At 38.4% G+C, this 57671-nt stretch carries 59 protein-coding genes and 4 pseudogenes (2 of these 63 cut by a window edge); 54 read left to right on the top strand and 9 right to left on the bottom strand.

The window, feature by feature from the left end; translation table 11 throughout:
- The 8 genes from A6E03_RS08545 to mltC all read left to right on the top strand — a co-directional run.
- Positions 1 to 230, top strand: partial view of a GNAT family N-acetyltransferase gene (locus A6E03_RS08545; RefSeq protein WP_065591198.1) — the 3' portion only. Its footprint begins 301 nt before the window's first position; 230 of the gene's 531 nt are visible here — the last part of the coding sequence; the start codon falls outside the window, past its left edge; its stop codon occupies positions 228 to 230.
- Between the two features lie 63 nt (positions 231 to 293).
- The gene (locus A6E03_RS08540; RefSeq protein ID WP_065591197.1) at positions 294 to 644 is read left to right on the top strand and encodes a hypothetical protein; all 351 of its coding nucleotides are present in this window, start codon (positions 294 to 296) and stop codon (positions 642 to 644) included.
- A gap of 339 nt (positions 645 to 983) precedes the next feature.
- Entirely contained in the window at positions 984 to 3875 is a 2892-nt protein-coding gene (locus tag A6E03_RS08535) for an alkaline phosphatase family protein (RefSeq protein ID WP_065600634.1), read from the top strand.
- Between the two features lie 355 nt (positions 3876 to 4230).
- Positions 4231 to 4908, top strand: coding sequence for a DUF969 domain-containing protein (locus A6E03_RS08530; protein WP_065600633.1), 678 nt, complete (start codon positions 4231 to 4233; stop codon positions 4906 to 4908).
- A 9-nt stretch (positions 4909 to 4917) separates the two neighbouring features.
- Positions 4918 to 5823 carry a DUF979 domain-containing protein gene (locus A6E03_RS08525; RefSeq protein ID WP_065591194.1) on the top strand — a complete coding sequence of 302 codons (906 nt, stop codon included), beginning with the start codon at positions 4918 to 4920 and terminating at the stop codon, positions 5821 to 5823.
- A 9-nt stretch (positions 5824 to 5832) separates the two neighbouring features.
- The gene (gene pcp, locus A6E03_RS08520) at positions 5833 to 6471 is read left to right on the top strand and encodes a pyroglutamyl-peptidase I (protein ID WP_017022700.1); all 639 of its coding nucleotides are present in this window, start codon (positions 5833 to 5835) and stop codon (positions 6469 to 6471) included.
- A gap of 343 nt (positions 6472 to 6814) precedes the next feature.
- A complete protein-coding gene (locus A6E03_RS08515; RefSeq protein ID WP_065591193.1) occupies positions 6815 to 8707 on the top strand; it encodes a methyl-accepting chemotaxis protein in 1893 nt (630 codons plus the stop codon).
- 240 nt (positions 8708 to 8947) lie between these two features.
- Complete coding sequence (gene mltC / locus A6E03_RS08510; RefSeq protein ID WP_065600632.1) at positions 8948 to 10087, top strand: membrane-bound lytic murein transglycosylase MltC; 1140 nt, start codon at positions 8948 to 8950, stop codon at positions 10085 to 10087.
- A 111-nt stretch (positions 10088 to 10198) separates the two neighbouring features.
- Here the strand turns inward: mltC and A6E03_RS08505 are convergent, their stop codons facing one another.
- Positions 10199 to 11038, bottom strand: a complete 840-nt coding sequence (locus tag A6E03_RS08505; RefSeq protein WP_065591191.1) for a formate dehydrogenase accessory sulfurtransferase FdhD — start codon at positions 11036 to 11038, stop codon at positions 10199 to 10201.
- Positions 11039 to 11202: 164 nt separating this feature from the next.
- Between A6E03_RS08505 and A6E03_RS08500 the strand changes: the two genes are divergently transcribed.
- From A6E03_RS08500 to A6E03_RS08425, 17 genes and pseudogenes are all read left to right on the top strand, one after another.
- On the top strand, positions 11203 to 11664 hold the full coding sequence (locus tag A6E03_RS08500) for a DUF3305 domain-containing protein (protein ID WP_065600631.1): 462 nt from the start codon (positions 11203 to 11205) through the stop codon (positions 11662 to 11664).
- Positions 11645 to 12217, top strand: coding sequence for a DUF3306 domain-containing protein (locus tag A6E03_RS08495; protein WP_065600630.1), 573 nt, complete (start codon positions 11645 to 11647; stop codon positions 12215 to 12217). The genes A6E03_RS08500 and A6E03_RS08495 overlap by 20 nt, the downstream gene beginning before the upstream one ends.
- A gap of 203 nt (positions 12218 to 12420) precedes the next feature.
- Positions 12421 to 14097, top strand: coding sequence for a 4Fe-4S dicluster domain-containing protein (locus A6E03_RS08490; RefSeq protein WP_065600629.1), 1677 nt, complete (start codon positions 12421 to 12423; stop codon positions 14095 to 14097).
- A gap of 5 nt (positions 14098 to 14102) precedes the next feature.
- Complete coding sequence (locus A6E03_RS08485; protein ID WP_065600628.1) at positions 14103 to 14702, top strand: molecular chaperone; 600 nt, start codon at positions 14103 to 14105, stop codon at positions 14700 to 14702.
- A gap of 79 nt (positions 14703 to 14781) precedes the next feature.
- Positions 14782 to 14979: a twin-arginine translocation signal domain-containing protein gene (locus A6E03_RS08480; RefSeq protein ID WP_045101998.1), complete on the top strand. Its 198-nt coding sequence runs from the start codon at positions 14782 to 14784 to the stop codon at positions 14977 to 14979.
- Between the two features lie 12 nt (positions 14980 to 14991).
- Positions 14992 to 17847 carry a formate dehydrogenase subunit alpha gene (locus tag A6E03_RS08475; RefSeq protein ID WP_065600627.1) on the top strand — a complete coding sequence of 952 codons (2856 nt, stop codon included), beginning with the start codon at positions 14992 to 14994 and terminating at the stop codon, positions 17845 to 17847.
- A 13-nt stretch (positions 17848 to 17860) separates the two neighbouring features.
- Entirely contained in the window at positions 17861 to 18469 is a 609-nt protein-coding gene (gene fdh3B / locus A6E03_RS08470) for a formate dehydrogenase FDH3 subunit beta (protein WP_065591186.1), read from the top strand.
- 16 nt (positions 18470 to 18485) lie between these two features.
- Positions 18486 to 19508 carry a formate dehydrogenase subunit gamma gene (locus A6E03_RS08465; protein WP_065600626.1) on the top strand — a complete coding sequence of 341 codons (1023 nt, stop codon included), beginning with the start codon at positions 18486 to 18488 and terminating at the stop codon, positions 19506 to 19508.
- Positions 19509 to 19751: 243 nt separating this feature from the next.
- Positions 19752 to 20291, top strand: a complete 540-nt coding sequence (locus A6E03_RS08460) for a GNAT family N-acetyltransferase (RefSeq protein ID WP_065600625.1) — start codon at positions 19752 to 19754, stop codon at positions 20289 to 20291.
- Positions 20292 to 20487: 196 nt separating this feature from the next.
- On the top strand, positions 20488 to 21696 hold the full coding sequence (locus A6E03_RS08455) for a hypothetical protein (protein ID WP_065600624.1): 1209 nt from the start codon (positions 20488 to 20490) through the stop codon (positions 21694 to 21696).
- A gap of 216 nt (positions 21697 to 21912) precedes the next feature.
- Positions 21913 to 22725, top strand: coding sequence for an FRG domain-containing protein (locus A6E03_RS08450; protein WP_255310617.1), 813 nt, complete (start codon positions 21913 to 21915; stop codon positions 22723 to 22725).
- 127 nt (positions 22726 to 22852) lie between these two features.
- Positions 22853 to 23320, top strand: coding sequence for a GIY-YIG nuclease family protein (locus tag A6E03_RS08445; RefSeq protein WP_255310612.1), 468 nt, complete (start codon positions 22853 to 22855; stop codon positions 23318 to 23320).
- Positions 23321 to 23596: 276 nt separating this feature from the next.
- Positions 23597 to 24196, top strand: a complete 600-nt coding sequence (locus A6E03_RS08440; RefSeq protein WP_065600621.1) for a hypothetical protein — start codon at positions 23597 to 23599, stop codon at positions 24194 to 24196.
- Between the two features lie 176 nt (positions 24197 to 24372).
- Entirely contained in the window at positions 24373 to 26076 is a 1704-nt protein-coding gene (locus tag A6E03_RS08435) for an ATP-dependent endonuclease (RefSeq protein WP_065600620.1), read from the top strand.
- A gap of 1 nt (position 26077) precedes the next feature.
- Entirely contained in the window at positions 26078 to 27709 is a 1632-nt protein-coding gene (locus tag A6E03_RS08430) for a UvrD-helicase domain-containing protein (protein WP_065600619.1), read from the top strand.
- Positions 27710 to 27873: 164 nt separating this feature from the next.
- Positions 27874 to 27939: pseudogene (locus A6E03_RS19820) on the top strand (BrnT family toxin); the annotation flags it as partial.
- Between the two features lie 28 nt (positions 27940 to 27967).
- A complete protein-coding gene (locus A6E03_RS08425) occupies positions 27968 to 28213 on the top strand; it encodes a type II toxin-antitoxin system BrnA family antitoxin (protein WP_065600618.1) in 246 nt (81 codons plus the stop codon).
- Between the two features lie 305 nt (positions 28214 to 28518).
- Here the strand turns inward: A6E03_RS08425 and A6E03_RS08420 are convergent, their stop codons facing one another.
- Entirely contained in the window at positions 28519 to 29136 is a 618-nt protein-coding gene (locus A6E03_RS08420) for a deoxynucleoside kinase (protein WP_065600617.1), read from the bottom strand.
- A gap of 91 nt (positions 29137 to 29227) precedes the next feature.
- Positions 29228 to 30145, bottom strand: a complete 918-nt coding sequence (locus A6E03_RS08415; RefSeq protein WP_065600616.1) for a viperin family antiviral radical SAM protein — start codon at positions 30143 to 30145, stop codon at positions 29228 to 29230.
- A 129-nt stretch (positions 30146 to 30274) separates the two neighbouring features.
- Between A6E03_RS08415 and A6E03_RS08410 the strand changes: the two genes are divergently transcribed.
- From A6E03_RS08410 to A6E03_RS08400, 3 genes are all read left to right on the top strand, one after another.
- Positions 30275 to 32959 carry an ankyrin repeat domain-containing protein gene (locus tag A6E03_RS08410; protein ID WP_065600615.1) on the top strand — a complete coding sequence of 895 codons (2685 nt, stop codon included), beginning with the start codon at positions 30275 to 30277 and terminating at the stop codon, positions 32957 to 32959.
- A 140-nt stretch (positions 32960 to 33099) separates the two neighbouring features.
- Positions 33100 to 33630 (top strand): GNAT family N-acetyltransferase, encoded by a 531-nt coding sequence (locus A6E03_RS08405; protein WP_065600614.1) that lies wholly within the window; start codon positions 33100 to 33102, stop codon positions 33628 to 33630.
- 125 nt (positions 33631 to 33755) lie between these two features.
- Positions 33756 to 34637, top strand: a complete 882-nt coding sequence (locus A6E03_RS08400) for an NAD(P)-dependent oxidoreductase (protein WP_065600613.1) — start codon at positions 33756 to 33758, stop codon at positions 34635 to 34637.
- Positions 34638 to 34831: 194 nt separating this feature from the next.
- Here the strand turns inward: A6E03_RS08400 and A6E03_RS08395 are convergent.
- Positions 34832 to 35330, bottom strand: a pseudogene (locus A6E03_RS08395) (GNAT family N-acetyltransferase).
- Positions 35327 to 35599 (bottom strand): DUF1778 domain-containing protein, encoded by a 273-nt coding sequence (locus tag A6E03_RS08390; protein WP_065600612.1) that lies wholly within the window; start codon positions 35597 to 35599, stop codon positions 35327 to 35329. Before A6E03_RS08390 ends, A6E03_RS08395 begins: the two are co-directional and overlap by 4 nt.
- Before the next feature lie 153 nt (positions 35600 to 35752).
- On the opposite strand from A6E03_RS08390, the gene A6E03_RS08385 reads away from it, so the two are divergent.
- Positions 35753 to 36112 carry a VOC family protein gene (locus A6E03_RS08385; protein WP_065591180.1) on the top strand — a complete coding sequence of 120 codons (360 nt, stop codon included), beginning with the start codon at positions 35753 to 35755 and terminating at the stop codon, positions 36110 to 36112.
- 279 nt (positions 36113 to 36391) lie between these two features.
- On the opposite strand, the pseudogene A6E03_RS20450 reads toward A6E03_RS08385, so the two are convergent.
- Positions 36392 to 36502: pseudogene (locus A6E03_RS20450) on the bottom strand (integrase); the annotation flags it as partial.
- A 280-nt stretch (positions 36503 to 36782) separates the two neighbouring features.
- Between A6E03_RS20450 and A6E03_RS08380 the strand changes: the two are divergent.
- From A6E03_RS08380 to A6E03_RS20550, 7 genes and pseudogenes are all read left to right on the top strand, one after another.
- A pseudogene (locus tag A6E03_RS08380) lies at positions 36783 to 37050 on the top strand (DUF4160 domain-containing protein).
- A complete protein-coding gene (locus A6E03_RS08375) occupies positions 37044 to 37568 on the top strand; it encodes a DUF2442 domain-containing protein (protein WP_065600611.1) in 525 nt (174 codons plus the stop codon). The pseudogene A6E03_RS08380 and the gene A6E03_RS08375 overlap by 7 nt, the downstream one beginning before the upstream one ends.
- Before the next feature lie 96 nt (positions 37569 to 37664).
- Positions 37665 to 38162 (top strand): GNAT family N-acetyltransferase, encoded by a 498-nt coding sequence (locus A6E03_RS08370; RefSeq protein WP_065600610.1) that lies wholly within the window; start codon positions 37665 to 37667, stop codon positions 38160 to 38162.
- 26 nt (positions 38163 to 38188) lie between these two features.
- Positions 38189 to 38977: a phosphotransferase enzyme family protein gene (locus A6E03_RS08365; RefSeq protein ID WP_065600609.1), complete on the top strand. Its 789-nt coding sequence runs from the start codon at positions 38189 to 38191 to the stop codon at positions 38975 to 38977.
- Positions 38978 to 38999: 22 nt separating this feature from the next.
- Positions 39000 to 39455 (top strand): NUDIX pyrophosphatase, encoded by a 456-nt coding sequence (locus tag A6E03_RS08360; protein WP_065600608.1) that lies wholly within the window; start codon positions 39000 to 39002, stop codon positions 39453 to 39455.
- 240 nt (positions 39456 to 39695) lie between these two features.
- A complete protein-coding gene (locus A6E03_RS20540; RefSeq protein ID WP_065600607.1) occupies positions 39696 to 40187 on the top strand; it encodes a type II secretion system protein in 492 nt (163 codons plus the stop codon).
- 217 nt (positions 40188 to 40404) lie between these two features.
- Positions 40405 to 40650: a DUF6868 family protein gene (locus tag A6E03_RS20550; protein ID WP_065591174.1), complete on the top strand. Its 246-nt coding sequence runs from the start codon at positions 40405 to 40407 to the stop codon at positions 40648 to 40650.
- A gap of 103 nt (positions 40651 to 40753) precedes the next feature.
- Here A6E03_RS20550 and A6E03_RS08345 read toward each other — a convergent pair whose 3' ends face one another.
- Positions 40754 to 40981 (bottom strand): PAS factor family protein, encoded by a 228-nt coding sequence (locus A6E03_RS08345; RefSeq protein ID WP_065600606.1) that lies wholly within the window; start codon positions 40979 to 40981, stop codon positions 40754 to 40756.
- A 329-nt stretch (positions 40982 to 41310) separates the two neighbouring features.
- Here A6E03_RS08345 and A6E03_RS08340 point away from each other — a divergent pair, with 329 nt between their 5' ends.
- The 3 genes from A6E03_RS08340 (at position 41311) to A6E03_RS08330 (ending at position 42555) form a co-directional block, all read left to right on the top strand.
- Positions 41311 to 41784 carry a GNAT family N-acetyltransferase gene (locus A6E03_RS08340; RefSeq protein WP_065591172.1) on the top strand — a complete coding sequence of 158 codons (474 nt, stop codon included), beginning with the start codon at positions 41311 to 41313 and terminating at the stop codon, positions 41782 to 41784.
- Positions 41785 to 41840: 56 nt separating this feature from the next.
- On the top strand, positions 41841 to 42194 hold the full coding sequence (locus tag A6E03_RS08335) for a YkgJ family cysteine cluster protein (protein WP_065591171.1): 354 nt from the start codon (positions 41841 to 41843) through the stop codon (positions 42192 to 42194).
- Between the two features lie 166 nt (positions 42195 to 42360).
- Positions 42361 to 42555 (top strand): CPXCG motif-containing cysteine-rich protein, encoded by a 195-nt coding sequence (locus tag A6E03_RS08330; RefSeq protein WP_065591170.1) that lies wholly within the window; start codon positions 42361 to 42363, stop codon positions 42553 to 42555.
- Between the two features lie 86 nt (positions 42556 to 42641).
- On the opposite strand, the gene A6E03_RS08325 is transcribed toward A6E03_RS08330, so the two are convergent.
- Positions 42642 to 43790 (bottom strand): glycosyltransferase family 4 protein, encoded by a 1149-nt coding sequence (locus tag A6E03_RS08325; RefSeq protein WP_065600605.1) that lies wholly within the window; start codon positions 43788 to 43790, stop codon positions 42642 to 42644.
- Positions 43791 to 44058: 268 nt separating this feature from the next.
- Between A6E03_RS08325 and A6E03_RS08320 the strand changes: the two genes are divergently transcribed.
- The 15 genes from A6E03_RS08320 (at position 44059) to A6E03_RS08245 (ending at position 56963) form a co-directional block, all read left to right on the top strand.
- On the top strand, positions 44059 to 44982 hold the full coding sequence (locus A6E03_RS08320) for a glycosyltransferase (protein ID WP_065600604.1): 924 nt from the start codon (positions 44059 to 44061) through the stop codon (positions 44980 to 44982).
- A gap of 13 nt (positions 44983 to 44995) precedes the next feature.
- Positions 44996 to 46429, top strand: a complete 1434-nt coding sequence (locus A6E03_RS08315; RefSeq protein WP_065600603.1) for a lipopolysaccharide biosynthesis protein — start codon at positions 44996 to 44998, stop codon at positions 46427 to 46429.
- Positions 46430 to 46568: 139 nt separating this feature from the next.
- Positions 46569 to 47462, top strand: a complete 894-nt coding sequence (locus A6E03_RS08310) for a DMT family transporter (RefSeq protein WP_255310611.1) — start codon at positions 46569 to 46571, stop codon at positions 47460 to 47462.
- Positions 47463 to 47531: 69 nt separating this feature from the next.
- Positions 47532 to 47927 (top strand): ACT domain-containing protein, encoded by a 396-nt coding sequence (locus A6E03_RS08305; RefSeq protein ID WP_065591166.1) that lies wholly within the window; start codon positions 47532 to 47534, stop codon positions 47925 to 47927.
- A gap of 48 nt (positions 47928 to 47975) precedes the next feature.
- A complete protein-coding gene (locus A6E03_RS08300) occupies positions 47976 to 48470 on the top strand; it encodes a hypothetical protein (protein WP_065600602.1) in 495 nt (164 codons plus the stop codon).
- Positions 48471 to 48582: 112 nt separating this feature from the next.
- Positions 48583 to 51309, top strand: a complete 2727-nt coding sequence (locus A6E03_RS08295) for a glycoside hydrolase family 3 protein (RefSeq protein WP_065600601.1) — start codon at positions 48583 to 48585, stop codon at positions 51307 to 51309.
- Between the two features lie 172 nt (positions 51310 to 51481).
- Positions 51482 to 51763 (top strand): hypothetical protein, encoded by a 282-nt coding sequence (locus A6E03_RS08290; protein WP_065591163.1) that lies wholly within the window; start codon positions 51482 to 51484, stop codon positions 51761 to 51763.
- A gap of 458 nt (positions 51764 to 52221) precedes the next feature.
- Positions 52222 to 52767, top strand: a complete 546-nt coding sequence (locus A6E03_RS08280) for a sugar O-acetyltransferase (RefSeq protein WP_065600600.1) — start codon at positions 52222 to 52224, stop codon at positions 52765 to 52767.
- Between the two features lie 191 nt (positions 52768 to 52958).
- Positions 52959 to 53387 carry a DUF1090 domain-containing protein gene (locus tag A6E03_RS08275; protein ID WP_255310610.1) on the top strand — a complete coding sequence of 143 codons (429 nt, stop codon included), beginning with the start codon at positions 52959 to 52961 and terminating at the stop codon, positions 53385 to 53387.
- A 17-nt stretch (positions 53388 to 53404) separates the two neighbouring features.
- The gene (locus A6E03_RS08270) at positions 53405 to 54205 is read left to right on the top strand and encodes a PhzF family phenazine biosynthesis protein (RefSeq protein WP_065600599.1); all 801 of its coding nucleotides are present in this window, start codon (positions 53405 to 53407) and stop codon (positions 54203 to 54205) included.
- Between the two features lie 72 nt (positions 54206 to 54277).
- Positions 54278 to 54970 (top strand): hypothetical protein, encoded by a 693-nt coding sequence (locus tag A6E03_RS08265; protein WP_065600598.1) that lies wholly within the window; start codon positions 54278 to 54280, stop codon positions 54968 to 54970.
- Positions 54971 to 55073: 103 nt separating this feature from the next.
- Positions 55074 to 55511 (top strand): PaaI family thioesterase, encoded by a 438-nt coding sequence (locus A6E03_RS08260; protein WP_065600597.1) that lies wholly within the window; start codon positions 55074 to 55076, stop codon positions 55509 to 55511.
- Between the two features lie 63 nt (positions 55512 to 55574).
- Positions 55575 to 55988 carry a GFA family protein gene (locus A6E03_RS08255; protein WP_065600596.1) on the top strand — a complete coding sequence of 138 codons (414 nt, stop codon included), beginning with the start codon at positions 55575 to 55577 and terminating at the stop codon, positions 55986 to 55988.
- Positions 55989 to 56009: 21 nt separating this feature from the next.
- On the top strand, positions 56010 to 56276 hold the full coding sequence (locus A6E03_RS08250; protein WP_065600595.1) for a hypothetical protein: 267 nt from the start codon (positions 56010 to 56012) through the stop codon (positions 56274 to 56276).
- 108 nt (positions 56277 to 56384) lie between these two features.
- Entirely contained in the window at positions 56385 to 56963 is a 579-nt protein-coding gene (locus A6E03_RS08245; RefSeq protein ID WP_369688359.1) for an HD domain-containing protein, read from the top strand.
- Between the two features lie 62 nt (positions 56964 to 57025).
- Here A6E03_RS08245 and A6E03_RS08240 read toward each other — a convergent pair whose 3' ends face one another.
- On the bottom strand, positions 57026 to 57671 hold the end of the coding sequence (locus tag A6E03_RS08240) for an NAD(P)/FAD-dependent oxidoreductase (protein WP_065600593.1). Its footprint extends 965 nt past the window's final position; only the last 646 of its 1611 coding nucleotides appear in the window; its start codon lies beyond the right edge, outside the window; its stop codon occupies positions 57026 to 57028.

Here is a 57671-nt window from a genome sequence, read left to right as displayed (position 1 = left end):
GCTTAGCAACTTATGCAACAAAAGAACTGATTGATATAGCAAGAGAAGCGTTAGCATTAAACGTATTAGTGGCAACAGCATCAACAGACAATCTTGCGTCACAAAAAGTATTAAGTAAAAATGGTTTTAAACGGGTTGCTTTTAAGCCTGAATTTACCATTGTGGATGGTGAGATTATCGATTGTTATGAATATCGCTGTGTAATTAAGCAGTTGTCTGCGGCGACATAAAGTGAATATAGAAGTAGGTTGATGCTTACTATATAATTCCTTTTTTTGAAAGGAATTCCTATAATGGAAATGATCATAGTTTCTTCTGAAAGACAAAAACGTCTCATCATGATATTTGCTCGCATGAAGGCAAAAATGTCAGATAAAGCGCTTTTAAAGAATTTAGATGCGTACGATATCAATTCAACGGCTTATGCTGCTTTTAAAAAAGCATCAGATCTTCATGTTGAGCGTATTCATTTACCGTTTGGCGATGACAGAACTGGCTCACTAGATGGTGGCGATTTCCTATTCCGCTATCTTTCTAAAGGCTACATTTGCCTTGGTGATTTTGAAGGTCAACCAAAACCAGATCTAGGCCCATGGGGCGTTCGCTCTGTTCGTCGTCAACCTAAGATCGGTTTCGGCCTGTAATAGATTAAAACTATTAATTACATAATAGTTATAGCTGCATCGTGATATTTTCGAGCTAAGCAGAATTAAATTGCAATGGGAGTATTCTATAAAATTCATACTAATGAGTTTTGTAGAGGACTTCCATGAATCACCTCACTATAAGTATCATCACACTTCCTTTATTATGTTTACCCCCTTCGCAACATTCAAATGTGTAACTGTCCGTATTTTAGAATCCCCCAATGAAACAAATGCTTCAACACGATATAATGCAATTCAAATAAGTATTTGGTTGTTTTGTGTTCTAAAATGATTCAGCTCACTTACTTATCCAAATTGCTATAAAAGGAAGTTAAAGTGAAAAACAGATCGTTTTCGTCAATATTTACGTTCAGTGTGTTGTCTCTTTCGATGTTGAGTGCAAACAGTTCGGCCAACGTCAGTTCAATCCCCGTAGTTGGCGGAGTTGTTAACTCAGCAGAAATACTAAAAAATCAGATACACTCTTCTGTCATTTATACAACGAAAACGGTTCGTGATGCCGCTATTTTTACCATTGCTGGCATCACATTAGACGCTTACATTTTATCTCTTCCATTGGAGAGTGATGTTAAGAAAAGCATCATTGCAAAGCTTTCAAATCCCTCATATGCGATCCCTTTAGGGCATTTTCTTTATACCTTTGTGGATAAATACGGAGATATGGACAATGAAGATGCCTTTAAAGCTTACTTAAAAACTCAATATGATGAAGAAACACTCACCGGATTTAGCCACTCTTTGTTTACTCTCAATGACGTAAAAAAAGAAGAGAAGCCAGAGTTAGCTGATAGTCATCACCAAGGATTAACTATTGATCGTAAATTCATTGCGAACATGGTGATTGTTTATGATGAATTGGTACAGATTGGTGAGTGGAAGGACCTAGAGGTATTACCCGAGCGCTATACTTATCTCTCTGATACTCCAGAAGACAGAAAAATAATAGATAAAATTCAACCCATCATTATTGCTGGAATGACAAAAGCGGCCACAAGTATGGATGAGGGAGAAATGCGTGGGGCGTTAGAACAAATCATTGAAGAGGGCAAGCCTGAGCATAAAGGTTCTGTGAACAATAAAGCAGAAGCATTAACCATAACACTTATCGATTTTGTTCGTCTTAATGTATTGAAATCGTACCGTCAGTTTGTCTATCAAGAGCAGCGACAAGAAGTGCTGAATGAATGGTTACAAGAGAGCTTTAAAGAAGATCCTAATGCCCTAATTTCTTATTTAGAGTCTCGTCAACAACGTCGACTAGCAGTTCAGATTACGGTGGATGGTTTGCAACAAGGTCTGCTTGAAGGACTAATGTCACCGCTTGAAAAACCATTTATTAAGCAGATATATCAAGATCACCTTAAGCATGAAAACTATAAGCCTCAGAATGAAATCACCACACAGCCAGAACATGAGCAACAACTGTCATTCTTAAAAAGACTTACCGAGAAAGAGTATAAAAACCCATCGTACTTGCCATTTTTTACTGAGCTGTATAAAAACTACGATAACAGCATTGTCGATGTGGGCATTTCATCAACACCGACTATCAGTGTTCGTAATTTACCGATAATAAAAACGGGTGCGAAAGTATCTGGTAAAGGGGGCACTGGAATACCGAACTTCCACTTTGTTGATCGAAAAGAAGATCGAGCTTATTACTTCTTTGGTAATGATGCTTTACAACTTGATCGTCTAATGGATGCGAACAAGGTTCAAACCATGTTTGATCGCTTGGATTATTTAGTCACTTTAAACTGTAATGCGCAATATGATTGGAATGCACATACCACCTATGATGGCTTGGTGAATTTAGGGGCAGGTGAGAGCTTACGAGATTTTGGTGAAAAGCGTTGTTTGCGAGAGTTGACGCAACGTGCAGAAATAGAGAAAACAGTGTCGACCATGAGAGCCGATCTTATTGAAGACATTCGTGTTTATAACGGCATCTTTGCCTTGGATATTTACAGTAAGTTAACTCAAAAATGGAAGATCCAACAAAACCTAGAATCCCTCTCGAAGCTTGAACAAAAAGGGATGCCAGATTACACGCTAATTTATAACCCATGGCCGGATCACTTTGCCCATTTCACTGGTCCGTTTAGTGATGAAATACTCATGCCGACAGGGGAGTTAAACCGATTAGATTATTGGTTAACGCAATTTACCAACACATATAAAGACGCGGGCGTATACGATAGAACCCTTTGGGGAATGGCTGGGGATCATGGCTTATCTCCAGTGTATTACTCTCTTAATCCAGAAAAACAGGTGTTTGATCCTCTTCAAACAGAGCTTGGTTACCCGTTAGTGATTAAGAAGATCTCTTCGGATGAAGGTGAAGGCCCTAAAATTACCAACGCGCTTAATTATGAAAGTAATAAAGAGGTAGATGTGGTGGTCGCCTCTACAGCGGGCGGTAACTTTATGATGGATTTCTTTAATTCAGCTCAAGGTTGGAAAGTGCAACCTACATACGCCGAACTAACAATGTGGACGCCTGTTAATGCACAGAAAGGCGGATCTATTAATGTGGTTAATGAAATAGCATCACGTTTACAAGAGTCGCTAGATTATCTCGTTGTTAGAGAAACAAACTGTACGCTAGATGAATGTAATGTTCGAGTTATTGGTTTTAAAGACGGTGTTAGAGTTGATGAATTGATATCTAAAAAAGGTAATCGACTGTTTTACCAACCAGTGATTGGATCATCTCAGTTACTTGAACTTGATGTTCTTAATCCATATAAATCGCAACCAAATGACGCTGAATTAGTATCATATCAAGAGTTATATCAACGATGTATGGTTTCTGCTGTTAGCGACAATGTGAACTCATGGTGTACAGAACAAGAGTGGAGAGAATTGACGGCTTACACGGCGCGACCCGATTCAGTCAATCAATTGGCTACATTGTATGAAGAAGACAGAGCAGGGACGATAAACTTGTTCCCTAAATTTGGTGTTGGTTTTAATACCAAAGTACCGGGCAGACATGCTGGCGAACACTATTTAGAAAAAGATGCTTTTTTAGGATTCTGGGGAACCCCTGTAGGCCCTAATGTTACGCCATTAACGAGTGAGGCGAATGGGTCATTGGCGCCAACATTGTATGAATACCTTACTCAAGAAACCGTTATCGAGAATAACAACGGCTGGGGCTATCCTTCTTTACTTGATGATCTCGATATACAACTGAGTAAATAGACAGAAGGCTGATTCATTACAGCAACAAAATCGGCAATTGTTGGTGACTATAAACACCCTTTTGGATGCCAGTCTTCAGTTGGTTAATCACTGGTATGATGGCTCTTATGAGTATATACACCTTTTATTTGATGGTATTTTAATCAGTTAGGCTAATTATCCTAAGAATATCGTTATATTTTAGAATTATAATGCAGATAAATACTTTTCATCTGCTTAATTTTCAATATACTCAATAGCTGACCCCAATACGTTTACCAACGTGTTGGGGTCAACTTAGTTTTACATACTGTAAAATTTACAAGTATCCGTCCTTCATGATGTAGGACTGAGATAAAGCAAATAAGGATATATGATGATTGATTTTTGGCCTTTAATCGGGGTAGTAATTATTACTCTTGGGCTGGCTTTACGCTTAAATACGTTATTGGTTATTTTAACCGCAGGGATCGTGACTGGTTTAGTTGCTGATATCGACTTTATAGAGATTTTATCCATTTTAGGTGCTTCATTTACTCAAAATCGCTATATGTCTTTATTCATACTTGTACTCCCTATGATTGGTGTACTAGAACGCTTTGGCTTAAGAGAGCGAGCAGAAACGCTGATTGGCTCAATCAAGCAAGCGTCTGCTGGTCGAGTTATGTTTACGTACTTATTACTGCGTAAAGTAACGAATGCGTTAGGTTTGAATTTAGGTGGACACCCATCGATGATCCGTCCTTTAGTGGCACCAATGGCAGAAGCCGCTGCTGAGAAGAACAGAAAACCGCTAACGCATAAAGAAAGACAACACCTTCGTGCGCTTGCTGCAATGAGTGAAAACTTTGCTAACTTTTTCAGTCAATTAATCTTTATTGGTGCGGGTGGTTTACTGCTTATTAAGGGCGTACTTGAAGAGCATGGTTACAGTGTTGCGTTAAATGACATGTTTATGTGGGGGATTCCTACGGCGTTAGCCTCGTGCGTTGTGTTCTATGTTCGAGCGTGGATAGAAGATTCACGTTTAGCGAAAGCTGGTAAAGAAGAGTAGGGATTAATCATGTTAGAGTATATTTATCAAGCGACAGGCTTACTTCTGATTGCGTTTTCATTTCAAAGTTTTACCGATAAAAAGAACCCAAAAGCCATTGGCACAGGACTTTTTTGGTTAGCTTATGGTCTTTCTTTTTGCTTAGGTGCGGTATTACCTGATTGGGTTGTCGGTTTATTAGTATTATTGATGACGTTGATTGCTTCGGCGGGGTTAATGGGCATTGGTTCTTACAACTCAAGTAATAATGAGTTCAGAGAAACGAGCGCGAAGTCATTACAAAATATGTTGTTTCTTCCGGCCTTAATTGTACCAGTGGGTACGATTTTATGGAGTCAGCTAACCGGAACAAGTGCATTGATTGGGTTAGGATTAAGCTCATTATTGTCACTTCTTGTCGCGAACTGGCTAACAAAATGCAAACCAGTACAAAGTATTCATGAAGGTCGTCGCCTGATTGATACCATTGGTTGGGCAGCTATTTTATCTCAATTTCTAGCCGCATTAGGTTATCTATTTGGTCAGGCTGGAGTCGGTGATACCGTTTCTCAAATAGTAAAAGAAATTGTCCCTCACGGCAGCGTATTAGCTTATGTCATTGCGTATACGTTTGGTATGGCTATTTTCACTATCGTTATGGGTAATGCGTTTGCGGCTTTTGCTGTCATTACCGCAGGTATTGGTATTCCATTGCTGATTGTTGAAATGGGCGGTGATCCAATTGTGGTTGGTGTATTAGGCATGATCTCAGGCTATTGTGGCACCTTAATGACACCAATGGCGGCTAACTTTAATGTTGTACCTGCGGCATTATTGGAATTAGATAATAAAAACCAAGTGATCATTACCCAGTTCATTCCCGGTTTTATCATGCTACTTATTAACACTACCTTTATGTACTTTTTTGCCTTTTAGGGATTAACGATGAAAAAGATTCTAATTACAGGTTTCGAACCTTTTGGTAATGACAAAATTAATCCAGCGCTAGAAGCGGTAAGATTAATTGCAGGCCGTAAATTGAACGGTGGCGAGATCAGCATTTGCCAAGTGCCGGTTGTGCGTTATAAATCGATCGACGTGGTTAAACAAGCCATTGAAGATCAACAACCGTATGCAGTGATCACAGTAGGTCAAGCTTCGGGTCGAACCGCTATAACACCAGAACGAATTGCAATTAATGTGGATGATTTTCGCATCCCAGATAATGATGGCATTCAAGTGATTGATGAACCCGTAGTCGAAGGGGGTCCAGATGCTTACTTTACCACTCTGCCAGTAAAAGCGATGGTAAGTGCGATGCAAAGTGAGGGGATCCCTGCCATGGTATCGAATACTGCTGGGACATTTGTATGTAATCATTTGTTTTACGGGATCCAACATTACCTAAAAGACACCAATATTCGTCATGGTTTTGTACATATTCCACTATTGCCAGAGCAATCTGTTGATGGTTCTCAACCAACAATGAAGTTAGAGCAAATAGCAGAAGGCTTAGCCATTGCTGCTCAAGCGATTATTGATAATGACGAAGACATCCAGCAAGGTGCAGGAACGATTTGTTAATGTAATAATCGCCGAATAATATCCTTCTATATAAGCCTAACAATAGTCATTATTGTTAGGCTTTTTTATTTGCTTGTGTGTGGGATAAATAGACTAACTTCCGTCATTAAACGTGCGGTTTAGTTGTGTGGGCGTAGTTTTGATAACAAATTTATTACTACTTAGGTAGCAGTTTGTGAAAAAGAACACATTTTAAAATGGTAAGACTGTTAGTATGATTCATAATGTAAGCATTTGTTTCATTTATGAGTCTCGCACTTATGATGGCAGTGTAGGCTCCGCTGTTTATCATTAATTGCCTCCATTCTTATTTAAAATCACAATCATTAGAAGTAGAAAGATTATGCACCTAACCTTAAAAATGAAACTTGTTTTAACAAGTGTGGCACTTATCGTATTCACGATTATATCGCTAGGAACGTTTTCATACCAAACCATGAAAACCCAAGCATGGGATGCAATTCGTAGTGAGAGCGGAAATACCGCGAAAGCGTACAGTTTAGGTATTGGTGACTGGTTTAAAGGTCGTCAAGATGCAATAACCGGCATGAAAGAAGCCATTGAACGCGATCCTAATCTCGATATGGTTGCTCATTTAAAGCAAACTTTTACCTCCGGTGGTTTTGGTTTAAGTTACTACGGTGACGCGGAAGGCGTAATGCAACGTCAAGATCCATCATTGAATAAAGCGGGCTACGATCCTCGTACTCGTGGGTGGTATAAAGAAACATTAGCTGCAAATAAAGCGATTACCACAAAACCGTATGTTAGCCACACAATGCAAGCGTTAGTAGTAACCTTAACAGAACCGGTTCGTGAGAATGGCAGAATCGTTGGTGTTACGGCTTCAAATTTAGCATTGGGTGCATTAATTGATGATGTGCTTGATATTTCAGTACCTGGAAATGGCTATGCGATGCTTTTAGATGTGAGTAATCGAATTGTGGTTGCACACCCAAATGAAAAAATGGCGTTAAAACCAATTTCAGAATTAGGGCAAGGGTTTGATGCGAATAATCTGAATAGCGAAATTTCATCGGATGGTTTCTTCTTTACTGAACAACAAGGTAAAGAGAAAGCTGTAATGGTGACAGCGGTGCCTAATACTAATTGGGCGATAGCGCTAGTCATGGATCAAGAAACATTAGAAGCCCCATTACATGCGATGCTAGTTAAATTATTGCTTATTGGTGGTTTAATTCTATTGTTTGTTTCATTGTTTACGGGATGGTTAGTGACGCGTCAATTACGTGAACTAGGTACAGTATCAGAAGCATTAGCAGACATCGCCAATGGTGAAGGGGATTTAACGGTTCGCATCAATGTGAAATCGGATGATGAAGTGGGTAAACTGGCAGAGAACTTTAACCAATTTGTTTCTCGCTTACATACAATGGCATCTAATTTACGAGAGATAACATTAGACCTGAATCGCTCGGCAGCAGATTCCGCCGATTCTGCGATCAAAAGAAGTGAGAATATTCGACAACAACAAGATGAAATCACAATGGTGGCCACTGCGGTAACAGAGATGGCAAGTGCAACACAAGAAATCGCAGGTAATGCAGAGAACACCGCAAAATCAGCATCACAAGCCGTTGATCTAACGCAAGAAGGCCATCAACAAGTGAATCAAAGCCAATCTTCAATTGGTAATTTAGCGCGCGAAGTGAATAGTGCGGTAGGGATAATTGAAGATCTTAATGGTCATGCACATAAAATAAGTTCAATCTTAGCCACAATACGTTCTATTGCAGAGCAAACTAACTTACTGGCGTTGAATGCAGCTATTGAAGCCGCGCGAGCAGGAGAGCAAGGTCGTGGTTTTGCTGTGGTTGCGGATGAAGTTCGAGTATTATCACAGCGAACACATACATCCACCGAAGAAATTCAATCAATGATTGAAACATTACAATCGACCACACAAGAAGCGGTATCTGTTATGTCTGACAGTCATCAGCTTGCAGAAACCAGCGTGAAAGACGTTGATGAGGCAGGGGTGAGTATCGATAATATTGCCGCGCAAATTAATGTCATTAGTGATATGGCAACGCAAATAGCGTCAGCGGCAGAAGAGCAATCAAGTGTAACTGCAGAGATAAGCCGTAATACAGAAGGCGTGCAAGAAGTTGCTAACCAAATGGCGAATGAAGCAGTAACCGCAGCCAAGCAAGCTGAAGCACTAAAATCATTAGCGGATTCGTTAGAAGAAGAAATTAAACGCTATAAGCTTTAATAACTCACATTATAATAAAAAACCGTCATTTTTTGGCGGTTTTTTTGTGTCAATAAATTGTGATATTGATCTAAAAATAAAGTCTATTTAACATTGGATGAAAATATTAAGAAACTTCTTTCTCTGACTATTCCCAAAATTGAAACAAAGTGTAGAATACGCCTCCTTATCGGCTAATCTGCCAGTGTAATTTATCCCAGTCTATTGAAAATTAAGATCAATATGCTATTTAGGACATAAATGAAAAACGTATTAATTTCTCTTGTTATTACTTTAGTGACGGCTTCTTGTACGCCAATTTTTGATGGCAACTATAATAGACCAGACTCATGTAATTGCAGTGCTGAGAGTGGAAACTCTCAATCCAATTCATGGAAGCCGAGTACCACCAAACCAAATCAATCAATTGAAGATCAGTTAGCGAATTTGTCTGAGCATGTGCATAAAACATGGGGTGATAAAGAGTTTTTAGAAGCAGGCAAACATCGCTATGTAAAGTACCTTGATGGCTATCGCACTCGTGCTCATATTGATTTTGAGAAAGGTAAGATTTATGTATCAACCATTTCTCAATATCAACCTAAAGAGACGCTTAAAAAAGCCATTATAGGCACGGTACTCATGCCTGCCGATCCATCGCATGTTGATTTATTCAGTGATAAATCGATTCCTTTACGTGGACGTCCATTTTTACTTGGTCAAATTAAAGATCAAGAAAACAAAGACATTGAATGGCCATGGCGAGCAGGGGAATACGCGGATTATTTAATCGAGAATAAGCTTAAAACGAAAACCATAAAAAATGGCAAAGCGTATTACGTTGAGATCTCAATGGTGGATGACCATCTAGAACAGCGTGAATTTCAATATGCAGATTTAATTAAAAAAACGTCGAAAGAATACGGTATTTCAATCGATTTAATCTACGCCATTATCCAGACCGAAAGTAGCTTCAATCCTTACGCAGTAAGTCATGCTGGAGCTTATGGTTTAATGCAAGTGATCCCAAAAACAGCAGGAGCAGATGTATTTAAACTAGTAAAAAACAAATCAGGTATCCCAACAAAAGAGTATTTGTTTAACCCTGCGAATAATATAGACACAGGCACCGCTTATTTTTATATCTTGAAGAATATATATTTACGAGATATCACTCATGCAACCAATAAACATTACAGCATGATATCAGCGTATAACGGTGGTTCAGGTGGTGTATTTTCAACCTTTGATACAAGTAAAACAAAAGCGATAAGCGAGATAAATAGTTTACAACCAAGTCAATTGTACTGGGCGTTAACAAATAAACACCCAAAAGCAGAAGCGCGTCGTTATCTTGAAAAAGTATTGAAATATCAAAAAGAATTTAATGAAAAAGCATAAATAGAATTATGCCTCTGTTAAGGAGGTAGATTTTAGGGATGAAGGACGAGTCATTGCTTTTTGCTCTTACTCGTCCTTGCTATGCTTAGTTTCTAGTTTCTAGTTTCTGTTTTAGTCCCCAAGCGCCGCTTCACCTTTCACATCAAAGTTGATTTTTTCATATCCAGCAAACACTTGGAAACGCTTACCTTTCGCGCGAGCAATAATCGTAATGCCAAATTTCTGCGCCAAATCTAAGCCCATTTGCGTGACTCCTGAGCGAGAAAGTAAAACGGGAATACCCATTTGAGCGACTTTAATCACCATTTCAGAGGTTAAACGACCTGTGGTGTAAAACAGTTTATTGTCGCCTGTACCACGGTTCAGCCATAATTCGCCCGCAAGTGTATCTACTGCATTATGACGGCCTACATCTTCTACAAAAGACGAGACTTGGTTGTTTTCACAAATCGCACAGCCATGCACTGCACCTGCGGCTTTGTACGTGTCATTGTGATAAGTCAGTGCTTCTAACGAGGCGTAAATATCCGATTGATTGATGGTTACTTGAGGCACTTGGTAATTCTCAAGTTGCTTCATCACGTTGCCATACATGGTGCCTTGACCACAGCCAGAGGTAACCGTTTTCTTCTTTAAATTCTCTTTAACGTGTTCAGTAGTCTCTTTAGTATTCACCGCGGCTGTTTTGGTTTCCCAATCAATCATGATGGATTCTAATAACGTTACATCGCTAATGAAATGTTGATTCTTTAAATAGCCAACGACTAATTCAGCAGGGCGTGCGCCTAACGTCATTAGAGTCACCACTTCTTGCCAATTCAACATAACCGTTAATGGTTGTTCACACGCGACTTCTTTTGTTAGCTTCTCACCGTATTCATCATAAACATCCACAGTAAGAGTTTGTTTAGGTACAGCGCCAGTAGTTATTATTCTTGGTGATTGGCTCAAAGTAAGCTCCAAATTAATGAGATTTAAGGTAATTAACGTATTACACGCAAATTTTATACCACAGGATGAGTTGTGGTTAAATTAGAAATAAACCGTTGTTGGTATAAGGATTGCTTTATAGTGTGAATAGAGATAAAAAAGCCTCATAAAAAGAAGGGTGACTTGTGGATCAAAAAACAGAAAACCAATGGCCGCTTCAATTTGAAGTGATTGAAGAAATCAAACAAGTGGGACGTTGGAGTGCGCCATCTTGGCATATTGGTGACATTCATCTTTATGAGAAAAAAACACAAGCAGCGCAAAGTAACGGCATCTTATTTGAGCGAGATCTAGAAATATTTTTAGATGAACGAACCGATTACCGTTTTAATTTAAGCTCTCAAGATCCAAAGCTATTTTTTGCCTTTGAAAATGATAATGACGTACTTACCCCAGTAATGATCACGGCGTCACAAAGCTTGATAGGGCAATACATGGATGGTGATTACGTTGTGCTATCGATTGGTATGCCACTACCTGTACAGGCATGGCTAGAAGCCTTTATCGGCAAAAACGGTGAACTGATAGAAGTTCGTAGAAAGAAACGTAAAGGTGCGGGGCGCGCAAGTGAGCAACTTCCTAAGTAGATGGGCACTGAGAAAACAGAAGGTAAAACAAGGTGAAGAGGTCAGTGATGAGCCTATTCAAGCACCGTCAACACCTGTTATTGACGCTTCTGTCGAGGATGTTGAAACAGCATCAGTTCTAGAAGAGGTAGAATCAACGCCTGAGATAGATCTGCCTACCGAGGCCGATCTGGGTACGATTACAGGAACCAGCAATGTCAGCCAATTTATGGCAACAGGGGTAGATAAAAACCTGAAAAAAGCCGCATTGCGTAAGATGTTTTTGAACCCTGAATTTGCAATGGAAGATGAGCCAAACTACTCAACACCATCAAAACTTGATAGTGAAACTGCAGCCAAATTACGAGATTGGATGGTAGAGCCAGTTGAAGAAGCAGGCGAGATTGAGCAAGAGTTAGTGGCAGAGCAATTATCAGAATCATTATCAAAAGAAGCATCAGAACAACAACAAGAATTAACCGCTAAAAATGAAGCAATAAACAGTAATGATAATGAATATCAATACGTTACTGACGACGAAAAAGCCTCAAGTGAGACAAAAAAGACCACTTAAACAATCGGGACATTTTGAACCATGGTGAGACAAAATGTCCCGACAAAAAACACCGCCTGCCAAATAGTCTAAAAATTGCGCATTTTACCCAATTAATATTTCTAATTATTACCCATTAAGTTGGTACGGTTATTGCGATGTACTACCTAGAAACCAGTCTTAGAACTGAATAGGCCCAAATGGGGTCAAGAATAGGTGAAGCAATGTTAACCCAATTTTTAGCACAATCTGAAACAACGAATGCCAAAGCGCGTCAGTTCGCTATTGCGCAAACCGTTGAGTTAAACAACTTAATCCCACCAACGGTTAGTTACGAAAGCCGTGGTAACTTGATCATCATTGGACCTACCAGCATTATTGTTGATGTTGCCGAGCAGTTCTCAGAGCTGAACAGCATCACACTGGTATCAACCGAATCCGATGCACACGATAAAGAGACTGAAAAAACGGTTTACCACGCTAAAGATCTAAGCATCAAAGGCTTTTTAGGCGCATTTGATGTTGAGTGCACGTTAAATGGTGAACGCGTGAATCTAGCAAAAGCAACCATTGGTGCCGCTGCGTTCGATCTTGTGTTAGACATGAAACTAGACAGCGTAATGTCAGAGCAAGTGCCTGTACCGGGTTATTATCCTGTCGGTCGTGGTTATCCAACGCTTGCACAAGTGCTTGATGAATTGCCAGCGCTTGTTGGTACGTTTGATAAACCAAAATACTTTCGCTTAAACCCAGAATTATGTGCACACAGTTCACGTGGCGTAAAAGGGTGTGAGCGTTGTGTTGATGCTTGTCCTGCTGGCGCACTAACCAGTGAAGGCTCAGATCAAACAGGCCACCACATTCAAATTAACCCATACCTTTGTCAAGGTGTAGGTACGTGCGCCACTGCTTGTCCGACTGAAGCGATCAGCTATGCATTGCCAGAAGCCGAGAAAACACAATACTTCGCAACTCGCCTACTAGAAAACTACAAGAAAGAGGGTGGCAAAACACCTATTATCGCTTTCTGTAGTGATCGTCATGAAAACTTTAACGTGATGGCACTGAAAACCATGCCAGATCATGTTATCCCAGTGGTTCTTGATGAGCTTCTTTCTGTTGGTATTGATACATGGTTCTCTGCACTTGTTAATGGCGCAGCACAAATCCTTTTCATTGCCAGCCGCAGAATGCCAGAAACCATTCAGCGTGTATTAACGCAAGAAGTCGAAATCGCACAGGCTTTCTTATCTCAATTAGGATTAGATCCTCAACGTATCCAAGTCGTTTACATGGAAGCGTTACACGAAATGACACTTATCGATACGCCATTAGCGGTAATTGAACAACCTTTAACAGGCAATAAGCGTGCACGTTTAATGGGCGCGTTAGATCACCTAGCTGCTGATGCGACATCAAATAATATCGAAATTACTGAAATTCAATCTCTTCCTTTTCATGCACCTTATGGCAGCGTGAGCTGTGAAACGAAAGACTGTACCTTATGTATGGGTTGTGTTGCGGTTTGTCCGACTCGTGCATTGCACAGCGATCCCGATTCACCAACATTAAAATTCATTGAACAAGATTGTGTTCAATGTGGCCTTTGTGTTAGCGCGTGTCCAGAAAAAGTATTGAGCATGAAAGTGCAAATGAACTGGAGCCAAGCAGAGCGTCAAGAAACACAAATCATGCATAAAGAAGATGCCGCTTGTTGTATTACTTGTGGAGCGCCTTTCGCTCCAGCATCAATGATTGAAATGCTAAGAGTTAAGTTACAGGGTAACCCACACTTTAGTGACGAAGCCTCAATCAGTCGTCTATACATGTGTGAAGATTGTCGAGTAAAAGACATCTTTATCGATCTGTCTGCAAATCCAGAAAAACAATTAAAGGTGTAATGACCATGAATGAACAACAACAAGTAAGACAAGAAATCTATGGTTTATTAGCGCATTTATTTCGTATTGCACCTGATGAAATGGTGATTGATTGGTTAAGTACGCTTGAAGTCGAAGACAATGACAATCATGAGATGAGTCAAGCCTGGGTTGCGGTTTCAAAAGCAGCTCAAGAATCAAATCAAGAAGCACTAACAGACGAATACCAAAACCTATTCATTGGCGTTGGCCGTGGTGAAGTGATGCCGTTTGGCTCATGGCACATAGCGGGCGCTTTAATGGAAAAACCGTTAGTTGCCCTTCGCCAAGACCTTATGCAATTAGGTTTTGAGCGAGCAGATGACATAAAAGAGCCTGAAGATCATATCTCAGCATTATGTGAAGTAATGGCGATGTTGATTGAAGCGAATGATGCAGAAGTTTTGCAACAACGATTCTTTAACCGCCATATCCAACCTTGGTATGTCGCACTGTGTGAGCAAATCAATAACGCTGAAAATGCGGATTTCTACAAATCAGTGACACAACTAGTTGAGGCGTTTTTCATTGTAGAACAAACGCGCTTTGCAAAAAATCCAAACGTAATTGAAGTCACAGAAGTATAAACGTCGTTGTGATTTAAAAGAATTAAAACCATAAAAACAGACGCCCATTCCAAGTTAATTGGAAGCAAAGGAGCATTGAATGAGCAATAAAAATACGGACCTAAACCGCCGCACGTTACTGAAGGGCCTTGCAACTGCAGCTGCCGCAGGAACAGTAGCCGCAGCCGTTTCAGGAACAGCAAGTGCAAGCACAGTAACGGATAAAAAAGACGTTGAGAAGAAAGGCGATGGATATCGCGAAACTCAACACATTCGTGACTATTACGATAGCCTATAACGGAGCTTAATAATGAAATTGACTAAACGTTCCGATTCGGTACAAAAGCAAGAGAACCAGCTGGGCATTACACGTCGTATGTTCATGCGTACTTCAACCATTGCTGCGGGTGCAGTAGCAAGTGCAAGCATGTTTGTTCCAAGCATGATGAAAAAAGCACAAGCGAAAGAAGTGCCAGTTGATGCGCCAACAGAAGTGAAACGTACAATTTGTTCTCACTGTTCTGTTGGTTGTGGTATCTACGCTGAAGTACAAAATGGCGTATGGACTGGTCAAGAGCCAGCATTCGACCACCCATTTAACGCAGGCGGTCACTGTGCAAAAGGCGCAGCATTGCGTGAGCATGGTCATGGCGAACGTCGTCTAAAATACCCAATGAAGCTAGAAAATGGCAAATGGGTAAAACTGTCTTGGGATCAAGCGATCGAAGAGATCGGCAACAAAGCACTTGAGATCCGTAAAGAATCAGGTCCAGATTCAGTGTACTGGTTAGGTTCTGCGAAGCACAACAACGAACAAGCGTATTTGTACCGTAAAATGGCGTCACTATGGGGTACAAACAACGTCGATCACCAAGCGCGTATTTGTCACTCAACCACAGTAGCCGGTGTTGCAAACACATGGGGCTATGGTGCAATGACCAACTCATTCAATGACATGCATAACTGTAAATCTATGCTATTCATTGGTTCGAACCCTGCAGAAGCACACCCAGTAGCAATGCAACATATTCTGATCGCAAAAGAGAAGAATGGTTGTAAGATCGTTGTTGCCGACCCGCGTCGTACACGTACTGCTGCAAAAGCCGATCATTATGTTTCATTGCGTCCGGGTTCAGACGTTGCCTTCATTTGGGGCGTCTTGTACCACGTTTTTGCTAACAAATGGGAAGATCAAGAATTCATTAACCAACGTGTGTTTGGTATGGATGAGATCCGCACAGAAGTAGCTAAATGGAATCCTGCAGAAGTTGAGCGTGTTACTGGCGTCACAGAAGCTGAAGTATACGAAACCGCAAAACTGCTTTCAGAAAACCGTCCAGGTTGTGTTGTTTGGTGTATGGGTGGTACTCAACATACAACAGGTAACAACAACACGCGTGCTTACTGTGTACTAGAACTTGCACTAGGTAACATGGGTAAATCAGGCGGCGGCGCAAACATCTTCCGTGGTCACGATAACGTACAAGGCGCAACGGATTTAGGTGTTCTTTCAGATACGCTTCCTGGCTACTACGGTGTTGGTGAAGGCGCGTGGAAACACTGGTCAAAAGTGTGGGATCTAGATTACTCATGGGTTCAAAACCGATTCGACCAAGGTAAATACAACGGCAAAACGCCGATGAACAACTTTGGTATTCCTGTCTCTCGTTGGGTTGATGGTGTTTTAGAAGACAAAGCAAACATCGAACAAAACGACAATATCCGTGCAATGTTCTATTGGGGTCACGCAGTAAACTCACAAACACGTGGTACTGAGATCAGAAAAGCAATGAAACAATTGGATATGATGGTCATCGTTGATCCATACCCAACCGTTGCAGCAGTAATGAATGATCGTACAGATGGCGTATACCTTCTTCCTGCAACAACGCAGTTTGAAACGCACGGTTCAGTAACGGCATCAAACCGTTCATTCCAATGGCGTGAGCAAGTCATTCAGCCGTTGTTTGAATCAAAACCTGACCACGAGATCATGTACCTACTGACTAAAAAGTTAGGTTACTCAGATCAACTGTTCAAACACATCAAAATTGATGAGAACAACCAACCTGTAATTGAAGACATTACTCGTGAATTCAACAAAGGTATGTGGACAATTGGCTACACAGGTCAAAGCCCAGAGCGTATTAAAGCGCACACACAAAACTGGCACACGTTCCACAAAACAACGCTAGAAGCAGAAGGCGGCCCAGTTAATGGTGAAACCTACGGCCTTCCTTGGCCTTGTTGGGGCACGCCAGAAATGAAGCACCCAGGTACGCACATTCTTTATGATACGTCTAAACCTGTAGCGCAAGGCGGCGGTAACTTCCGTACTCGTTTTGGTGTGGAATTTGAAGGTGAAAGCTTACTAGCAGAAGACAGCTACCCAGTAGGGTGTGAGATTGAAGATGGTCACCCAGAATTCACTGACAAACTGCTTAAGCAACTTGGTTGGTGGGACGATCTGACTGCGGCTGAAAAAGTAGCAGCAGAAGGTAAAAACTGGAAAACCGATCTATCTGGCGGTATTCAACGTGTTGCTATTAAACACGGTTGTATGCCATTTGGTAATGCAAAAGCACGTGCGATTGTATGGACGTTCCCTGACCGTGTTCCACAACACCGTGAGCCGTTATACACACCACGTCGTGATTTGGTTGCTGATTACCCAACATGGGATGACCGCGCGGCTAACTTCCGTATACCAACATTGTACAAAACAATTCAAGACCAAGATAAGTCAAAAGAATACCCAATTATTCTTACGACGGGTCGTCTTGTTGAGTATGAAGGCGGTGGTGAAGAGACGCGTTCTAACCCATGGCTTGCTGAGCTTCAACAAGAAATGTTTGTTGAAGTGAACCCGAAAGACGCAAACGACATCGGCTTTAAAGACGGTGAAATGGTGTGGGTTGAAGGTGCAGAGAAAGGTCGAATTCACGTTAAAGCCATGGTGACACGTCGTGTGAAACCAGGTCTGGCGTTTTTACCATTCCACTTCGGCGGTAAATTCCAAGGCGAAGACTTAACGACTAAGTACCCAGAAGGTACGGTTCCATACGTTATTGGCGAAGCAGCAAACACAGCAACCACTTATGGCTATGATCCTGTAACACAAATGCAGGAAACCAAAGTGACACTATGCAAAATCACGAAAGCGTAAGGGGTGATATAAAATGGCTAGAATGAAATTCTTATGTGACACCAAACGTTGTATTGAATGTAACGGCTGTGTCACTGCATGTAAAAATGAAAATGATGATGCACTAGTGTGGGGCATCCAACGTCGTCGCGTAGTAACACTAAACGACGGTGAGCCGGGTGAAACATCAATCTCTGTTGCATGTATGCATTGTACGGATGCGCCTTGTATGGCGGTTTGTCCTGCGGATTGTTTTGAACAAACAGAAGATGGCATCGTGCGTCACAACAAAGATCTTTGTATCGGTTGTGGTTACTGCCTATTTGCTTGCCCATTTGGTGCGCCGCAGTTCCCTAAACAGGGTGCATTTGCTGAGCGTGGCAAAATGGACAAATGTACATTCTGTGCAGGTGGCCCGGGTGTAGAACCAGGTTCACAAGAAGAACGTGATAAGTACGGTGCAAACCGTATCGCTGAAGGTAAATTGCCAATGTGTGCTTCATTATGTTCAACCAAAGCACTGCTTGCTGGTGATGCAGAGAAAGTCTCTGATATCTTCCGTCAACGTGTTGTAGAACGTGGCGCAAAAGACGCGGGTTGGACAAACGGTGAAGACTTATCGTTCGATGCGACTAAGAGCTAATCCGGTGGAGAGAGCGATGTTGAAACAACTAAAACGTCTTTCTCTTTCGTTATTGCTGCCAGTATTGGCAGCATTAACACTGACATTTTCTATGCCTAGCATGGCAAATGACAGTGTAGCCGCGAAAAGTGCAGAGAAAGAGATGACCCAACTTGGTGGTGCTGATTTTTGGCGTCAAGTAAGAGCGGGCGAAGAAGGCTACACGACTTCACAATCACCAGAGCATGGCGTACTTATCAGTACGGCTGGCGAAACGTGGTATGTGTTAAAAGAGAAGTGGATGTCACCATTAGGTGCATTAGCGATCTTTGGTAGTTTAGCAATGGTGACACTGGCGTATTTTACCATTGGTCCCCTAAAATTAAGCAAACCAAAAACAGGACGTCGAATTCAACGTTGGAGCAAAATGGACCGTGCATTGCACTGGAGCATGGCGTTCACGTTTTTAACACTGGCGTTCAGTGGATTATGTTTGGTCTATGGTAAGCACTTTTTAAAACCAGTATTACCGACCGATATTTGGGGCATGATCATTTATGCCGCGAAGCAGTATCACAACTACATGGGCCCAATCTTTGGCATTCTATTAATGACTGTTTTAGTGAAATGGTGGAGAAAATCCATCGTAAACAAGACAGACATTCAATGGTTCCTAAAAATGGGCGGCATGGTTGGTAAGCATAAAGGCTCGCATCCATCAGCAGGTTTCTCAAACGGTGGTGAAAAAGCGATTTTCTGGCTTCTAATCTGGTTTGGTGCAATCGCAGCGATCAGTGGTTTTGTATTAGATTTCCCAATCTTCGGCCAATTACGCCGTGATATGGAATTGTCTAACTTGATCCACATGTTCTCAGCACTGATCTTGATTTGTGGTTTCATCTTCCACATCTACATTGGTCTGTTTGGTATGGAAGCGGGACTAGAAGGTATGGTGACAGGCGATGTTGACGAAACATGGGCTAAAGAACACCACGATTTATGGTATGACGAAGTAAAAGACTTACCAGAGAATCAGCCAAAAGACAAAAACAGCCAATAACGAGTTAATATTCGTATAGCGAAAATTGGTAAAACTAAAAGCCGAGCAGGGTAACTTGCTCGGCTTTTTTGTATCTAGTGATTGGGTAAAAGAGAAAGCTCACCATTTATAGTTAATATTATCAATAGATTGGGTTTTAATGAAAATGAGAAGTTAAAGGCAAAACAAAAAGAAATTACATGAAATTTACCCAGCAAATGGTATGGTGTACGCATTATGAATGACCACCTCAAAGGATGGCTTATGTTTACAGTAGAAGTTGACAGTGAATTGAAATTGGCACTTATTGAGCCCTCTTTTGCGAAAAAGTACTTTGAGATCGTCTCGAAGGAAGAAGCCTATTTATCTCAATGGCTAGCTTGGCCGTCACACGCAAAGTCTGAGGATTTCTTTCTACGCTTTGTGCGTAAATCGTTACTTGATTATGCCGAAGGTAAAGGAATGGTTTGCGCCATGGTGTACCAAGGTGAGTTGGTTGGTAATGTCAGCTTCAATACAATTAATCATAATTTAAAAATGGCTGAGATAGGTTATTGGCTCAGTGAGTCTTATCAAGGTAAGGGCATTATTACTCGTGCCGTCTCTAAGTTAATCGAGATTGCTTTCACAGATTTACAGCTTGAGAAAATTCAAATAGCAGCAGGCGAGAACAACTTACCAAGCCGTAAGGTTTGTGAGCGTTTAGGCATGACATTAGAAGGCATTATTTCTAATCGAGAAAACCTGAATGGTCGCATTATCAATCATGCAGTTTATGGTTTATCGAAGAAGCCTGTGAGCTAACCGCATAAAGCGACACGTTGCCGCATAGGATGAATGCTGCGACTTATATAATATAGTTTATGGTGTTGATATATTTGAGTTTAAGAAAAAGGCGAGATGCCTTAATAGAATAACTAGTGACAAATGTGGTAGGGAACTATAAGACATTTTGTCGTAGAAAGAGCGTTAGACCTTCGTCTGAAATAGAGGTATTTATATGTCAATTAACTGGGCAGAAAGACAAAGACGTACGAATAAACTCGTCCGTATTTTAGCTCAATATGTCTTCGAAAGAGGGGATGTCGAGCCTATTCATTTATATGGTTTGTCGAAACTCACTTGGATTAGTAAGAGCAATGCGCCAGAAAACACTTCTTATATAACAAGTGTTAAAATTCCTGCTTTGTCTGACATCTTTGGTGTTGATTTTAGAAGCATGTCGTTAGAAAGTATTGAGATGTTTGTTATTAATGAATCTAGCAAAGAAGAATTACGAGGTCTTGTAACGTCTCATACTGGTTTTACAAAATTTTATAATGCGTATAGGAATAGTGTTCTAATATGGGTTGAAGAGCACTTTGATAAGTTGCTACCTATGTATAAAAAATCTTTGTTTATGCAGGGAGCAGATGACCGCATTGAGCTAATAAATGGTATTTCTAAGTTAAGTAGGATTCCATTGCAGGGAAAGGCATCTAAAAGTATGGGTGTAGAACACTTTCTAACGCCAACTTTTTTTTCGTTAGATCCTGATATTCTTTTCCCCCTAATAAATGGAAGTGACGGAGTTAAAACTCTTCTAAAGAAGCTCAATGTAAAACAAAAGAGCTTAAGTGTTCAGTACGAAGCAATGACCAAGTTAATCGGTACAAATGGCATTGATGATGCTGCTGACTTAGATCAAATAAATCAGGATATGGTTGATTTTTTGTCGATAAAGGGAAAGTCAGCAGTAAAGGGCTTGCTTAAACCTCAGCTTACAGAAGAAGAAACTCTTAAATTAAAAGATGATGATGATATTGTCTCTTTGTCAGCTGCAAGAGAGATCAATCAAAAGAGACTACATAATAAAATCACAAACCAATTAACTGTAGCATTATCAGATTTTACTTTGACGGAAGGTAAAGATAAGTCGTGCATGTATGATGTTATGGTGAAAAAGTTCGATGGAAAGTTCGACTTACTCATCGAAGTAAAAAGTTCAACTGAACAAGCACATCTAAGAATGGCTATTGGTCAGTTGTTTGATTATAGCTTTACTTTGAAAGCTCAGGATAACAGGAGGCTATCGGTATTATTACCTGATAAGCCAGAAGTTAGTAAAATGGAACTGTTAGAATGGCTAAATATAGGTTGTTTGTGGTTTGATAATACGGAATTGATGACTAGCTCAAAGTGGTTGTTGTGTATTGCAAAACAGGGCTAACAAAGCGTTTAAGACGGATTCCCAACGCTTGGCATTTTCGGTTTGCTTTGAGTTTAGTGTTTACGGCACAATGGTTTAGGTTTGGTGGTCTGCGTTGCTCACCACTTAACGCGGGGTTAGGGCGCAAGATAGGAGTCAATTTTGAAGCAATATGTAGTAAATAGTTTATCTGAATATATATCTGTGACATCGAGTGTCGCGAGAAAGAGCGATCAAATGTGGTTTCGGGGTCATTCGTCGGCTTCACATCGGTTGATTCCATCCGTTTTGAGGGACACAGTCCCGTTGACCGACGGGCGTGGAAATAAAGTAACTCCAGATCAACGGTTCAACTCTGGTGGTGGGTTGGTCGGTGGGATTTCTGCAGAGCGAATGTTTGATGAATTTAAAATGAAAGCAGGTCCATTTTTGGAAAAAGAGCCCAAAAATGAATTTGAATGGATGTTTTTAATGCAGCATTATGGGGTTCCAACAAGGCTGCTAGACTGGACAACAAATGCTCTGATAGCACTATATTTTGCTATTGAATCAACGCCTTCTAACAGTGAGCTGTATGATGATGAAGAAATCTCTTTGGAAGAATACTTATCTTCACAAGCAGGAGAGTTTTCACAACATGCTGCAGCTGTTTTTGCCTTATGTCCTAAAACTTTTAACGAAGCATCGATTTTAGAAAAAAGAATAGTTTCAATTTCTGAGGAGTGTGATAATTGGGAAATGTACATTGACCCAATGAGTAAGGGTGAAGTTAACAATATTTTGCCCGTCGCCATTTCTCCAAATCACATTGATAAGCGTATTCGAGCTCAATCAGGGTATTTTACTTTGCATGGTGCAAATATCTGGGCAATAGATTACTACGAACCAATCAGGGATATATTGGTCAAAATAATGATACCTTACAGCGCAATACCGACGATGGTTCGTGATTTAGAAGCTGTTGGTATAACTGACTCATTGGTGTTTCCTGATCTATCAGGTTTAGCTAAAGAGGTGCTAAGAAAAGAACGCCATACATATGCGCCCTAACAATAAATTTAAGAGTGACTCACAACGCTCGGCGCTTTCACTTCAAGCTAGTTTAGTGTTTATTGCACAATGCTTTAGACAAGGTGTTGGCGTTGTTCACACCTTAATTTGGCGTTAGCTGAATAGGATGAAAACAATAGTAATGGAATACTTGGATAGACTGATTAGAGATTGTGAAACCGCTAAAGCAGCGAAGCCAAAATCTGATTTTACGGTTGCTAGCTTTGATGAGGTTCCAGATATCGATAAAGGGATCTATGTCATCAAAGAAGTTGATGGATGTGCAGATAGCACGTTTGAATCATTCGTAGATTTTAAGCGGAAAAAGCTTAAAGCATGTAGCAAAGTAAATAGCCCATCACATGTTCTATATGTTGGCTCTTCAACTACTGGCTTACGAAAACGGTTAAGGCAACACTTGGTTAATTGCCCAAACAAAACTTACTCCCTGCACATGTATCAATGGTTTGATGGCAAGTATGAGGTTCGTATTCTTGAATATGACGCTCCAATAGAAGTCCTTCAACTCATTGAGGATGCGATGTCGTATGACTTGAAGCCTGCTTTTGGTAAGCAAGGTGGAAACAATAAATAGTTTCGCTTTGGCAATTAACCTAACAAACTGTTTAAGAGTGATTCGCAACGCGTGGCATTTTTACCATGCGTTGCGCTTAGTGATTAAGGTGGTTTGCGGTGGCTTCGGTATTGCGTTGCTCACACCTTAACAGGGCGTTAGCCAAAAATGTTGAGTTAACCCCATTAATCTAGATATAGTTTAATAGTTTAATAGTTTAATAGTTTAATAGTTTAATAGTTTAATAGTTTAATAGTTTAATAGTTTAATAGTTTAATATTATAAGGGTTGTATGCTATGAAGTGTCGTGGAACAGAAAGTCGCCAACGAATTGTTGATAATTACATCATCAAACCTGTGGCTCATGTAAAGTTACTAAATGGTCAACAAAAGTTGAGTTGTACGAGTATTACACTTACAAATAGTTATTACTGTTTTGATTATGTATCTAGAACAGAACCCTTAGATAAAGGTACTTTCTATTGCGGAGATCATGCAGCCAATGAATTTTTAGAACTGGCGGAGTTAGTCCCGTTACCTTTATTTAATCCTCTGGTTTCCGATGGAACAGGAGGTGGTGGTAATGGAGATACCTCTACCAAAAAGTTGGATCCTTTAGCTAAAGAGTTGAACACTGCAATTAACATGTTAGTTGTCTGCTGGGATGTAGTTCCTGGAGGTCCTTTGGCAGATATTCAAGCTACTTTACGTCAATATTACTATTCAACACCGTTTCCATCTAAGGTAAAAGCAGTAAATACCATCATTGGACGCGATGGTCGTACACTACAAGAAATGATTGACACTTTACGTGGAACAAATAACATTCGTAAGTTCCAATTTAATTTGATTAATAAAGTTCTAGAATCAGAAGATGTAGAGTCGAATTTCGGCTAACAAAGCGTTTAAGACAGATTCCCAACGCATGGCATTTTTCATTTCATCGTTGGGTTTTGCATTTACGGTGGTATGGTTAGGTTTTGTGGTAGCGTTGCTTACACCTTAATGCGGCGTTACAAGTACCAACCTGAAGCTCGCTGTATTCTGATAATGTTAACTATAAGGATGTTTAAGTGATAATTGAAAAAGTTGAAGTTATCGGGTTCCGGAATTTTGCTCAAGCAACGATTCGTTTTAACGAGAGTACTCTCGTTATAGGTTCAAATGATATCGGAAAAACTAACCTAATCTATGCCATTAGGGTATTACTCGACAAATCTCTTTCAGAAAGAGATATTGAACCACAATCCACTGATTTTCATATATTTGAAGATGGAAGCCAGTCCAAGCAATATTCAATTACGATCTTTTTTAAAGACATTAATGAAGATGCAGCTCTATCTTCATTAAAAGGTCATGTGAGTGATTATGGTTGTTCCATTTTTAAATTCGTAGCGGACGATAGTTTTGATTATAAAATATATATCGGTAGCGACGAAGCAAACCTTGAAGAAATACCTAGTCGCTATTACCTAAAATATATTAATTTAAGGTATGTGAAATCACGTCGTGATTTGAAAAAATTCATAGATATTGAGAAGAAGCAATTACTTAATTTATCTAAAGAAAGCCGTGACACCATAGAGTCCTCAAACGATGATTTACAACTGAGTAAAATATCAAGGGGGCTTAATGTTATTAACGAAAGAGTCAGACGTCTAAATTATGTAAAAGAGTCAACATCTTTAGTGAATGATGAATTGAAAAAACTTTCACATTCCTATGATGACTATTCAGTACATCTAGATTCAGGGGCAATCAAAGTACATCAATTTATTGATAATTTAGAGCTTGGTGCTTCTAGCGCTGGAGCGAAGCTAATGCTCGGTGGGGATGGGCGAGATAATCAAATTCTATTAGCATTATGGAAAGCAAAAAGTGAAAGAGAATTTGATCCTGTTCACGAAGTGACTTTCTATTGTGTAGAGGAACCCGAAGCACATCTTCATCCACATCAACAGAGAAAGTTGGCTGATTACTTGATAAAAGAGTTGCCAGGGCAAACGATCATTACTAGTCATTCTCCTCAAATAGCTGCTAGATATAAACCCAATTCAATTGTACGTATTACAAGTAAATCTGGTAATAGCTATGCCGCAAATAATGGATGTTCTGACTGTATTAGTACTGCTTGGGATAATCTAGGCTACAGAATGAGCATTTTACCTGCGGAAGCGTTTTTTTCACATTGCGTTTTTCTGGTTGAAGGTCCTTCTGAGCAACTATTTTATCAAGAGCTTGCATATTCATCAGGCATTGATTTAGATTATTTTAATATCTCTATTCTCTGTGTTGACGGGGTTCAATTTGATATTTACGGAAAAATACTAGATGCTCTTGAAATACCTTGGGTTATGCGAACAGATAATGATGTATCTAAAGTTCCATATAAAGACCTTAAAAACCTAGCCGGAATTAATCGATGTTTAAACATTAAGGGGTTAGCGCCATATCCTCATTACACAATTCAAACGACACCGCAGAGCCTCGTTCAAAATGGAGTTTGGGCAAATGTTTCTAATATAATAAATCCTCTAGGATTATACCTTTCACAAGTAGATCTTGAATATGATATAGCTTTGGAATTACCTCGCGAATTATTAGGATATGCAAATACAACTGATATATCAGTAGCAATAAGCTATCTGCAAGCACAGAAAGCAATTCGAATGCGAGAGTTTTTGGTTCTTCATAAAAATCAGTTGAAAAATATTAGTACAGGCTTATTAATTCAACCATTAATTCATGCAAAAAGAATCGCTGAAGGAGTGAAATAAAATGATAGGTTTTGAGTTTACGCCAGATCAAAATGCAGCGATAGAATCAAAATCTAATATGGTTATCACTGCCTGCCCTGGAAGTGGTAAAACATCCATTATCGTTGAAAAAATAAGACGAGAAGTGGTTGACTTGCAAGGGTATAAAGGCGTTATAGGTATCACTTTTACTGTTAAAGCCAGTAAAGAGTTAAAGCAACGATGTAAGCAAGGCGGATTAGAAACAAAATCAAGTTTCTTTGGGACAATAGACCACTTCTGTTTGTCTGAGTTAATATTCCCATTTATATCTAGATTATATGGAAAGTCAGATTATACCGTTGAGTGTAAATCATATAACGATCTGAATGAAAAACAAAAAATAGGCTTGCCACCGTTAGATGAAATTGGAAATGAATTTAACACTGATGACTATATGACCTATGAAGATAAATTTAAATTGTTATACGATAATGGAATTATTCTTCTAGAGTCAATTGGCATTCTTGCTGTACGAATAGTTACTAACTCTTTAGCTTGTAGAAATTATATAAGTTCTAAGTATACGTCACTGTATATTGATGAATATCAAGATTCATCCCAACCACAACATGAGTTGTTTCTTAGCATATTAGATCTTGGATTGAAGGCGGTAGCCGTAGGGGATGTAAATCAGTCTATTTATGCATGGCGAGGAAGTGATCCTCAGTATATTCAAGCTCTAATTACAAAACCTGAAGTGTTTGAGCATCATATAGTAAATGTTAATCATCGTTGCCACCCTTCAATTGTTAACTATGCAAATCGTATTTTTGACAGTAATTGTTTGCTATTGCCCACAAGCGATATACGAGTTTATCAATGGGTATTAAATGGCACACAGCATGATGTAGCAGAGTCTTTGACTGAAAGTATCAATAAGTTGCTTGCTGATAAAATCGTACAATCACTTTCAAATATAGCTATTTTAGTGCGGAATAATAATAGTCTTTCCCTCCTTGAAACTAAACTAGGTGTCCCAAATAGGATATTTGGCGAAAATCCACTGAGTCTTATCAATACTTCAAAAACTAAATTAATGAGTAGCCTGTTGGCTTATTATTTGGATCATAAGGTATTAATTAATGATGTTGTTGAGGTGGTCGAACAGTATTCTTCTTTTTCACCATCAAGTTTGAAAGATTTGAGGACTTCGATTAAATCAATTTCTGGTCGCGATAGTTCAACTATAAAAAATGCAATCTTAGAGTTAACGCACAAAATTTTGGATGAAAAAGTTATTGAGATTGAAGTGAACGCTTTAGATCGCGTGCTAGCGGATAAAAATATTTTGAAGCAATATATGCCTGAAAATAAAAATGAAGTCCAAATCATGACACTACATAAATCTAAGGGACTAGAGTTTGATATTGTTTTTCATCTAGATCTTTACGACTGGATAATGCCCAAACGTGAATTCATAAGAGGTTGTTACGATGAGGTTTTTTCTAGTTGGGAACAAGATTTGAATTTGCATTTTGTAGGAATAACTCGTGCAAAGGAACATTGTATTCTTGTTAATAGTACAAATCGATTCAACCATGAGGGCGATATAAAGCAAGGAAAAAAATCACAATTTATGATGCTTGATGGTTTGACTGGTTTATATAGATAAAACCTTAATACGATTGCTGACTAAGGTACTTGTAATAAGGTATTTAAATAGAACTAAAACAGTGGGTTACGTTTCGCTACACATTATAACCCACAATTTTAGTCCGCTTAATGAGGCGTTGGCAGTCTTTTTGAAATATCATCGAAAGTTACTTTTTGAGTAATAATGGTAAACATTGGACTGGCGTTATTACATATCGAGGTCAAAACATTCGAATAAGTTCGGTTTGACGCTCAAGAAAAGGTGAGTTAAAGGTTTATGAAAGCGAATGAATTTGATGCAAAATTTGACGATGGCGACGATATTCTAGGCGATCTAGATTTATCTAAAGCTAAGCGTCCAATGCAAAGTCAAAAACGAATAAATGTTGATTTTCCAATATGGATGATTGAATCATTAGATCGTGAAGCTAATCGTGTAGGTGTAACTCGCCAATCGATTATTAAAGTTTGGTTAGCTGAAAGGTTAGAAAGTGTAGCGGCGAATCACGCAGCAAGCCACTGATATCAAAACGGTTAACAAAGCATTTAGGAAGGGGCTCTTTATTGTTTTTATAAGCTTTTTCTTCACAAAGGGTTATGTCTTGGTTGTTACTTCTGATTGACTTTTAAGTGGAACTGAATAGCCTCTCAGGCTTAAATGTTCTGAAGAGGCAGATTCAAGTTAGTGGGATTAATCTTAGGCTGCGCGATATTTTTAAGATAACGCACAAGCTTTTTAAAGTGATAATTCAAACACGCTTAGAGTTAGCTTTATTTGCGAGTAATTTATACCCGCATAGTTATGCAATCTTACCGAAAACTATTGAACTATAAACGGTTTGAAATACTTCTTCCCGAAAGAGTGTGCTCAATCCGATCTTTCATTAGTTGGTAATTTTCTTGTATTGAGCGGCCATGTTTTTCTGATGTGTCGACCTCTACAATTGGAATATCAAACCATTCAAAAATTTTGTGATATGCTGATTCAACACAGTTATTTTGCGTAACAGCATCACCGTACCATTGAACCGTGCCACCTCTGGTCTCTATTCGGTTGTTTATTGTTTCACTATCAGCCCTCACAAAAACGATTACTTCTGGAAGATAGATCTTTTTATTAATTTTCAGATTGTCAAAAATACTTTTTACAATATCTTCTCCAAGCATGATGGTTTGGTAGGCAAGAGTTGAGAAGATGAATCTGTCTAATATGATATCTTCATTTTTCAATTTTTTAGATACTTCATTACTCTTTAATAAGTTATTTAACAAAAAAAACAGAAATGCACACTCTTTTGATTCGTATGAGTCAATAACTTTTCTTAAGTCACTAGCCTCAGCTACTATCGCATTATGTACGACAGTATTCATTTCTTTCGCATATAGGGAACTTAGTGTTGTTTTTCCACAAGCATCTAACCCTTCAAAAACGATAAATTTATTCATTTGTTCCTCATTATTACTTTCAATTATTATTTGCTAATAGCTTGCATTCCTATGAAAGGAACTTGGTTATATTTAAAGTTTTTAGTGGTATTTATTCGATGGTTACTATGTTTATGTTTTTGTCTTTATATCTTGATGAAAAAGTACTTGGGTCAAACTCTATTTGGGACAGAGCTTTTTCTACACCACATGAATTAATGCATGCGCTGTATTTATATCCAGAATGTTTAGCCGAATTTTGGTAGAAACACCCCTCAGGGTTAATCATTAAATATGATTCAGTCATCGTTGAGTTAGACTCAGAATAAATAGGTAAACCTAATCCATTGTGTCTTTTTACGAAATCTTCGAACTGATTTTTGGATATTAGTAACTCATTATCACCATAAGGCATGACCTGTAATACTTTCCATTTGTATGGCTTTAGATTAGTAATTAAATCAGAGAAATCTTCTTCCCAATTAAGACTGTTAACTACAGTATTAACCTTTGTTAGGATTCCTGTTTGTGATTGCGTCAGCTTCGTAAGAGCTTGTGTTAACTCATTAACTCCGAAAGAGTTCCCTTTACGGTCGATTCTTCCTATTTTCATTCGGGTTTTTAAGTACTGACTGTCAAAGCTGATTCCTATCATGTCTAAAGTATCTTTAGGTAAAGGTGATTTTCCATGAACTAGGTAATGTCCATTAGTTATGATTGAGGTTTTAAATCCTTTTTGTTTTGCTAGAGCTAATGCGGTGATGAACGTATTCCCTAGCATCATTGGTTCACCACCTGCAAAATTAAGACGAACACTTTCGTACCCTAGGGTTTCCTTTAATGTTGGAGTGCCTTTGATAAAGTAATCTGCTAAGTTATCTAATAATTTTTCAATTTCTTGCTCGGATCGGTGTAGTTCTTTGGGGCGTCCCCATTTTGCAAAACAGTATTTACAACTGTAATTGCAGACTTCTGTCATGTGCCAATTAATTACCAGTTCTTTTGCTTTTCTAGGTTGTACTGTTGTCATGTTTTTTGTTCTCCTGTATTCAGATGGCTTCAGTATGATAAAATTGGTTCTTTAGAAAAATGAAAAGTAAAATCCCCCCCCATTAACTTTCTTTTTCTAGCTGAAAACACAACAATAAAAGGATATTCAGTGGCTACTTTTCCAACCTTCGAATCGGTACTTCTTCAGATTGCTAAAGCGCTTGGCGCTAATAGTGAGATGACTTCAAAATCGAAAACCAAGTTCAAATATGTAGATATGTCGATGGATAATTTGTTTACGACTTGGGAAAGTATTTTGGGTGATATAGCAGATGCTTTAGGGCTTGATGAAAGAGCAAAAAAAGATCTCATTTCCAACGTTGCAGACGATTACTTGATGCACAAGAGAGTCGAGCTTGATGTATATTCTTCAAAAGCGTCACAAAGAAAAATTGTTTGGCATTATTTAGCAAGGGTTATCATTCCCGCTTTGGCGAGACATTCGGTATTTTGGCAAATTGAATCAAAAATGGATGAGGGAATGCCCAGCGGACGGTTTTGGTATCTTCCTGCCGTTGACTCTCCGATTGAACCTACGCAGCTTCTTCTCCCTGTACCGAAAGTATTGAATTGGCTCATCGATTTAATTCAAAACACCAATATATCTATTGCTAATAAGCTAGAAAACGATCTAAATATTCATGATGAACACGGCACAGTATTAAGGAATCTTTACAATTGGAAAAAAGCTAAAAGTACTCCTGAAATATCAAGTATTAATAATATGTTCCCTGATGAAGTGAATTTACAGTTTGAGGGATGTTTTAAGCCTGATGGGAATACTTCTCAATTTGAACAAGCCGTTTCGTTTGTAGAAAGAAAAGGATTGTCTTCTGATGTACTACAGCATGAAATAGATATTTCTTGTGAAGACTTAAAGCGAATATTAAGGAGTGAATGCTCAGCAGAGGAGCAGCAAGATTTTGTACAGAAACTAAAAGTACGTTATCAGGTTCCAAGCTCCAAAGTGATACGTATAAGATTACTGTTCGCTCGAGCTATTCAAGAGGGGTATGAACAACTAGTTAAGATGTTCACCCCCCAGGTTGATAAGTTATGTTTTGACAAAAATAAAAATAAAACACTCCAATTAGTTGAACTTTATAACTATGTATATAACTTGACTTTTGAGGCTAATATCCAAAAGGGAAGTTTAGGATACCATGCAGAAAATAAGTATTTTGAAGAGCAACTTCCTTCTTTTTTAAGGTGCGATTTATTGCGATTATTTACCTCAGACAATGAGCATGATATCCCATGGAGTACTTTAGATAGAATTAATTGTATTTTTAGTCGCTTTGGAGAAGAGGACATATTAGATGATGTATTTCCTACGTCTCAAGATGATCTTCAAAAAATGTTTAAACTAATAAAAGAAGAAGGTGATTATTCAAATAATTACCTTATACGTAGAGATGATTTAATAGGTAAACTAAAACAAAACAAAGCACCATTTAAACAATTACAAAACATTGATGATTTTGATTTAATATATGGAGCTGGAATTATTCAAATTAATCAATATTCAAACCTTAAAATAGGTGACATGATTGTTGAAAGATTAAAATGTTTGGAAGCTACGCCTTCTGAGTCGATGAAGCGAATATTATTTGAACTAGAAACGCACCTGCTCCTTAAGAAGTTTGGCGAAAAAACAGAAGAAAAAGTAGCAAATTTGCTAGATGAGGCAAAAAACTGTGATGATTTTGAATTTTCAAAAGCAAATATACTACGTTATGAAGCACTTCATTATATTGCGCAGAACAAGCTTAAAGAAGCAGAAAAAAATCTTAATTTAGCTATCGATGAATGTAAGAAATACAGCTTTGGAAAGTTTAGAGGATTGTTAGCTAGAGATGCATTCGCATTGGCTATAGCAAACCAAAAACTCATTCCTAATAATCATGAAAAGTACTTTAGAGACATGTGCTACTGGGGGGCTCTGAAAGGAGAACCTAATATTTATGACGTTGCGCGTGATCTACATGAGTATTTTTGGAAGACTTTGTACAAATGCTACCCTAATTATCAAGCGCTTTATTCTGATTGTTCGAAAGATATTAAAACGTTTAGTCACGATTTTGTTGAGTGTATCAAAAATGGACGCTCTATCGAGTTGATACTAAAAAAACACAAAGGTTTAAAAAAGAAACAACTGAAATATCCACAAGCAGATAGCATCATTTTGCTAGTGATGAAGATGAGCTACGGGATACTTGCTCAGTTGAATGGTTACAAGCAGATGAAACCAACCGAAGTTACTAATGAAATTAGGGATGTATCTAATAGGATAATTAAAGGTATTCGAAAGGTTATCGAGTCATGGCCAGAAATTGTTAATATTACAGACTTTAAACTTCAGACCCCTTTGATGTTTGCTGCAAACAACAAAGATTACCAAACGGTAGAAGCATTATTGAAGGCTAACGCAAACCCTAATCTGCAAGATTTTAAAGGTAGAACCGCGCTTCATGCTGCTTCAGCAAGCCGATGTTGGAAATCTGCTTCACTCCTATTAGAGTATGGCTGTGAGGCAACTATAACGAATCCTGAAGGCTCAACAGCGTTACATACTGCTATCCGAATGGGGGAGAGAGCTATAGTCGAACTATTAATAGAGAAACAACCTGACCTATTAGATATTGAAGATTTAAACGGTATTTTACCTGAACAATTGGCTAGAAAAATTGTAACTGAACCGTTTACCTACGAATTTCTAAAACAATTTCTCATATCCGAAGGCCGAGATGTCGCTAGCCTCGATACATATAAGGAAGTTTTAGAGGTTTTTTAGAGGTTGGATTTATCTATAATATAACTTACTGTTTTAAAGGTTAGTTGAGTAATGTAGATAAAAACTCAACAAGTAATTTAAGTGTCGTGGTCGCGTGGCTCACTCCTTAACTGAGCGTTATAATTTTTAAAGGTAACAATATGATTAATAATTCAAAGTTGAAATCTATAGCATTTACGACAACGAGACTTGAGGTTGAAAATGTTGATTCTTATTTGACGTCAGGGTTGTTGAAATCACAGTTATTGTCTGAAATTGTTAGCTTACTTTCTCCCTCAGTTGTTGGATCATTACCTCCATATTTTCATGATATTAATACTGAATCAGATGCTGAAGTCTGGCTTTTGAAAATGGTATCAGAAAGTCATTTGTTTTCAGTTAAACGTAAAGGTTTTGACCCGATTATTGGTTTCGTTTTCCTTTATGAATCAGATAATGCTACAGCTCATTTAGGTTATCTATTAGCTGAATCTAGTTGGCATCAAGGTTACGGTAGTGAGTTATTGTTTGGTTTGCTCAAAAGTTGCCGTGATAACCAATTAGTAGAAAAACTTATTGGTGGCGTAGATATTGGAAATGTAGTTTCAGCAAAGTTACTTAAGAAAGTTGGTTTTGTTGCAACTCAAGAAGGTGGCAATGGCGTCATTTTCTACGAATGTGTGTTGTCTTAACCACAAATTATAACAAATGCGTTAAGACAGATTTCCAACGCATGGCTTTTTTCATTCTATCGTTGGGTTTTGTGTTTAAGGTGGCGTTAGCTGCTTTGAGGTCAACAATTAGTAAGGTGTCGTAAATGAGAATCTTGGTAACAGGCTCTGCGGGTAGAGTTGGGCGTGCAATCTATATTAAACTAATGCGAACACATGACGTAGTAGGCATTGATAAAACGCCTTGCTCAACAGCTGATTACGTTGGTGATATTCGTGATAGTGCTATGATGGATGGGGTTCTGGAAAATATCGATGTCATCATTCATACAGCGGCTCTTCATGCTCATCATGTTGGATTAGTACCTAATTCAGAGTTTCAATCTATCAACGTAGACGCGACTGAAAAACTGGCTTTGGCTGGTGTAAAAGCAGGTATTAAGCACTTTATTTTTACCAGTACAACTGCGTTATACGGCTATGCTTCGACGCCTAAAAGTATTGCAGGTTGGGTTGATGAGGAAGTTATCCCGCAACCCAAGTCGATTTATCATAAAAGTAAAATTGCGGCTGAAATTAAGCTGGAAGAAATTTCAAATCTGTTTCAGCTTCCAGTGACTGTGCTCCAAATGTCGAGATGCTTTCCTGAGCCTGCGGATTTAATGGCAGTATTTCGTTTGACTCGTGGTATTGACGCTCGCGATGTAGCAAATGCTCATTTATGTGCTGTGGAAAAACGGCTAAGTGGTTTTAATCGTTTTATAATCTCAGGGGCAACACCTTTTCATCTTTCTGATTGCGAAGCTCTATATACTGATGCCGGAGCTGTTATCAAGCGTATGTGCCCTGAAATCGTGCTAGCATTTAAACAAAGAAATTGGCAGTTACCTCAAAGCTTAGATCGCGTATATGATTCATCGTCCGCACGTGAGAAATTAGGCTGGTTACCTATACATGGTTTTGAAAGTGTTTTGGAAATGCTAGATGCTGAAACAGCAGAAGTATTACCAATTTTGAAACGCAGTTAACAAACGACTATGGTGTCAATAACTAAGTTTTGGAGTTTCCCCTCAAGCTGAGACTTTTTTATTTCTAATACTTCCAAGCTCAGGGAGATTACTTATTGGTATGTTCAAGCTTCTATTATGATGAAATGTTGGTAGGGTTTTGGTTGGGGCTGGGTGAAGGAGAAGTCCTACAGTCTCGTTAACTGCTTCTCGGTTTAAATTAATTCACCGATACTGGCTCTAATGTCTGCAATTGCAATAGACAGTTTGTTATCAGCGTCTTTGAATGCGGTAAATCCGTATTTTTCATAGAAATACTCAGCGCCATCTTTTGCATCAACAATGACAACAGGGAAGGCGACTGTTTCACTTGCCATTAATAGCTTTCTAAGTGCATCAATCAAAAGCCATTCACCGAACCCCTGACCTCTGTATCTATGGTCAACGGCTAAGCGGGCAATCAAACCACCAGAAGTTACACTGTGATGTTTCTTCTGTAATTTAGGAGGTAAATCCTGAATATCAATCGGTGTCATTGTTAATGTGTAATAACCAATAATGTGCTCAGGACATTGTTTATCTTCAAGAACAAAGGTACGAGTATTGTCTTTATTAGCTTGCCATAACTTTCAAGTAATTATTGAGTGGGGTAATACCACAATCAAAACGATTTCGGTCATGTTTAGCTTTTTCTAATTGGACAGTATTCATTATTGAGTTTTATCCATATAACGTGAAGCGGCTTTTTGCAATTTGCTATTTGGTTTGGCTGGTTGGTCTAACGCAGTCATTAAACTCATAGCATCTTGCTGACTTAGTTGTAAGGCACGTTCACGTTCCATAATAGTTTTTGCTTTTTCTACAGCTGCACTAAGCACAAATGAGTTAATGCTAGACATACCGGCAATGGCCGCAGCTTGAGACAGTAGTTCTTGTGTATCAAGATCTACACGTGCTGTAATACGAGGTAATGCAGTCGCCATAATAATCTCTGTTCTGTGTCAAAGTGGCACAAGTGAAGTGAAGTGTAGTTTAATTATATTATACGCTGACAAGTTTTGTGTCACTTTGGCACGCAGTTAGCAAATGCATTAACACCACTTACCACGCTCAGGGAAATCAGAAAGGGGTACGAAATGAATCAGCATGAAAAACTAAATTATGTAGAGTTTGGAGCAAAGGACTTAGAATCAACCAAATCATTTTTCTCTTCAGTTTTTGGTTGGAATTTTGTTGATTATGGTCCGGAATATTCAGCGTTTTCCAATCAGGGTTTAGGCGGTGGTTTCTATAAGGCAGATTCTTGCAGCCAGACAAATTCTGGCGGGGCTCTTTTGGTCTTTTACAGTGCGGATATCGAATCTACATTGAGTAAAGTTGTTCAAAGTGATGGTGAAATCATTCGTCCTATATTTGAGTTTCCTGGTGGCTGTCGTTTTCACTTTCTAGAGCCAAGCGGCAATGAGTTCGCAGTTTGGTCGGAAGCTCGCATATAACAAATAAGGATTAAGCGCTACACCGCCAGCGTTAAATCCCGGGTGTTGAACAAGACTATAGCCACTTCTTATCGTAAATTGTGCGATCTAGTTTGATGGGCACATCGCATTGAGTCTTTTTTCAAGACGAACGAGGCTAAGATAAGATTTCGATATTAATTTTATCAATGGGTTAGCTGTTTTTTTATCGTCTTTTTTGTTGTGTCTCCTCTGGCTTAACGTCAGTCATTATCCTTATTATATTTGCCTTTTGGCTATCTCGGTCGCGTTATTCCCACATACTCCACGAGAGTAGGCATCAATGGTGGCAGGCCGCTTACCTTGCAGAGTTAAGTTGGTAAGGTGTAATTCATAAAGGCGATGATATCGTTCTAGTTCGGTTGGGATCATGGTGTTTACTCCTGTTATCCTCCATCAAAACGATGGAGGTACAGAGAGTATGGACGATACCGGTTTTACTCTGCCGCTAAGCGGCTTCGTTCACAAATACATTAAGACAGATTTCCAACGCTTGGAATTTTTTCATTCCATCGTTGGGTTTTGTGTTTATGGTGGTATGGTTTAGTTTTGTGTCAGCGTTGTTTACACCTAATTTGGCGTTACATGCTAAAGTTGTCTCCTTTGGGATACGGCGCTATAGTTTAACCAGATTTGATAATTAGAGGTTGCTATGCCAGAGATAGATGCATTGCTTGGACTTTTTGTTTGTATTTTTTCGATAACAAGCAGCATAAATTGCCTCATATTCATGTCAAATATGGTAGTTATGAGTTAATCATAGCAATTGAAACAGGTGAGTGCTTAGAAGGTTATTTGCCAAATAAGCAACGAAAACGAGCAGAAGCTCACATTGAAAGTAATCGAGTAAAATTGATGGCAATGTGGGAACAAGCTGTTGCTGGTATTAATCCGGGTAAATTATAGGTGACGTATGTTAAAAGTAATTGATGTTGATTTGGTAGCTGACTTTACACTTGAGCTTACTTTTAGTGACGGTTATGCCGGTGAAGCAAACTTAGCTGAGTATTTCCAAAAAGAAGTATTTAGTCATGTGACTAATTTTCAAAAGTTTTCATTAACGGCTGAAGGCTCTCTTGATTGGGGTGGTGTTGAGTTATCAGCGGCAACGTTAAAAGAAATCACGGTTGGTAGTTATACTGAATCTGATTTAACGCCTTTTGACGTTAAAGAAATTGAAATGGTAATTAAACAGGCATCATGGGATTCAATGCAGGAAGGTCGAGCTGACATTTTGCAAGCGGCTATCCGCTCTTATGTTGAACTATTTGGTCACAGTGTTGTAATTGAACGTGCAGGAATTAAAAGTAGAACGAGTGCTTATCGTTCCTTAAAACCTGAAACAACACCAAGTTTTGGTACTTTGGTTCAACTGGGTCATGCAGTTATTGAATTGGCTAAAGATAGAGTATCTGCTCATTCTTTGAGTAGCATGTAACAAGCGTTTAAGACAGTTCCCTAACGCTTGGCATTTTTCATTCCACAGTAGGGTTTTGAGTTTACGACGGTCTGGTTAGGCTTCACAAAGGGAATTATGAAGATCAATATTCGAAATGCAGACATCAAAGATGTTCACTCAATAGCTTTGGTTCACGTGACTTCTTGGGCTCAAGCTTATGATGGTTTGCTACCTAAGTCGTTCATTGAACGTCGACAAAAGTTATGGAGTAACACGCTATCTGATAACTTAGCATCAGTACTTGTTGCTGAGATGGGTAATGAGATTGTTGGATTTTTAAGTTATCGAAAGCCTCGAGGCGACCAATCGAGTAATTCTATCGAGCTTAATTCTCTGTATGTAGCTCCTAGCTTATTTGGCCGTAGTATTGGCAGTGACTTATTCGATTATTTTGAGAAAGGTCTGCTTAATAGCTCTTATACACAGATAGTATTATGGGCTTTAGACACCAATCAAATAGCTTTGAATTTTTATCGTAAGCACGGTTTTTGTGAAACGGGGCTTCAAGGTAAAGAACGTCTTGATGGCACTATTCTAAATGACCTTCAAATGGTTAAGTCGATAAAAGCCTAACAAATAAATCACTCATAAGGAAATTCATGGAAGAACTTCAAGGTGGGCGTGAAGGGCTGGTTTTTCGCTCTGAAAACAAGATTTATCGACCTCGTGGTAAGTGGTCTGAAACCATACATAGTTTGTTGTCCCATATTGCCGAGAATGGCTTTAATGCAGCCCCTAAGCCTTACGGTTTTGATGACAAAGATAATGAAATCTTATCTTATGTCGAAGGAGAGGTTTTCAATTACCCGCTAAAAGGTAATATTGCTACGACTGAAGCGCTGACTTCTGCTGCTAAACTACTTCGTTTATACCACGATGCATCTAGTTCGTTTCTATCACATCATTCGACTGAATCATTAGAGTGGATGCTTCCCAGTAGAGAACCAATGGAAGTTATCTGTCACGGAGACTACGCGCCATACAATGTTGCATTGATTGGCTCAGAAATCGTGGGTATTATTGACTTTGATACTGCGCATCCCGCGCCGAGAGTTTGGGATATCGCTTATGCCGTGTATTGTTGGGCTCCATTCAAAACCAATGAATACGATGCCATGGGGGATTTAAGATCTCAATCTATACGAGCCAAGCAGTTTTGTGATGCTTATGGTTTGCTTGAAGTTGATCGTTTGGTTTTAGTTAAAGCAATGACAGAGCGAGTTCAATCGTTGGTTAACTATATGCATAATGAAGCAAGTAATGGCAATCAAGCTTTCATCGAAAATATCAAAGACGGTCACCATTTGGCGTACCTAGCAGATATTCAATATTTGAATGACAATGAGCAGTATATTACCGATGTAGTGGTTGGTGAAAAGTGCTTATAACAACGCTTTTAAGAGGTTAATTATGATCCCATTAAATACATCAATTGTGTCAGGCGTGGCATTATCTAAAATTGATGGCGAAGTGAAAATATTACTCATGAAAAGAGTCAAAGGTGGCTTTTGGTGTCATGTTGCAGGCTCAATTGAAGAAGATGAAACTGGCATTGATGCTATCATTCGTGAGTTCAAGGAAGAGACTCAAATTGAAGTGTCAAACCTATACAACGCGCAGTTTTTAGAGCAGTTTTATGAAGCGAGTGTGAATGTAATTCAGCTTATCCCTGTTTTCGTTGTGATGTGCTCACCAGAGCAAGAGGTGGTTCTAAATGAAGAACATACAGAATATAAGTGGTGTAGTTTAGAAGAAGCGCTAGAGTTGGCTCCATTTCCAAATCAACACGCAGTGTTTAAGCATGTGTGGTCGTATTTTGTAGAAAAGCCAGTCAATGCGCTTTATCGGGTAGATGTCGACGAATAAACAATTAAAATCTTTTATGGAGGCGTGGCGTAATGAGCAATCGTGATCTATTTCAGAGTTACAACCACTTTTCAATGCAACCAATGGTCGCTATTTTCTCAGATCCCTACGGTTACTGGTGAATAAAAAGGCAATCAACATTCATTTTGTGAATTATTACTTTCTGCGCCTGATCGAACTTATCAAATATGTTATGTTTTATAAATAATAAATAAGCCAGAATTATTCGCTAGGTAAATAATGAAAAGCAGTGGTTTCACTCTAATAGAACTCGTCGTCGTAATCGTTCTTCTTGGTATTCTTTTAGTCGTTGCCGCGCCTAAATTTCTCAATTCACAATCAGATGCACGTATCGCTGCATTGGATGGTTTTATTGCACAGTTTCATACGGCAGATACTATAGCAGTGAGCAAAGCGGCCATTACGGGAGTTGATGATAGTGATGGGGATGTGTTGTTACCTGGAACGGATGTGTACGTGAACCGTGGTTATATCAGTTTAAAAGCCGATAATGTAAAAAATGCGATGAATACAACAGGTTATTCAATGGAGAATTTTATGGGCAATAATATTCCACTACTAATGATTGGCTTGGGAGAGGATGTCGATTTTAGTAAATCGAGAACGGAGCAATGCTTTGTTATGATTTCAAGAAGCTTTGGTAATTTTGGTGCTAACAATCAACTCGCTTACGGTGAATTAAAGATCACTAAATATTACCGAGATTGTTAACCCACCACATCTCACGGCATTAATCCCTATGTAGCTGAGAATTTAACGGTCAATCTTGTTAACAGTATAATAGATTGAATTCGTCAATTAATCGATTTTGGGTAGATTAAAACGCCAAGTTACTTCTCGTGACTTGGTGTGTTTCTCGTTTTAGCTCATCAATTTTAGGTATAGTAATAAATACATTGTATAGAATTAAAGATAGGAGAATCAATGTATGACTACTATTAATGAACTTACCGTATTTTTTGGTTGGTGCTCCGTAATCAATATGGTTTTTTTAGTTTTCGCTGGGTTATCTATTTCCTTATTTAAAGGTTTTATTATTAACGTTCACAGTAAAATACTGAGTATTCCTCCATCAGAGCTCCCTATATTGTATTTTAAATATTTGGCTAACTATAAAGTTGTAATTTTGATTTTCAATCTAACGCCGTACATAGCATTAAAATTAATGGGTTAGCTCATATTGATGTGCATGTTAGTGGCCTGTAACGTATATCGTGGTCGGTTTCTAGCCTTTAAGTATTTAAGTTAAGGGCTAGAAGGTTCAAATAGGATTAACGTTAATTTTTTTTATCTTTTAAAATATCACAAGCTTTAGTCATTGCGTTATCAAGGTTTTCTAATCTTCCTGCACCAACAGGCCCAAGCACACTGGAATATAAAGCAAATTTTTTGTCAAACGGTAAATTTAACTGGTCATATAATTTTTGTCTGATTTGCGCGTATTGAGCAGGATCTGCGTTTGTTAAATCTGTCAACGTGTCATAGACGAGTGATGTTGTATCCATAGTTTTATCTCCATATTGTCATCTAATATTATGGCTATTATAGGACGGATTTTTAAAGATATCCGTCACATAACAAAATGAAATACTCTTTTAAAGAGGAGAAAATTGGAGGCGCCAGTTAATGACTAATAAATTATCTATTAGTCATTAACCTAAAGGTTAGATAACATTATTATCAGTGGTCTGCTAAAATTCAGTAATAAAACTTAAACCAGTTTTATATAGTACGTATATCATAAGTATTGGTTTATTAATGTGTAATAATGCCCTTGGTTCTGGACTGGGTATTGTGTTTTTAGTTTGTATTTACATGGTGTAGGGAGTGGTTTGTGAAGATAGTAAGCATCGATAATAGTAATGAACAGGTGTACGCCAATCTATATCAAGGCTATGCGGCAGAGTTTTCAAAAATTATAGACGATAAACCAAATGAAAATGGTTTGTTTGAAATATACCCAAAAATTGAAGGTAAGGTTTCAGGCTATTTATTGTATGTTGATGGCATTCCTGCAGCGCTCACTGCAATTATGGAAAAGTCACCAAAAGAGTATGAGATTTGTGATTTTTACGTTTTACCCTGTTTTCGTAAAAATAAAGTAGGTAAAAATTTCATCTCAATTCTTTTTGAACGTTTTAGAGGCTCTTGGGAAATAAAACAAGTTGCTGGTGCTGATCATGCAGTGAAATTTTGGCAAGATGTGGTTAATGATTATACAGCAGGTAGATTTGTTGAGGATAAGTACGTTGATGAAAAATGGGGCTTAGTGACAAGGCAGCGTTTTAATCACAATGTCGATAATTAAATCAATAGTATACGTTTCTTAGTCCAGAAATTATCGTTTAAAAGAGTAGATATATTATGAATAATAACGGAGAGATCATTGAGATCCTACGTGAGCGAATTCCATCGTTTGAATGCACAAAAGGTTGCCATGATTGTTGTGGTCCAGTCACAACCTCTTCGGAAGAAATGTCACGTCTGCCAGTAAAAACGGATGCAGAGCATGAAGCCGCATTGGATGAATATAACTGCGTACATTTAGGACCGAATGGATGTACGGTCTATGAAGAACGTCCATTAATCTGCCGACTGTTTGGAACAACACCTCGAATGGCTTGTCCAAATGGTTGCCGTCCTGAAGAAATGATAGATGTAAAAACTGAGCGTCAAATTCATTATTACATCGCGAATACACGACAAGTTTTGGTCTAATGCTCTCTAAATAAATACAAATAGTACCAATATTAACGATTTTGATTACCCACGATAACCTCATGTTATTGTGGGTTTTCTGCTTTAGGGATCAACATTATCGTGTTTATTAACAATAGTCCTCTACACTTTATAAAGACAATATAATTAATATTGGGAGGATGACATGGAATTTTTACATGAAGAAAAAATACATTGTCCATATTGTAATGAGCAGATAGTAATCCTTATAGACAAAGAAGATCTTGAACATGAATATGTTGACGATTGCAGCGTGTGCTGTCGGCCAATTAGCATTCAAATATCAAGTGATGACAATGATGAATTATTAGTAACCGTTCGTGATGAAGACGAAGCTTAAATTCTTATTTAAGAATATAGGCTATTAACGTTTCACTTTGTCGAGTGTTTCTCTTTTAAATCGTTAAAATTACGTTATGGCTTTACTTACGACGCTGCACTTTCTATCCAGCCAGATAACTGTTTTGCTTGTTTAAAAGCATTAAAATGATCTTCTACACGTTCTCTGGCCATTTTTCCCATCTTTGTTCTTTCGTTAAAAGTGAGTTGAGCAAATTGTTTAATACTTTGTTGTAGTTCAGCCACATTTTTTTCATTAACTAAGTATCCTGTCTCTGACGTAACAATTTCTTTGCATCCCATTATATTGGTTGTAATAACCGGAGTCCCGACAGCCATCGCTTCTTTTAAAACTAATGGACCAGTATCAACACATCCAGTCTCAGAGAAACAAAAGGGAGCAACTAAGCAATCATAGTTTACTAAGTTTTCCTTTACCCAGCTATGTGGTTTTGAGCCTAAGAAATGTACATGGTTTGATAATCCTTGTTGAATGGCTTGGTCTTTTAATTGTTCTTCCATTTCTCCTGTGCCGATAATATCTAATTGAATATTAAGTTGTTTAGCAATGGGAGCTAAAGCGTCAATTAAATGGTGGATCCCTTTTTGTTCAACTAATCGTCCAAGAAAGACAAACGTTAACTGTGTTGAAGGTATTTTGGGTTGAATGACGAATTGCTCGGTTTTTACACCACAATGCAATAGCTTAATATTGCCAGAAGCCATATGTTCAAAATCGCGTTGCATATCTTTACAAACGGTAACCACAAAATCACTGGCAATGATTTTCTTGTCTATATCATAGGCCGTTTCATAGACGTCATGACCGTGAGCAACAAATGAACAGGTGATGTTAAGCAGTTTTGCCGCGACAATAGCATGGGCGGCAGTGTGTTGGCAGAAATGAGCATGAATATGTTCTGCTTTTATATCAGCCAGTTGCAGTGCTAATTTTAACCCATAATTAAAGAGTGATTTTTTAGGAAGATGCTCTTGTTCTCGTACGAATTTTAACGCCTTTAGAATGCCAGGAAAAGTAAGGTTTTTATACATGCTTGTATGTATATCCTTGCCTATCTTAATGACACTGTAGTCAAATTGTTGTTTAAGATCTTCAATTTCAAAAGTTAGAACGCACACCTCATGGCCACAGGCTTTAATAGAATCGACCTCTGTTTGAATAAAGGTTTCACTAAGCACTGGGTAGGTGGGTGAGATAAAAGCCACTTTCTTCATATTTAAATCCTTTAATGCTGGTTTATATTAATATAGCAAAATATAGACCAATAAAAAGTGATTAAATATCAAGGTATTATATTGTTAATGGTGTTTTTATAAGGGTTTTCTCAATATGACAATCAATATGAAATAATGTGGAAACTTCGCTTTATTATCTTTTCATTTTAAGAAATTTAAAGAATATTCCATTAAATTCAATTGGTTATATTTTGGCATAAATTCTGCTGTAATAAATTATTACTTAGAATGTTGAGAGGTGAGCTTTATGGTTAAGGTCTCTATTATTATTCCGACATATAACTGTTTACTTTTTTTACCAAAAGCGATTAACAGTGTACTTGAACAAACACATAAAAATATTGAGCTAATAATAATTAATGATAATAGTAATGATGGAACAACAGACTATTTAAATGAGTTAACTGATAAAAGAATTAAAACAATAACGACGAATGGCGTAGGTGCTTCCCAAGCTCGAAATCTAGGCATTGCCAAAGCTTCAGGCGAGTTTGTTGCATTTTTAGATGCCGATGATTTTTGGTTACCAGAAAAGCTGGCATTACAGTTAGCACTGCATACAACGTATCCTAATTTAGCGATGAGTTTTACTAATTATGATCATTTAACCGAAAGCTACCAATCAATAGTCGATTGTTTTAGCTATTGGGAGCAATTTAAAGAACGAAAAGAAGAATTCATTATATTAACTAAACCTCTTGATTTTATTATTAAAAATAACGTTATTGGCACATCTACTGTTATGCTAAAAGCCAATGTATTAGACAAAATTAATTGGTTTGATGAGAGCTTAAAATATGGTGAAGATTGGGAATTATGGCTAAGGATCTGTGAAAGCCATGACGTTGGTGTGCTGAATTCTGTTCAAACTGGTTATTTGATGCGTCAGAGTTCAACAACACAAACGGATGGATTGCGATTGAAAAATCTCAAATGCATTGAATCTATTTTGGATCATTATAAAAGTAAAAAACAGCGTTGGAATTTGTCTTCTTCTGCTCTGAAAAACGCAAGAGCTAGAATTCTTGAAGGGTATGCTGATTATCACCGTGGTTTACAGCAGTACAGTTCTGCAATCGGATATGGTGTTTATTCGTTATTGCTTGTCCCTCAAAAGCGAAGAGTGCGTAGTTTGCTTGGTGACTGTAAAAACCTTTTACTGCCGACTTAAATAAGGAAGACAAATGGACTCGCTAAAGCAACCAGCCTATTACGCAGTAGGGATCTTGATGATGAAAGGGATCTCACTCATTATGATCCCTTATATTACCCATAAAATGACGCTTGAAGAATACGGCTCTTTAGAGTCTTTAATCTTACTTGCTGATATAGGAACGATCTTGTTTGGGTTTGGTATTGTTGATGCAATGTACCGTTATGTCGGCGTATCTAAAGGAGAAGAAAAACGTAAGCTAATATCTAATTGCTTTACTTTAAGTGTATTTGTTTGTCTTGCTGGTGGTTTTTTAATGTTAATTAGCTTACCTGCATTATTAATGATATTACCGGTTAAATTTTCTGCCTATCAAATAGGCTTGCTACTTATACCAACGATGCTTGATGGCGTGATATCTATTCCTTTAACATTATTACGTATGAATGCAATGGCGAAGCGTTTTTGCTTTCTCAACGTATTTAAAGGTTTGCTACAAGCATTAATGACATTCTGTCTTTTAGAGGCTGGTTACGGTATTGACGGGGTTCTTATTTCAGGTGCGGTATCAAGTATTATGTTGTTACTGTGTTTATTAGGTTATCAATGGAAAGAAATGGGACGGTTTGGTCACCTTAAATCGTCAAAATTGGTGTTGAGTTTTGGGCTTCCAGTGTTGGTCGGTGGTGCGTCCGTATATATGATTAATGGATTAGATAGGTGGTTTTTAGCCAGTTTTGTGGGTGTAGAAGAACTCGCTGTGTATGCCGTGAGTGCTAAATTTGCATTAATACTTGGATTAATCCTCCAACCTTATGCATTGTGGTGGTTCCCCAATCGTATTGCTATATTTCAGTCTGATAACAGCAAACAGCAATGTGCAGAAAAATCCTTGCTTGGTGTAAATCTTGGTGTTGTTATGGGGACTTTTTTAATTCTAACCGCTCCTGGTGTTATTACATTACTTCTACCGAGCAGTTATAGTTTAGCTGGCACTATTTCCGTCGTTTTACTCACTATCGGTATGATTAAGAATGCAGGGGATTATTTGAATTTTGGTTGTTATAGCGGGAGTTCAAGTCATTCCCAGATGTGGGTACAAGGGCTTTGTGCTGTTGTTGCCGTTGCTGGGTATTTTGTTATTACCCCAATTTACGGTCTATGGGGGGTAGTAGGGGTTCTTGCTACCGCTTATACATTGCGCTTGGTTTTATTGTATATGGTTAGCCAATCTATGGAATACCTCCCTTATGACCATGTTAAATGGATTATATGTATTGTGATTGCTTTACTGGCGATTACGTTAAATCATATTTTAAACAGGGTATTCGTTAGTGTTCCTGATCTTGTTCTTGGTATATTGGTTAGTGTTGTTGCTCTGCTGAGTTTTATAATGTGTGGCATTATTCCGTTCCCTAAGACTGGAATTATGGCGTTTAAACAGAATAAGAACAGTCTCCAATAAGTACCTTTTGTATCTACAGACATACATTATGAATTGACGGGTATTTTTTGTTCTCTTTTTAATCACTGAATGTTAAGTTTGAAATGTATTACGCAGTAATAAATATATTAATAAGACGTAGATTATAAAAGGGACGAATTTGCAAAACCTATTTAGAGAAAAGATCGCGACTACTATATATACCTTTATTGCTCTTCTCGCGTTTGCAGCTAATTCAGTTTTATGCCGCATGGCGTTAAAGGGGGAGATGATAGATGTATCTAGCTTTACTATTATTCGCCTTCTTTCTGGAGTGCTAATGTTTACGGTTTTGCTTAGTTTTACATCGAATCGAACTCAAAAAAAGCCTAAACAGAATGAAAGGCGTTGGCAGTCTTCGATATTACTCTTTGTTTATGCGATTACCTTTTCATTGGCTTATGTCTCACTAGATACGGGAACGGGGGCGTTGGTTTTATTTGGTGCCGTTCAATTGACCATGATTGTGTATAACGTGCTTAAAGGAAGTAAGTTGCATTTTTTTGAATGGTTTGGTATCGCTATCTCTTTTTCCGGCTTAGTCTATTTAGTATATCCCACATTAACGACTCCAACTGCGTCTGGTTTTGTGTTAATGCTCGTCTCTGGCATTGCATGGGGAGGATATACGTTATTTGGTAAACAGTCGACGACGCCTCTTATTGATACGGCGTCTAATTTTACATATACCATCCCTTTAGTGTTAATACTGTGCCTGTTTTCTATATCAACGCTAGAACTTTCAAATAAAGGAATAATACTGGCAGTTATGTCAGGGGCTTTTGCGTCTGCATTAGGATATACGATATGGTACCTAGCCCTTAGAGGGTTGTCTTCAACGCAAGCTGCGGTAGTCCAATTATCTGTTCCTGTAATTGCCGCGATTGGAGGGGTGATATTTGTCTCTGACCCTATTTCTGAAAGATTAGTTCTCGCTTGTATCCTTGTGTTAGGTGGGATATTCATTGTTGTGGCTAGTGGAATTAGAATTGATAATCAAAAAGATAACCGCTAATCTGTCGGTTATCTTGATACGAACATGATGAAGTTTTAACATTGTTTTTTTTATAAATAGGGATCAAAAATGTCAGGAATTACTGATTTAGACGTATTATTAGCATCAATGTCCCCAAAATTAATGGATGGTGAGTATGTGTTTTGTACGGTACAAGGCTCACTGGCTGAGTATGTTAAATATAATCCATTAGCTACATATCAAGAACATGAGGGCCTAACGTTAGTACTGCCGCTAAAAGAAGCAAACACAGGCAATTTTGAATTCGATGGTGTTTATAAATTAATTACCTTAATGATTCATTCCAGTTTAGATGCAGTAGGCTTAACGGCAGCAGTAGCGAGTAAGCTAAAAGATCATGGGATTAGTGCTAATGTTATTGCCGCTTATTATCATGACCATATTTTTATTCAAAAAGACAAAGCAGTTCTTGCGTTAAAGGCGCTAAACGAATTTAGTCAATAAACATAAACATAAACATAAACAGAAACAGAAACATAAGATGGACATTAAATGAGAACGCGTAATTTGGGAACCGTGCTAATGGTATTTTTAACTGGATGCAGTGCTCATTTAGACCCTCTTGATGGGCCGATTTCGATTTTTGATATTAAGCCTCAGGTATTCACTTATACAGAGTTGAATAGCACTCAAGATATCTTGTGGGAAAAAGCTCGACGCCACATTATGTCTACTTATGGTAAAAGTCAGCCAATCTTGCGAGTTGAAAACAAATCGAGAGGAGCCTTACTTGGTAAAGGGGTTATTCGATGGAAAATATCGGCATCTACCAGTAATACATATTGTAACTCTGAATACGATATTCGATTTATGAGTAGAGATAACAAAGCACGCTTGCAGTTACTGCTTTTGCCTAATGTGTCAGGTGATTCTGAATGTGATAATTTAGTGCTGCCTTCTAAATATGGTTATGAACAGATACTTAATAAATTTGAGTTCATGTCTAATAACCTTGAATTGGCGTTAACCACTCAATCTAAAATCTAATCAATTACCTTCAATATTAATGTTGTTGTGATTTATTTATTAATCATCACTGTGTTGAGCCATCTCCTTATCCTAGACTGACTACCATGGACAGTAAAAGAGAGGGATTTCAATGGGAGTTAAGAACACGATCACAACAATTATTCCTATCGGTTTTAGCTTGTTGTTACTAACGACAAATTCAGTTTTTTCTGAATCGACAGACTTTTCTTTGCCTAATCACAAACCCCTTCCTTACTTTGATGAATGGCCACAAATACAGAGTGCGATCCCAAAGCGCGATTATATTGAAGAAAGAGTCTCTGATATTGTGGCTCAAATGACTCTGGGTGAAAAAGTGGGTCAAATGATCATGCCTGAATACCGTCAAATAACCCCAGAAGAAGCGAAACTGTATAAAATTGGTTCAGTACTTAATGGGGGTGGTGGTTGGCCTAATGAAAACAAGCATGCATCAGCTATGGATTGGGCTTTGCAATCAGATCAATATTGGATTGCTTTAGATGAGGCTTATGCTGGTCGAGGGTTTAAAGTTCCATTTTTATGGGCAATCGATGCCGTTCATGGTAACAATAATGCCTATGGAGCCACATTATTTCCTCATAACATTGGATTAGGCGCGGCAAATAACCCTGAACTACTGTTTGAAATTGGCCGAGTGACGGCAAAAGAAGTCGCAGCGACAGGGCTTGACTTGACCTTTGCTCCAACCGTTGCCACACCGCGAGACTATCGTTGGGGAAGAGTGTATGAAGGGTATTCTGAGATCCCCGACATTACCTATCAATACGCGAGTGCGATTGTTCAAGGCTTACAAGGAAATGAAAAAGAGCTGCGCTCTGAGACTCAAGTGTTATCTACCGTAAAGCACTGGCTTGGTGATGGTGGGACATATAACGGGGTTGATCGCGGTATCAATTACTACACAGAAGATCATTTACGTAATATTCATGCAATGGGCTATTTCTCTGCACTTGAAGCGGGCGCGCAAGTGGTTATGACGTCATTTAACTCTTGGCAGAATAACCATAAAGACAAATCAACGACCGCAACAGAGATAAGTAATGATCGGTTTGGTAAGCTTCATGGCAGTCATTATCTGATTACTGACGTATTAAAAGAAAAAATGGGGTTTGATGGCATAGTCGTTACCGATTGGAATGGTCATGGAGAAGTCAAAGGCTGCACTAACATGAGTTGCCCTAAAGCGGTGAATGCGGGTAATGATTTATTCATGGTGACAGACAATAAAGATTGGAAAGCCTTCTATAAAAATGTGATTAAACAAGTTAAAGATGGGCAAATATCAATGGAACGAATTGATGATGCCGTTACTCGTATTTTACGCGTTAAGATGCGAGCGGGGTTATGGGAGAAACCGAGACCGTCTTATCGACGTCTTGCTGGCGAGCAACAATTACTAGGAGCGATTGAACACCGTAAAGTCGCTCGACAAGCCGTAAGTGAATCTCTGGTCTTATTGAAAAATGAAAACCAAATATTGCCATTTAAACAACGTAATCAGAGTTATTTGGTAGTAGGAAGTGCCGCGAATGACCTTCAAAAACAGACCGGCGGTTGGACGCTAACTTGGCAAGGGAATGAAAATAAATCACAGGATTTTGTTAATGCAACCACGACATTAGATGCGTTTAGAGAAATGGTTGGAGATAAGTATGTATATACCGCTGTCAATCAAGCGCCGATGGATGCTATTGCCGTCGTAGTGATTGGTGAAGACCCTTATGCAGAAATGTATGGTGACATTAAAGCACACCAAACGTTGGCATATTCAGAGTTAAAACCAAGTTATGCAAAAGACTTACAACTAATTGAACGTCTTAAAAAGAAAGGTTTTATTGTAGTAACCATCTTGTTCTCTGGTCGTCCTTTGTATATTAATCCTGAATTAGCATTATCCGATGCTTTTGTTGCTGCGTGGCTACCAGGAACAGAAGGCGGTGGCATTACCGATGTTTTATTTGCTAAAGAGGGCGCTGACTTTACAGGTAAACTGTCTTACTCTTGGCCAAACAGTAAATGCATGACCACCATTAATCAGAACAGCCAAAATATACCCCATTATCAGGTTCCAGAGTTTGAGCAAGATACCAAAGCGTTTGTTCCATTGTTCCCATACGGATATGGATTAAACTATTCTTCTAAACCAAAGGCACCAACCAGTCCTGCTTTATTTATGGATAAACGTCAGTGGGGCTGTGGTGAAACAAAAGTAAAAGATCGTCCAACGACGGATCTTGAAATATTCAATCGAGAAGCGACTACCACATTTGTGCCTAAGATGAGCGGGCAAGTGACAAAATGGAAAGGAACGTTTATCTCTCGTTCTAAAAAGATCGACGTCGGTAGTGCTTCAAGCTTGCCTCTTAATTATAAACATCAGCAAGACGCATTAAGAATGGATTTTGGAAAACAACTTCCTATGCAATTTTATCTGCAAACGCCCGATAAAAGAGGGATAGATATGCGTCATTATTTAGCCGCTAACTCAACATTAGAATTTGATATCGCGGTGAAAGGTGAGATCCCTATGTCACTGAAACTGGCCACTCACTGTGTTTACCCTTGTGGTGCGATGGCTCTGATACAAAAAGAATTAAAAGCTATTGTTGAAGCATCCAATTCTGAATGGGTAACGATGAAAGTGCCTTTACGTTGTTTTGCAGATAACGGGGTGAATTTCTCAAGCATTAATACGCCCTTTCTTTTATATTCTGACGAACCGTTTGAGTTTGATATCGGTGAAATTCGGTATGTACCTAGTGGCGAGGAAGTAGAAAAAGAGGTGGTGGATTGTGATATTTTTAAGTCGATTTAATATCAATTAATGCTTTAGTTAACAATGAAATTAATAATAATGATTACATTCTTTTATTTCAGTAACTTAGGTGGTAGATTGAGGTTATCGTTAAGGCTTGTTGATAGTCATTGACGTGTAAGTTGAACGGGTATTGGAATTATTTAAGCTCAATAAGTACAAGGATTAAGTTATGAATGTGGATAAAGCAAAAAAGCGTATAGCAAAGCAAGTTAAAAAAGGCTTCAAAGGATATCCTCAGCTTTCTCTATCTTATTTCGGTAAAACATCTGAACTAGCAACAGAGGTGGTTGTTACGTTTATTTTGGAAGAAGGCGCAGAGCCTCAAGAGCAAAAATTTGTCAGTGAAACCAATGTCCGAGAAGATGAAACCATTCAATCTGTCTTAGTTAAGATTATCGATCGTGCTGATGCAAATAGCGTAATGGAAGTGGAAGGAACCGCGATTATTTAACTTCTAATATAGGTTCAATCAGACCAATGACACGGCGAAGGTTTATTCAAACAGTGTCATTGGCTTTTTCGGGTTAAGCGTGAATTTATGAATAAAGCAACAATCATGGGAATGGTCATGTCATTTTTAGGCTTAATCGGGCTTATTATTGCGATGTCCCTTGGTTCTCATTTTCCGATATATCAGTGGCCTTACGAAGCATTTCAAGGTATTGCTTTTGCTTTATCCTTTGGGCTAGGATTATCCGTGATTATAAGTTACGTTGTAACCTGTGTTCTATTTGTCATAGTCGCGAGTGTTTTCTTTATGTTAGGTGCTAAATTATCGCATTGCCTGTTTCGTACTAAGTGATGCCAAAGTAAAATAATCAGATTAATAAGCGTGTGTCACGTTCCGTGCTTTTGATGTTGAGTATAATTCTAAGATAACTGTTTTTATTAAACTTTCTGGAATTTTAAATGACTGAAAAAGAAAAGATGCTATCTGGCCTTCCGTACGATGCTTGGGATAAAACACTATTAAATGATCGCATGAATGCGAAGGCAGTTTGCCATGAATTTAACCTAGCAGATCCAACTCAACTAAATGAAAGAATGGCTATTCTAAAAGGGCTTTTATGTATTAAAGACCAAGCTCACATGGAACCTAACTTTTTTTGTGACTATGGCTATAATATTGAAATTGGCAGCAACTTTTACTCAAATCATAACCTGACGATTGTTGATGTATGCAAAGTGACGATTGGTAATAACGTGTTATTTGGTCCGCATGTAATGATCTCAACGGGTACTCATCCTTTAGACCCGATTGAGCGCCAAAAAACAGAATATGGTGTGAGTATTTCTATCGGTAATGATGTATGGGTAGGTGGCAATGTCTCTATCTTACCCGGTGTGAAGATAGGTAATAATTGTGTGATTGGGGCTGGCAGTGTTGTCAATCGTGATATACCCGATAACAGCGTTGCGGTTGGAAACCCTTGCCGAGTGATTAAATCCATTTAAATAACAAAAAATACCGTATTTATTACACCCAGGGACCTTAGGTTGTTGGGTGTTTTTTTTATTTAGAACAAAATGATACTACGTCACATTATGAGTGAGAATTTTGTCATAGTTTTAAACTCTTACCTATATTTCACATAAGTAGAACCCATATGATGTAAATTAATGGAATTATAAATATTAGGATAATGATGATGAGACAAAAAACATTACGCTTACTTTTAGTTTCTACAATGAGTTATAGTGCCTTTTTTTCAGGAACGGTAATGGCACAAACGGCATCTCTTACGGATTGCAGTGCTAACGTTGGTTGTGATCAGAAAAGTTGTGAAATTGAAAAACAGATCTCTTTTGCTAAAGAGAATGGAAATGAACACCAATTAAAAGGATTAAATATTGCGCTTGAAGAAGTGAATACCTATTGTACTGATGAGAACATTAAAGACGATTTAAAAGAAGAGATTGAAGAACTGAATGAGGAAATTGCGGAAGACCATTCAGATTTGATTGAAGCGAAGCAAGATCAAAAAGCAGATAAAGTAGATAAATATCAACGTAAGATTAAAGAAAAAGAGCAAGAGATAGAAAAGCTTAAAAAAGAATTGATGAGAATTAAATAAAAATCAGAGGTCGGATAATGGATGTAGATATCTTTCAAGTGGATTCATTCACTACAGAAGCGTTTAAAGGAAATCCTGCTGGTGTATGTATTACAGAGCATGGATTAACAGAAGCGCTTATGTTGTCGATTGCTGAGGAAATGGGGGTTTCAGAAACGGCATTTCTTTCTCTTTTTGATATGAGGTTAAGGTGGTTTACTCCAGAAGTGGAAGTGGCTTTATGCGGTCATGGAACCTTGGCTGTTGCGCATATATTAAAAGAAATAGGAATAGCGAGTATTGATGACACCATTATCTTTAATACCTTATCAGGAGTGTTGTCAGCAAAATTACAAGACTCAAGCATAGCACTCGATTTTCCTTCGACCGAGCTGACATTTACTGATAGTAAAAAGAAAGAATTGCTTCTACATTTAGGTATTGAAGAAAAAGACGTCGTATCATTTGGTCAATTCGATACTAAAGATTTTATTGAAATTAAAAGTGAAGTAGCACTACGTAATCTTTCGCCTAATTTTGATGGATTAAAGAAACTGACTGGTCGTGGTGTGCTTGTTACTGCGGAATCATTATCTGATGAATTGGATTTTGTTTCTCGCTACTTTGCTCCGTGGGTAGGGATTAATGAAGACCCTGTTACGGGGTCTGCGCATTGTGCTTTAACCGTGTATTGGGCAAAGAAATTAACGAAATCGTTCTTGAATGGTTATCAGGCTTCATCTCGTGGTGGCTATATAAGTACTGAATTATTATCAACGGGTCGAATTAAGTTGATAGGTTCTGCGGTAACAACAATAAAAGGTAAACTGAAAATATAGGCGTCATTTATAAATAAAAAGGGGTAAGGTTAATGGCTTCATCTTTGTATTTCTTTTTTTAAATAGGTAGTTATGGACAGCTTTTTTAGTAGTGAGATTATTCTCTCTAATTCGACCTTCTTTTTCTTTATGACGTTATTACTTACTGGCTTTCTTCATATTCCGCTTTGGTGCGGTAAAAATTTGTCTAAAATACAATGGAAAAAAATTGATTATCTTTGGCCTATTGTTGCTGGTATTGGTTTGATGGGGACGGTTTCTGAAGTCAGATCAAGAGTAGCGAGTGATTGGGCAGATACAGAACATACACGAGCGGTGTTAAGTCTAGAATCGATAAATGATTATACCGTGAATCAATTAAACAGTTTCTTATGTGCGAATGATGCAAGAGTCGATGAGGGGATTGCATCGCAACAATCTTGCTTATGGCTTTCTGAATCTGCGCGCTATTTACAATCAATAAATTTTAATGAATTACCCAATGTGACGTTTGATAGTTTGCCAAAAATTACATTTAGTTCTGATTTGATCGATTCGGATGTCATGTGGTTGCAAGGCATGTTTGATAATTATCAGACTCAAAAATATGTTTACGAAAGTACGGTGTTAGAAACAAAGAAACACCCATTAGAAGAGTTATTTTGGTATTTGAGCCCTTATTTGATCTGTATTGCGATTTCAGTTCGTGTTACTAAAGTATCTGCAGAGTTAAAGATGGAGAGACAATTTGAAGGAGCTAGTCTAAGAGGTGGTCAGTCCAGATAGTGTCTGGCTCACACTATGACTAAGGAACAATAGCGTTCCCTTATTTAAGCGGTATTTTTATTAATGTAGATAACAATACTAATAAAATACATAAGGAAATGTGATGCTCACTGAAACGCTATCAGGCTTAGAATTAATGCAGGCAATGGTGACGGGGGATTTTCCTCATCCATCAATGGCTGATGTTGTTCCGATGAAAATTATCTCAGCAGAATATGGCCATGTGGTGTTTGAAGCGATGGCTGACGAACGGCACTTAAATCCACTTGGTGGCGTACATGGTGGATTTTTTGCAACGGTGATGGATTTAGTGACAGGTTGCGCTGTTCATACGACATTAGAACCGAATATTGGGTATGGAACGATTGATTTGCATGTAAAGATGCTAAGAGCTATCCCTAAAAACACGTTATTGATTGCAGAAAGCCGAGTGATTCAATCTGGTTATTCTTTGGGAATATCAGAAGGAAGTTTAAAAGACGAAAAAGGGAATTTATATGCACATGCGACCGCAACTTGTATGATTTATCGAGGAAAATGACGGTATTTAATGATAGCCTATTGTTAGTATTAATGATTTTTATTGTTTTAAAGAGGGAATGATATGACGTATCCAATTGTAGGCTCTTGTCAATGTGGGCAAGTAACTTATAAATTATGTGCAGCACCAAAAATGGTGATTGCTTGTCATTGTAAGGAATGCCAAAAATTATCGACAGCGCCATTCAGTGTCACCGCTATTATTGCAACTGAGGCGATTCAATTTGATGGTGAGTTAACTGAGTGGAGCCGATTAGCTGATAGTGGAAATCAAAATAGCGCGAAGTTTTGTTCAACGTGTGGAAATCGAGTCTATCAATATAATCCTGATGATTTAACAACCATAAAGCTGAAATTAAAACCTGTTGATGTGAAAGATGATCGTATTTTTGAGCCGAGTATGCATATTTGGGTTTCTGAAAAATTGAGTTGGGTCAAAATTCCTAAGGGAATGGTGACGTTTGATAAACAACGTTAATAATAAAGATTAGGAGCTCATGTGTTATTTAAGTTGATTTTTCTGTTTGCCGCATTAACTCTACATGGTGTAAAGAGATCCCCTTATCCGCCGACATTTCTCTATAGTATTCCTCTGATATTAATGGGGTTAATGTCGGGTGCGTCTTTTATTATGAGTTTGATTGGTGGCGCGATAACCCTTTGCGTTTCATTTGTGTATTTTTCATTACTTACTCATTTTTCAAGTGGTACACAGCATTACACGATTATTATACTTGGTGGTGGTTTATTGATTTTCTTTGTTTAAGCACGAGCACAACGATAAATTAGGAATGGGATTGGATTTTACAAGGATGAAAGAGTGACGGTAACGGAAGAGATAGAGAATACTTTACTGACCTTTATTAAGGCTGAAATGGCGCAAGATCTCGCTCATGATATTAATCATGTTATGCGAGTAGTGAATACAGCAAAAATACTTTGTGAAGAAGAAAAAGCGATAAAAGAAGTGGTGATCCCTGCCGCGTATTTACATGATTGTTTTTCGTTTGAGAAGAATCATCCAAACCGCGCACAAAGCTCATTGTTTGCCGCAGATAAAGCCATTGTGTTTTTGAACCGTCTAAATTATCCCACTGAGTATTTAGAAGGTATTCATCACGCGATTATTGCTCACAGTTTTAGTGCGAATATTGAAACACAGACAGTAGAAGCTCAGATAATTCAAGATGCTGATCGATTGGATGCATTAGGGGCCATTGGTATTGCAAGGTGTATTCAAGTGAGTGCTAAGTTAGATCGCCCTTTGTATTCTTTTGATGACCCATTTTGTCATGAGAGAACACCAACCGATGGGCTTTATACTATCGATCATTTTTATACGAAGCTATTGACGTTATCAGGCTCGATGAAAACCAAGTCGGCAGTCAGAGAAGCGGATAAACGTACTTTAGTGATGCGCGCATTTTTAATGCAACTAGAATCAGAAATCTAATCGATAAGATAAAGAGTGAGCTAAAAACAGTATATCTCTATACCATTTTTAGCTTGATCACATTATGCGTTTTTTAGCATATCTAGGGCAACCGCTTCAGCGATCTTAATTCCATCGATACCAGCAGATAAAATACCACCCGCATAACCCGCACCTTCACCACCTGGGTATAATCCCTTAGTGTTGATGCTTTGGAAATCTTTACCACGTTTAATTTGCACTGGAGATGAAGTACGTGTCTCAACACCAGTTAGCATGGCATCTTTACTGTCAAAACCACGGATTTTCTTAGCAAATGCAGGTAGAGCTTCGCGGATTGCTTCAATCGCAAAGTCTGGTAATGCATCACTAAGATCCGTCATCTTCACGTTAGGCTTATAAGATGGTTCAACGTTTTCAAATGGTTTACCTTTGCCTGCGGCTAAGAAATCACCCACCATTTGAGCAGGAGCATCATAATTGCTGCCACCCATAACATACGCATTACGCTCTAATTGACGCTGAAGTGCAATACCTTGCAGCGGATCGTTATTAAAGTCTTCAGGTGAGATACCAACAACGATAGCACTGTTTGCATTACGCTCACTACGTGAATATTGACTCATGCCGTTAGTTACTACAGCATGTTCTTCTGACGTAGCGGCAACAACAACACCACCCGGACACATACAGAAGCTGTATACAGAACGGCCATTTTTACAGTGATGC

Source organism: Aliivibrio sp. 1S128, assembly GCF_001691065.1.
Lineage (GTDB): Bacteria > Pseudomonadota > Gammaproteobacteria > Enterobacterales > Vibrionaceae > Aliivibrio.
Note: the sequence above shows the minus strand (reverse complement) of the source record. Positions and strands in the feature narration are given on the sequence as shown.

Excerpts from the sequence above, each read along its gene's own strand:
- A6E03_RS08540 (WP_065591197.1), top strand. The coding sequence starts at position 294 with ATGGAAATGATCATAGTTTCTTCTGAAAGACAAAAACGTCTCATCATG.
- A6E03_RS08530 (WP_065600633.1), top strand. The coding sequence starts at position 4,231 with ATGATTGATTTTTGGCCTTTAATCGGGGTAGTAATTATTACTCTTGGG.
- A6E03_RS08525 (WP_065591194.1), top strand. The coding sequence starts at position 4,918 with ATGTTAGAGTATATTTATCAAGCGACAGGCTTACTTCTGATTGCGTTT.
- pcp (WP_017022700.1), top strand. The coding sequence starts at position 5,833 with ATGAAAAAGATTCTAATTACAGGTTTCGAACCTTTTGGTAATGACAAA.
- A6E03_RS08515 (WP_065591193.1), top strand. The coding sequence starts at position 6,815 with ATGCACCTAACCTTAAAAATGAAACTTGTTTTAACAAGTGTGGCACTT.
- mltC (WP_065600632.1), top strand. The coding sequence starts at position 8,948 with ATGAAAAACGTATTAATTTCTCTTGTTATTACTTTAGTGACGGCTTCT.
- A6E03_RS08490 (WP_065600629.1), top strand. The coding sequence starts at position 12,421 with ATGTTAACCCAATTTTTAGCACAATCTGAAACAACGAATGCCAAAGCG.
- A6E03_RS08485 (WP_065600628.1), top strand. The coding sequence starts at position 14,103 with ATGAATGAACAACAACAAGTAAGACAAGAAATCTATGGTTTATTAGCG.
- A6E03_RS08480 (WP_045101998.1), top strand. The coding sequence starts at position 14,782 with ATGAGCAATAAAAATACGGACCTAAACCGCCGCACGTTACTGAAGGGC.
- A6E03_RS08475 (WP_065600627.1), top strand. The coding sequence starts at position 14,992 with ATGAAATTGACTAAACGTTCCGATTCGGTACAAAAGCAAGAGAACCAG.
- fdh3B (WP_065591186.1), top strand. The coding sequence starts at position 17,861 with ATGGCTAGAATGAAATTCTTATGTGACACCAAACGTTGTATTGAATGT.
- A6E03_RS08465 (WP_065600626.1), top strand. The coding sequence starts at position 18,486 with ATGTTGAAACAACTAAAACGTCTTTCTCTTTCGTTATTGCTGCCAGTA.
- A6E03_RS08460 (WP_065600625.1), top strand. The coding sequence starts at position 19,752 with ATGTTTACAGTAGAAGTTGACAGTGAATTGAAATTGGCACTTATTGAG.
- A6E03_RS08455 (WP_065600624.1), top strand. The coding sequence starts at position 20,488 with ATGTCAATTAACTGGGCAGAAAGACAAAGACGTACGAATAAACTCGTC.
- A6E03_RS08450 (WP_255310617.1), top strand. The coding sequence starts at position 21,913 with ATGTGGTTTCGGGGTCATTCGTCGGCTTCACATCGGTTGATTCCATCC.
- A6E03_RS08445 (WP_255310612.1), top strand. The coding sequence starts at position 22,853 with ATGAAAACAATAGTAATGGAATACTTGGATAGACTGATTAGAGATTGT.
- A6E03_RS08440 (WP_065600621.1), top strand. The coding sequence starts at position 23,597 with ATGAAGTGTCGTGGAACAGAAAGTCGCCAACGAATTGTTGATAATTAC.
- A6E03_RS08430 (WP_065600619.1), top strand. The coding sequence starts at position 26,078 with ATGATAGGTTTTGAGTTTACGCCAGATCAAAATGCAGCGATAGAATCA.
- A6E03_RS08425 (WP_065600618.1), top strand. The coding sequence starts at position 27,968 with ATGAAAGCGAATGAATTTGATGCAAAATTTGACGATGGCGACGATATT.
- A6E03_RS08420 (WP_065600617.1), bottom strand. The coding sequence starts at position 29,136 with ATGAATAAATTTATCGTTTTTGAAGGGTTAGATGCTTGTGGAAAAACA.
- A6E03_RS08415 (WP_065600616.1), bottom strand. The coding sequence starts at position 30,145 with ATGACAACAGTACAACCTAGAAAAGCAAAAGAACTGGTAATTAATTGG.
- A6E03_RS08405 (WP_065600614.1), top strand. The coding sequence starts at position 33,100 with ATGATTAATAATTCAAAGTTGAAATCTATAGCATTTACGACAACGAGA.
- A6E03_RS08400 (WP_065600613.1), top strand. The coding sequence starts at position 33,756 with ATGAGAATCTTGGTAACAGGCTCTGCGGGTAGAGTTGGGCGTGCAATC.
- A6E03_RS08390 (WP_065600612.1), bottom strand. The coding sequence starts at position 35,599 with ATGGCGACTGCATTACCTCGTATTACAGCACGTGTAGATCTTGATACA.
- A6E03_RS08385 (WP_065591180.1), top strand. The coding sequence starts at position 35,753 with ATGAATCAGCATGAAAAACTAAATTATGTAGAGTTTGGAGCAAAGGAC.
- A6E03_RS08375 (WP_065600611.1), top strand. The coding sequence starts at position 37,044 with ATGTTAAAAGTAATTGATGTTGATTTGGTAGCTGACTTTACACTTGAG.
- A6E03_RS08370 (WP_065600610.1), top strand. The coding sequence starts at position 37,665 with ATGAAGATCAATATTCGAAATGCAGACATCAAAGATGTTCACTCAATA.
- A6E03_RS08365 (WP_065600609.1), top strand. The coding sequence starts at position 38,189 with ATGGAAGAACTTCAAGGTGGGCGTGAAGGGCTGGTTTTTCGCTCTGAA.
- A6E03_RS08360 (WP_065600608.1), top strand. The coding sequence starts at position 39,000 with ATGATCCCATTAAATACATCAATTGTGTCAGGCGTGGCATTATCTAAA.
- A6E03_RS20540 (WP_065600607.1), top strand. The coding sequence starts at position 39,696 with ATGAAAAGCAGTGGTTTCACTCTAATAGAACTCGTCGTCGTAATCGTT.
- A6E03_RS20550 (WP_065591174.1), top strand. The coding sequence starts at position 40,405 with ATGACTACTATTAATGAACTTACCGTATTTTTTGGTTGGTGCTCCGTA.
- A6E03_RS08345 (WP_065600606.1), bottom strand. The coding sequence starts at position 40,981 with ATGGATACAACATCACTCGTCTATGACACGTTGACAGATTTAACAAAC.
- A6E03_RS08335 (WP_065591171.1), top strand. The coding sequence starts at position 41,841 with ATGAATAATAACGGAGAGATCATTGAGATCCTACGTGAGCGAATTCCA.
- A6E03_RS08330 (WP_065591170.1), top strand. The coding sequence starts at position 42,361 with ATGGAATTTTTACATGAAGAAAAAATACATTGTCCATATTGTAATGAG.
- A6E03_RS08325 (WP_065600605.1), bottom strand. The coding sequence starts at position 43,790 with ATGAAGAAAGTGGCTTTTATCTCACCCACCTACCCAGTGCTTAGTGAA.
- A6E03_RS08320 (WP_065600604.1), top strand. The coding sequence starts at position 44,059 with ATGGTTAAGGTCTCTATTATTATTCCGACATATAACTGTTTACTTTTT.
- A6E03_RS08315 (WP_065600603.1), top strand. The coding sequence starts at position 44,996 with ATGGACTCGCTAAAGCAACCAGCCTATTACGCAGTAGGGATCTTGATG.
- A6E03_RS08305 (WP_065591166.1), top strand. The coding sequence starts at position 47,532 with ATGTCAGGAATTACTGATTTAGACGTATTATTAGCATCAATGTCCCCA.
- A6E03_RS08300 (WP_065600602.1), top strand. The coding sequence starts at position 47,976 with ATGAGAACGCGTAATTTGGGAACCGTGCTAATGGTATTTTTAACTGGA.
- A6E03_RS08295 (WP_065600601.1), top strand. The coding sequence starts at position 48,583 with ATGGGAGTTAAGAACACGATCACAACAATTATTCCTATCGGTTTTAGC.
- A6E03_RS08290 (WP_065591163.1), top strand. The coding sequence starts at position 51,482 with ATGAATGTGGATAAAGCAAAAAAGCGTATAGCAAAGCAAGTTAAAAAA.
- A6E03_RS08280 (WP_065600600.1), top strand. The coding sequence starts at position 52,222 with ATGACTGAAAAAGAAAAGATGCTATCTGGCCTTCCGTACGATGCTTGG.
- A6E03_RS08275 (WP_255310610.1), top strand. The coding sequence starts at position 52,959 with ATGATGAGACAAAAAACATTACGCTTACTTTTAGTTTCTACAATGAGT.
- A6E03_RS08270 (WP_065600599.1), top strand. The coding sequence starts at position 53,405 with ATGGATGTAGATATCTTTCAAGTGGATTCATTCACTACAGAAGCGTTT.
- A6E03_RS08265 (WP_065600598.1), top strand. The coding sequence starts at position 54,278 with ATGGACAGCTTTTTTAGTAGTGAGATTATTCTCTCTAATTCGACCTTC.
- A6E03_RS08260 (WP_065600597.1), top strand. The coding sequence starts at position 55,074 with ATGCTCACTGAAACGCTATCAGGCTTAGAATTAATGCAGGCAATGGTG.
- A6E03_RS08255 (WP_065600596.1), top strand. The coding sequence starts at position 55,575 with ATGACGTATCCAATTGTAGGCTCTTGTCAATGTGGGCAAGTAACTTAT.
- A6E03_RS08245 (WP_369688359.1), top strand. The coding sequence starts at position 56,385 with ATGGCGCAAGATCTCGCTCATGATATTAATCATGTTATGCGAGTAGTG.